Source organism: Streptomyces sp. NPDC039736, from assembly GCF_055596485.1.
This window is the reverse complement of sequence record NZ_JBVIUQ010000002.1, coordinates 618948-674263: the sequence shown is the minus strand read 5'-3', so window position 1 is coordinate 674263 and position 55316 is coordinate 618948. Positions and strand designations below refer to the sequence as shown.

General features: G+C 72.7%; 52 protein-coding genes (2 of these 52 cut by a window edge). 26 read left to right on the top strand and 26 right to left on the bottom strand.

The window, feature by feature from the left end; genetic code table 11:
* Positions 1-75, bottom strand: the beginning of a protein-coding gene (locus tag ACZ56L_RS08095) for a transcriptional regulator (protein WP_471062538.1). The gene continues 1314 nt to the left of window position 1, outside the view; the window shows 75 of its 1389 coding nt (coding positions 1-75); the start codon lies at positions 73-75; its stop codon lies beyond the left edge, outside the window.
* 311 nt (positions 76-386) lie between these two features.
* Here ACZ56L_RS08095 and ACZ56L_RS08090 point away from each other — a divergent pair, with 311 nt between their 5' ends.
* From ACZ56L_RS08090 to ACZ56L_RS08080, 3 genes are read left to right on the top strand one after another with little or no spacing between them, the layout of a single operon-like run.
* Positions 387-1076 carry a bifunctional DNA primase/polymerase gene (locus ACZ56L_RS08090; protein WP_471062536.1) on the top strand — a complete coding sequence of 230 codons (690 nt, stop codon included), beginning with the start codon at positions 387-389 and terminating at the stop codon, positions 1074-1076.
* A 41-nt stretch (positions 1077-1117) separates the two neighbouring features.
* Positions 1118-1936, top strand: coding sequence for an ABC transporter ATP-binding protein (locus ACZ56L_RS08085; protein ID WP_345221769.1), 819 nt, complete (start codon positions 1118-1120; stop codon positions 1934-1936).
* A complete protein-coding gene (locus tag ACZ56L_RS08080) occupies positions 1933-3579 on the top strand; it encodes a transporter (RefSeq protein WP_471062533.1) in 1647 nt (548 codons plus the stop codon). Before ACZ56L_RS08085 ends, ACZ56L_RS08080 begins: the two co-directional genes overlap by 4 nt.
* A 39-nt stretch (positions 3580-3618) precedes the next feature.
* Here the strand turns inward: ACZ56L_RS08080 and ACZ56L_RS08075 are convergent, their stop codons facing one another.
* Both ACZ56L_RS08075 and ACZ56L_RS08070 read right to left on the bottom strand, forming a co-directional pair.
* Positions 3619-4497: an alpha/beta fold hydrolase gene (locus ACZ56L_RS08075; RefSeq protein ID WP_345226381.1), complete on the bottom strand. Its 879-nt coding sequence runs from the start codon at positions 4495-4497 to the stop codon at positions 3619-3621.
* A gap of 605 nt (positions 4498-5102) precedes the next feature.
* Complete coding sequence (locus ACZ56L_RS08070; protein WP_345221765.1) at positions 5103-5795, bottom strand: metal-dependent transcriptional regulator; 693 nt, start codon at positions 5793-5795, stop codon at positions 5103-5105.
* Positions 5796-6061: 266 nt separating this feature from the next.
* On the opposite strand from ACZ56L_RS08070, the gene ACZ56L_RS08065 reads away from it, so the two are divergent.
* Positions 6062-6817: an SIS domain-containing protein gene (locus tag ACZ56L_RS08065; protein ID WP_471062531.1), complete on the top strand. Its 756-nt coding sequence runs from the start codon at positions 6062-6064 to the stop codon at positions 6815-6817.
* Between the two features lie 447 nt (positions 6818-7264).
* On the opposite strand, the gene pdxH is transcribed toward ACZ56L_RS08065, so the two are convergent.
* Positions 7265-7891, bottom strand: coding sequence for a pyridoxamine 5'-phosphate oxidase (pdxH, locus tag ACZ56L_RS08060; RefSeq protein WP_401755612.1), 627 nt, complete (start codon positions 7889-7891; stop codon positions 7265-7267).
* A 335-nt stretch (positions 7892-8226) separates the two neighbouring features.
* On the opposite strand from pdxH, the gene ACZ56L_RS08055 reads away from it, so the two are divergent.
* Entirely contained in the window at positions 8227-9327 is a 1101-nt protein-coding gene (locus ACZ56L_RS08055; protein WP_345221761.1) for a citrate synthase 2, read from the top strand.
* A 108-nt stretch (positions 9328-9435) separates the two neighbouring features.
* Here the strand turns inward: ACZ56L_RS08055 and ACZ56L_RS08050 are convergent, their stop codons facing one another.
* From ACZ56L_RS08050 to ACZ56L_RS08005, 10 genes are all read right to left on the bottom strand, one after another.
* Positions 9436-10035, bottom strand: a complete 600-nt coding sequence (locus ACZ56L_RS08050; protein ID WP_345221759.1) for a TetR/AcrR family transcriptional regulator — start codon at positions 10033-10035, stop codon at positions 9436-9438.
* Positions 10023-10766 carry an enoyl-CoA hydratase family protein gene (locus ACZ56L_RS08045; RefSeq protein ID WP_468686816.1) on the bottom strand — a complete coding sequence of 248 codons (744 nt, stop codon included), beginning with the start codon at positions 10764-10766 and terminating at the stop codon, positions 10023-10025. Before ACZ56L_RS08045 ends, ACZ56L_RS08050 begins: the two co-directional genes overlap by 13 nt.
* Positions 10763-12340, bottom strand: coding sequence for a 4-coumarate--CoA ligase family protein (locus ACZ56L_RS08040; RefSeq protein ID WP_471062528.1), 1578 nt, complete (start codon positions 12338-12340; stop codon positions 10763-10765). Before ACZ56L_RS08040 ends, ACZ56L_RS08045 begins: the two co-directional genes overlap by 4 nt.
* Before the next feature lie 166 nt (positions 12341-12506).
* Positions 12507-13682 carry an acyl-CoA dehydrogenase family protein gene (locus ACZ56L_RS08035; protein ID WP_401754433.1) on the bottom strand — a complete coding sequence of 392 codons (1176 nt, stop codon included), beginning with the start codon at positions 13680-13682 and terminating at the stop codon, positions 12507-12509.
* Positions 13679-15643: an acetyl/propionyl/methylcrotonyl-CoA carboxylase subunit alpha gene (locus ACZ56L_RS08030; protein ID WP_471062526.1), complete on the bottom strand. Its 1965-nt coding sequence runs from the start codon at positions 15641-15643 to the stop codon at positions 13679-13681. Before ACZ56L_RS08030 ends, ACZ56L_RS08035 begins: the two co-directional genes overlap by 4 nt.
* A gap of 8 nt (positions 15644-15651) precedes the next feature.
* Positions 15652-17256, bottom strand: coding sequence for an acyl-CoA carboxylase subunit beta (locus ACZ56L_RS08025; protein ID WP_468686812.1), 1605 nt, complete (start codon positions 17254-17256; stop codon positions 15652-15654).
* 342 nt (positions 17257-17598) lie between these two features.
* Entirely contained in the window at positions 17599-19302 is a 1704-nt protein-coding gene (locus tag ACZ56L_RS08020) for an acyclic terpene utilization AtuA family protein (RefSeq protein ID WP_471062524.1), read from the bottom strand.
* Entirely contained in the window at positions 19299-20135 is an 837-nt protein-coding gene (locus ACZ56L_RS08015; RefSeq protein WP_471062522.1) for a TIGR03084 family metal-binding protein, read from the bottom strand. The genes ACZ56L_RS08020 and ACZ56L_RS08015 overlap by 4 nt, the downstream gene beginning before the upstream one ends.
* A gap of 109 nt (positions 20136-20244) precedes the next feature.
* Positions 20245-21222 carry an EamA family transporter gene (locus ACZ56L_RS08010; protein ID WP_471062520.1) on the bottom strand — a complete coding sequence of 326 codons (978 nt, stop codon included), beginning with the start codon at positions 21220-21222 and terminating at the stop codon, positions 20245-20247.
* A 126-nt stretch (positions 21223-21348) separates the two neighbouring features.
* A complete protein-coding gene (locus ACZ56L_RS08005) occupies positions 21349-24213 on the bottom strand; it encodes an FAD-binding and (Fe-S)-binding domain-containing protein (RefSeq protein WP_471062518.1) in 2865 nt (954 codons plus the stop codon).
* A gap of 210 nt (positions 24214-24423) precedes the next feature.
* Between ACZ56L_RS08005 and ACZ56L_RS08000 the strand changes: the two genes are divergently transcribed.
* The 7 genes from ACZ56L_RS08000 (at position 24424) to serC (ending at position 31340) form a co-directional block, all read left to right on the top strand.
* Positions 24424-25905, top strand: coding sequence for a sensor histidine kinase (locus ACZ56L_RS08000; RefSeq protein WP_471062516.1), 1482 nt, complete (start codon positions 24424-24426; stop codon positions 25903-25905).
* A gap of 205 nt (positions 25906-26110) precedes the next feature.
* Positions 26111-26539, top strand: a complete 429-nt coding sequence (locus ACZ56L_RS07995) for a roadblock/LC7 domain-containing protein (RefSeq protein ID WP_345221741.1) — start codon at positions 26111-26113, stop codon at positions 26537-26539.
* Positions 26536-26940, top strand: a complete 405-nt coding sequence (locus ACZ56L_RS07990; protein WP_345221739.1) for a DUF742 domain-containing protein — start codon at positions 26536-26538, stop codon at positions 26938-26940. The genes ACZ56L_RS07995 and ACZ56L_RS07990 overlap by 4 nt, the downstream gene beginning before the upstream one ends.
* Positions 26921-27547 (top strand): GTP-binding protein, encoded by a 627-nt coding sequence (locus ACZ56L_RS07985; RefSeq protein WP_401754456.1) that lies wholly within the window; start codon positions 26921-26923, stop codon positions 27545-27547. Before ACZ56L_RS07990 ends, ACZ56L_RS07985 begins: the two co-directional genes overlap by 20 nt.
* On the top strand, positions 27544-28800 hold the full coding sequence (locus ACZ56L_RS07980) for a cytochrome P450 (protein ID WP_345221734.1): 1257 nt from the start codon (positions 27544-27546) through the stop codon (positions 28798-28800). The genes ACZ56L_RS07985 and ACZ56L_RS07980 overlap by 4 nt, the downstream gene beginning before the upstream one ends.
* A gap of 20 nt (positions 28801-28820) precedes the next feature.
* On the top strand, positions 28821-30092 hold the full coding sequence (locus ACZ56L_RS07975) for a cytochrome P450 family protein (protein WP_401755615.1): 1272 nt from the start codon (positions 28821-28823) through the stop codon (positions 30090-30092).
* 129 nt (positions 30093-30221) lie between these two features.
* Positions 30222-31340 carry a phosphoserine transaminase gene (serC, locus tag ACZ56L_RS07970; RefSeq protein ID WP_345221731.1) on the top strand — a complete coding sequence of 373 codons (1119 nt, stop codon included), beginning with the start codon at positions 30222-30224 and terminating at the stop codon, positions 31338-31340.
* Between the two features lie 77 nt (positions 31341-31417).
* Here the strand turns inward: serC and ACZ56L_RS07965 are convergent, their stop codons facing one another.
* Positions 31418-32203 carry a TetR/AcrR family transcriptional regulator gene (locus tag ACZ56L_RS07965; RefSeq protein WP_471062513.1) on the bottom strand — a complete coding sequence of 262 codons (786 nt, stop codon included), beginning with the start codon at positions 32201-32203 and terminating at the stop codon, positions 31418-31420.
* Between the two features lie 84 nt (positions 32204-32287).
* Between ACZ56L_RS07965 and ACZ56L_RS07960 the strand changes: the two genes are divergently transcribed.
* Positions 32288-33271 carry an ATP-binding cassette domain-containing protein gene (locus tag ACZ56L_RS07960; protein ID WP_471062511.1) on the top strand — a complete coding sequence of 328 codons (984 nt, stop codon included), beginning with the start codon at positions 32288-32290 and terminating at the stop codon, positions 33269-33271.
* Positions 33268-34092, top strand: a complete 825-nt coding sequence (locus ACZ56L_RS07955; protein ID WP_468686782.1) for an ABC transporter permease — start codon at positions 33268-33270, stop codon at positions 34090-34092. Before ACZ56L_RS07960 ends, ACZ56L_RS07955 begins: the two co-directional genes overlap by 4 nt.
* Here the strand turns inward: ACZ56L_RS07955 and ACZ56L_RS07950 are convergent.
* Together ACZ56L_RS07950 and ACZ56L_RS07945 are read right to left on the bottom strand one after the other, a co-directional pair.
* On the bottom strand, positions 34089-34706 hold the full coding sequence (locus tag ACZ56L_RS07950) for a Uma2 family endonuclease (RefSeq protein ID WP_471062509.1): 618 nt from the start codon (positions 34704-34706) through the stop codon (positions 34089-34091). The two genes, ACZ56L_RS07955 and ACZ56L_RS07950, sit on opposite strands and share 4 nt — an antisense overlap.
* Before the next feature lie 130 nt (positions 34707-34836).
* Complete coding sequence (locus ACZ56L_RS07945) at positions 34837-35802, bottom strand: WD40 repeat domain-containing protein (protein ID WP_345221717.1); 966 nt, start codon at positions 35800-35802, stop codon at positions 34837-34839.
* A gap of 23 nt (positions 35803-35825) precedes the next feature.
* Here ACZ56L_RS07945 and ACZ56L_RS07940 point away from each other — a divergent pair, with 23 nt between their 5' ends.
* A complete protein-coding gene (locus ACZ56L_RS07940; protein ID WP_380836831.1) occupies positions 35826-36560 on the top strand; it encodes a GDSL-type esterase/lipase family protein in 735 nt (244 codons plus the stop codon).
* Entirely contained in the window at positions 36547-36753 is a 207-nt protein-coding gene (locus tag ACZ56L_RS07935) for a hypothetical protein (RefSeq protein ID WP_345221713.1), read from the top strand. Before ACZ56L_RS07940 ends, ACZ56L_RS07935 begins: the two co-directional genes overlap by 14 nt.
* Before the next feature lie 17 nt (positions 36754-36770).
* On the opposite strand, the gene ACZ56L_RS07930 is transcribed toward ACZ56L_RS07935, so the two are convergent.
* The 3 genes from ACZ56L_RS07930 to ACZ56L_RS07920 form a co-directional block, all read right to left on the bottom strand.
* On the bottom strand, positions 36771-37049 hold the full coding sequence (locus ACZ56L_RS07930; protein ID WP_345221711.1) for a DUF6199 family natural product biosynthesis protein: 279 nt from the start codon (positions 37047-37049) through the stop codon (positions 36771-36773).
* 215 nt (positions 37050-37264) lie between these two features.
* Positions 37265-37468, bottom strand: a complete 204-nt coding sequence (locus ACZ56L_RS07925; protein WP_471062506.1) for a hypothetical protein — start codon at positions 37466-37468, stop codon at positions 37265-37267.
* Positions 37469-38467: 999 nt separating this feature from the next.
* Positions 38468-38887: a hypothetical protein gene (locus ACZ56L_RS07920; RefSeq protein WP_471062505.1), complete on the bottom strand. Its 420-nt coding sequence runs from the start codon at positions 38885-38887 to the stop codon at positions 38468-38470.
* An 83-nt stretch (positions 38888-38970) separates the two neighbouring features.
* Between ACZ56L_RS07920 and ACZ56L_RS07915 the strand changes: the two genes are divergently transcribed.
* The 3 genes from ACZ56L_RS07915 (at position 38971) to ACZ56L_RS07905 (ending at position 41871) form a co-directional block, all read left to right on the top strand.
* Positions 38971-39798: a helix-turn-helix domain-containing protein gene (locus ACZ56L_RS07915; protein ID WP_471062503.1), complete on the top strand. Its 828-nt coding sequence runs from the start codon at positions 38971-38973 to the stop codon at positions 39796-39798.
* The gene (locus ACZ56L_RS07910) at positions 39795-40055 is read left to right on the top strand and encodes a DUF397 domain-containing protein (RefSeq protein ID WP_401754482.1); all 261 of its coding nucleotides are present in this window, start codon (positions 39795-39797) and stop codon (positions 40053-40055) included. The genes ACZ56L_RS07915 and ACZ56L_RS07910 overlap by 4 nt, the downstream gene beginning before the upstream one ends.
* Before the next feature lie 1318 nt (positions 40056-41373).
* Positions 41374-41871, top strand: a complete 498-nt coding sequence (locus tag ACZ56L_RS07905) for a peptidylprolyl isomerase (protein WP_345221697.1) — start codon at positions 41374-41376, stop codon at positions 41869-41871.
* A 138-nt stretch (positions 41872-42009) separates the two neighbouring features.
* Here the strand turns inward: ACZ56L_RS07905 and ACZ56L_RS07900 are convergent, their stop codons facing one another.
* Together ACZ56L_RS07900 and ACZ56L_RS07895 are read right to left on the bottom strand one after the other, a co-directional pair.
* Entirely contained in the window at positions 42010-43182 is a 1173-nt protein-coding gene (locus tag ACZ56L_RS07900; protein WP_471062500.1) for an alpha/beta hydrolase family protein, read from the bottom strand.
* 81 nt (positions 43183-43263) lie between these two features.
* Positions 43264-43806 carry a carboxymuconolactone decarboxylase family protein gene (locus tag ACZ56L_RS07895; RefSeq protein ID WP_468686759.1) on the bottom strand — a complete coding sequence of 181 codons (543 nt, stop codon included), beginning with the start codon at positions 43804-43806 and terminating at the stop codon, positions 43264-43266.
* Positions 43807-43821: 15 nt separating this feature from the next.
* Here ACZ56L_RS07895 and ACZ56L_RS07890 point away from each other — a divergent pair, with 15 nt between their 5' ends.
* Positions 43822-44355: a MarR family winged helix-turn-helix transcriptional regulator gene (locus ACZ56L_RS07890; protein ID WP_471062498.1), complete on the top strand. Its 534-nt coding sequence runs from the start codon at positions 43822-43824 to the stop codon at positions 44353-44355.
* Positions 44356-44466: 111 nt separating this feature from the next.
* Positions 44467-45465, top strand: a complete 999-nt coding sequence (locus ACZ56L_RS07885; protein ID WP_468686756.1) for an aldo/keto reductase — start codon at positions 44467-44469, stop codon at positions 45463-45465.
* 190 nt (positions 45466-45655) lie between these two features.
* Here ACZ56L_RS07885 and ACZ56L_RS07880 read toward each other — a convergent pair whose 3' ends face one another.
* Positions 45656-46378, bottom strand: coding sequence for a TetR/AcrR family transcriptional regulator (locus tag ACZ56L_RS07880; protein WP_471062497.1), 723 nt, complete (start codon positions 46376-46378; stop codon positions 45656-45658).
* A 112-nt stretch (positions 46379-46490) separates the two neighbouring features.
* Between ACZ56L_RS07880 and ACZ56L_RS07875 the strand changes: the two genes are divergently transcribed.
* Together ACZ56L_RS07875 and ACZ56L_RS07870 are read left to right on the top strand one after the other, a co-directional pair.
* On the top strand, positions 46491-48032 hold the full coding sequence (locus ACZ56L_RS07875) for an APC family permease (protein WP_471062495.1): 1542 nt from the start codon (positions 46491-46493) through the stop codon (positions 48030-48032).
* Positions 47992-49764 carry an amidohydrolase gene (locus ACZ56L_RS07870; protein ID WP_471062493.1) on the top strand — a complete coding sequence of 591 codons (1773 nt, stop codon included), beginning with the start codon at positions 47992-47994 and terminating at the stop codon, positions 49762-49764. The genes ACZ56L_RS07875 and ACZ56L_RS07870 overlap by 41 nt, the downstream gene beginning before the upstream one ends.
* Positions 49765-50275: 511 nt before the next feature.
* On the opposite strand, the gene ACZ56L_RS07865 is transcribed toward ACZ56L_RS07870, so the two are convergent.
* Positions 50276-51613: an MFS transporter gene (locus tag ACZ56L_RS07865; protein WP_345221684.1), complete on the bottom strand. Its 1338-nt coding sequence runs from the start codon at positions 51611-51613 to the stop codon at positions 50276-50278.
* Between the two features lie 63 nt (positions 51614-51676).
* Entirely contained in the window at positions 51677-52114 is a 438-nt protein-coding gene (locus ACZ56L_RS07860) for a MarR family winged helix-turn-helix transcriptional regulator (protein WP_345221682.1), read from the bottom strand.
* 154 nt (positions 52115-52268) lie between these two features.
* On the opposite strand from ACZ56L_RS07860, the gene ACZ56L_RS07855 reads away from it, so the two are divergent.
* On the top strand, positions 52269-52451 hold the full coding sequence (locus ACZ56L_RS07855; protein ID WP_345221679.1) for a ribbon-helix-helix protein, CopG family: 183 nt from the start codon (positions 52269-52271) through the stop codon (positions 52449-52451).
* A gap of 68 nt (positions 52452-52519) precedes the next feature.
* On the opposite strand, the gene ACZ56L_RS07850 is transcribed toward ACZ56L_RS07855, so the two are convergent.
* Positions 52520-53998 (bottom strand): NCS2 family permease, encoded by a 1479-nt coding sequence (locus tag ACZ56L_RS07850; RefSeq protein ID WP_345221678.1) that lies wholly within the window; start codon positions 53996-53998, stop codon positions 52520-52522.
* 200 nt (positions 53999-54198) lie between these two features.
* Between ACZ56L_RS07850 and ACZ56L_RS07845 the strand changes: the two genes are divergently transcribed.
* A complete protein-coding gene (locus ACZ56L_RS07845; protein ID WP_380836753.1) occupies positions 54199-54474 on the top strand; it encodes a DUF2530 domain-containing protein in 276 nt (91 codons plus the stop codon).
* Between the two features lie 230 nt (positions 54475-54704).
* On the top strand, positions 54705-55316 hold the start of the coding sequence (locus ACZ56L_RS07840; RefSeq protein WP_471062487.1) for a cation-translocating P-type ATPase. Its footprint extends 1812 nt past the window's final position; only the first 612 of its 2424 coding nucleotides appear in the window; its start codon is at positions 54705-54707; the stop codon falls past the right edge of the window.

Sequence of the window (55316 nt, the reverse complement as noted above, 5' to 3'; positions counted from 1 at the left end):
GGAGCATCCGGCTTCCTGGATGAGCGCCTGGAGCCGTTCGTTCGGCTGTCGGGCGACGAGCGGCCTGGCTGCCATGTGTACCCCCTGGTGCGGGCGCGGATGAAGTCCTCGTGAATTCCGTGGAATTCGTACGCGGACATCACTGCCCGGTGGATATGCAAAGAATGCAGGTCATACGCGGAGATGGCGGAGATGAGTGCGATGTCGGAAGGCACAGGCGTTTTCCGGTACCTCCCGGCCCCCCTCCTGTGGTTGCCCGCTCACCGCACGCCGCCCACCTGCGCGCCCCCGCCCGTGCACCGATGCGCCCCACATGCAGGATCGATGCGTCGGCGCCCGCTCGCGCGCGCCCGTAACCGGAGTTGGTGCGGGCAGTTGAGCTGTGCGTGGAAGAGACCATCGGAGTCACGGACGTCACGGACGCAGCCCAGATCCCCCAGCAGCGCGGTGATCAACTGCTCGACAGCGCCGTGCGGTACGCGGAAGAACGGCACTGGGACGTGGTCCCCGGGACCTGGCTGGAGGCCGAGGCGGGGGTGGAGCGCTGTTCGTGCGGCGACATGACCTGCGCCGCCCCCGGCGCGCACCCGGAGAAGAAGGACTGGGCGACGCTGGCGACCGGCAGTGCGGTGGCCGCGCGCCGCATGTGGCAGAAGAACCCGAAGGCCTCGATCCTGCTGCCGACCGGACGCACCTTCGACGCCGTCGACGTGCCCGAGACGGCCGGCTTCCTGGCCCTCGCCCGCATGGAGCGCATGGAGCTCACCCTCGGTCCGGTCACCAGCACCCCCGACCGGCGGCTGCTGTTCTTCGTGCTGCCGGGCGCGGGCGCCAAGATCCCGGACCTGGTGCGCAAGTTGGGCTGGGTGCCGAGCACCCTGGACCTGGTAGCGCGCGGCGAGGGCGACTTCGTGGCGGCCCCGCCGACCCGGATGGGCGCGATGGGCGCCGTGCAGTGGGCGCGCCGCCCCACTCCCGCCAACCGGTGGCTGCCGGACGCGGAGGAGCTGATCAGCCCGCTCGCGTACGCCTGCGGGCGGGAAGCGGCTGCTGCGCGGGGGCGCGTTCGAACATAAGGTGGGCCCGTATTCCACGGGGACCACGAAAGGCTGACGACATGCCTGACCAGGCATTCGAAGCGGCGGGCGGAGCGCATGCGGCGCCGCCCGCCGCCGTACGCGTCCAGGGATTGTGGAAGCGGTTCGGCGAGCAGACCGCTGTGGCCGGAATCGATCTGGAGCTGCCGGCCGGGAAGTTCATCGGGCTGGTCGGTCCGAACGGGGCGGGCAAGACCACCACCCTGTCCATGGTGACGGGGCTGCTGCGCCCGGACCGGGGCACGGTGCACATCGGCGGCCACGACGTGTGGGCGGACCCGGTGCGGGTCAAGTCGCGGATCGGCGTGCTGCCGGAGGGGCTCCGGCTCTTCGAGCGGCTGTCGGGGCGGGAACTCCTGGCCTACAGCGGGCGGTTGCGGGGGCTGCCCGGCGAGGAGGTCGACAAGCGCGCCACCCAGCTCCTGGACGTACTGGACCTGGCGGGCGCGCAGCACAAGCTGGTGGTCGACTACTCAACCGGCATGCGCAAGAAGATCGGGCTCGCGGCCGCCCTCCTGCACAACCCGGAAGTGCTCTTCCTGGACGAGCCCTTCGAAGGCGTGGACCCGGTGTCCGCGCAGACCATCCGCGGCGTGCTGGAGCGGTACACCGCGTCCGGCGCCACCGTCGTCTTCTCCAGCCACGTGATGGAACTGGTGGAGTCGCTGTGCGACTGGGTGGCCGTGATGGCCGCCGGGCAGATCCGCGCGCAGGGCACCCTCGCGCAGGTGCGCGGCGACGCGCCGACGCTCCAGAACGCGTTCCTGGAGCTGGTCGGGGCGCAGGGGCGCGACGCGGGGGACAGCCTGGACTGGCTCGGCGGCGGGGCGCCGCGATGAGCGCCGTCGCGGGCCGCACGCCCGGCGACGCGTCCGCCGGGGCCGTTTCGACGGGGCTGACCCCGGTGTTCGTACGGCTGAAGCTCGCGCTGCTGAAGAACGGGCTGCGGCAGTCCTCCGGGCGCACGGCGGCGTTCGCCACGAGCTGCGTGCTGGTGCTGCTCTTCTCGGCACTGCTGGTGCTGGGGCTGCTCGCGCTGCGGGGCACGCAGTACGCGCCGACGGTGACGGTGCTGCTGGCGCTGGTGTTCGCCGTCGCGTGGGCGTTCATGCCGCTGTTCTTCCCCAGCGGCGACGAGACGCTCGACCCCTCGCGGCTGGTGATGCTGCCGCTGGAGCCGCGGCCGCTGGTGCGGGCGCTGCTGGCGGCGTCGCTGGTGGGCATCGGACCGCTGTTCACGGTGTGCCTGGCGGTCGGCTCGGTGATCGCCGTCGCGCGGGGCCTCCTCGCGGCGCTGACGGCGGTCGTGGCGGCCGGGCTGCTGGTGCTCACCTGTGTGGCGCTGGCGCGCGCGGTGGCGACGGCGAACGTACGGCTGCTGACCAGCCGGCGCGGGCGGGACCTGGCCGTGCTGAGCGGTCTGGTCGTCGCGGTCGGCGTCCAGGTGGTGAACTTCGGCTGGCAGCGGCTGGCGGTCACCGGCGGCATGCCGGTGCTGGAGCCGGTCGCGGACGTGGTGCGGTGGGTGCCGCCCGCCTCCGCGGTCGGTGCGGTGCACTCCGTGAGCGAGGGCGCGTACGGGCGTGGCGCGGTGCAACTGCTGCTCACCGCGGTGCTGCTGGCAGCGCTGCTGTGGTCGTGGGAGCGCGGGCTGGTGAAGCTGATGACCTCGCCGGACGGCTCGACCGTCCAGGCGGCGCCGGGGTCCTCGGGGGGCTCGCGCAAGGAGTCCACGGCGGGGCCGCTGGCCCGGCTGCTGCCGGACGGGCGCACGGCGGCCACCGCGCAGCGGGTGCTGCGTTACGTCTGGCGCGACCCGAAGACCAAGGGCGCGTGGATCACCTCGCTGGCGATCGGGCTCATCGTCCCGGTGTTCAACGCCCTCCAGGGCACCGGGTCGCCGTACTGGGCGTGCTTCGCGGCGGGGATGCTCGGGATGCAGACCTTCAACCAGTTCGGCACCGACACCTCGGCGTTCTGGATGGTGGCGACGACGATCTCCTCCGTGCGGGACGCCTACGAGGAGCTGCGGGCGCGGCTGCTGGCGCTGCTGGTCATCACGGTGCCGTACACGCTGCTGGTGACGGGCCTCACGACGGCGCTGGCGGACGGCTGGGCGATCTTCCCCGAGGTGCTGGGGCTGTCCTTCGCCCTGCTGGGCGCGCTGCTCGCGGCGGGCCTGGTGGCCTCGGCCCGGTTCCCGTACTCGATCCCGCAGGACAGCTCGTACAAGAACGTGGCCCCCGGGCAGGGGTCGCTGGCCTGGATGTCGCTGGTGGTGGGGCTCGTGGTGTCGGCGGTGGTGTGCGGCCCGCTGATCGCGCTGACGGTGTGGCTGCACGTCGCCGGGACCGCCACGTGGTTCCTGCTGCCGCTGGGGGTGGCGTACGGGGCCCTGGTCACCTGGGGCGGGCTGCGGGTCGCCGCGCCCCGGACCGCCGCCCGGCTGCCGGAGATCCTGGCGGCGGTGAGCAAGGGGTAGCCGGCCGCGGGCGGGGCGGCGCTCCCGGGCGCCGTCCCGCTACCGGCCCGGCACGGGCTCGCCCGCGACCTCCTCCAGGAAGGGCTCGACGGCCGCGCGCCAGCCGTCCGGCTGGTCGTAGTGGACGAGATGACCGGCGTCCACCACCTCCGCGTACTGGCCGCGCGGCAGCACCCGCACCATTTCCTGGGCCTCCGCGCGGCCCAGTTCGCCGTCCAGGCCGCGCACGACCAGCGTCGGGCACCGCACCTGGGAGAGCTCGTCCCAGTGCGCGTCGTGCACCCAGGTCGCCCGGGACAGCAGCATCTGACGGCGGGAGAAGACCGGACGCCAGCCGTCCGCCCGCTCGGCCATCACCTCGGCGAAGAACTCGCCGCGCGCCGGGGAGGGCCGCTCCACCCAGGGGTCGTCCTCGCCGAACCACTTCCGTACGTCCGCGAGCGTCGCGAACGGCACCGGCCAGGCCTTGAACCAGTCCTCCCACTCCCGCTGGGAGGCGGCCCCGAGCGCGGAGGCGCGCATGTCGCAGACGACCAGGGCGCGCACCAGGTCCGGCCGCTTGGCGGCGAGCTGCCAGGCCGTCAGCGCGCCCATGGAGTGCCCCACCAGGGTGACCGGGCCCAGCCCCAGCTCCTCCACCACCGCCTCCGCGTCCGCGACGTAGGCGTCCCGGGAGAAGGGGCCTTCGGAGGGCTTCTCGCTGCGGCCGTGGCCGCGCTGGTCGAGGGCGACGGCCCGGTGCCGCTCGGAGAGCCACCGGGCGGTGGCCGCCCAGTGCGAGGAGCGGCCCATCAGGCCGTGCAGCAGTAAGACGCCGGGGAGCCGCTCCAGGTCGCCGCCCTCCTTGGGCGGGTCGGCGAACTCCCAGGCGGCGAGGCGTACGCCGTCTGCTCCGGTCACGTCGATGCGCCGCACCATATGACCTGGCACCCCCTTCTCGTACGGATCGTGCGTGCTCGTCCCTCGCCTGCTGACGTCCGCCGTCTCCATGTCATCGAACCCATATTCGAAGATCGGGGCGGAGCGGCCAAGAGCCCTCTTTCGAGTGACAGCGCTCAAGGATTGGCGTTCGCCGCCGAGGGGAGATCTTCTGCGGGAGGCGGGCCGCTCGGGGAAGACGGTCCGCGGGGGCCGGCCTGAAGAGCTCGGGGCTCCAGGCCGGCACAGGGGAGGACAGGCCCCGGCGCCTCAGGGCGCCGGGGCCCTCCGCGTACGGGCCGCTCGCGTGCGGTGCGCGTCGGTGCGGGCCGCTCGCGTGCGGTGCGTGCTCGTGCGGGTGGCTCGCGTGCGGTGCGTGCTCGTGCGGTGCGTACGACGGGCGCATCTCCCGCCTCCTCCCCGGCCGTGCGACGGGCCCGGCCGGCAGCCCTCGTTCACCTCTGGTGCCCCGGTTCATGTGCCGCAGACACAGCGTGGCACGCGATCCCGTCCGGCCGCCGGCATTCCGGTGCGGAAGCGGGCCGGAGAACGCGACCTCAAGTCCCGTCCCCCGGCCCGCCGTTGACCTTCGAGGCGGAGACGTCTCAGCGCTTGGCGACGAAGACGTGCGAGGCCGTCTCCGCGTCCAGCTCGGCCGCCTCGCCGCTGCTGCCGACCAGCACACCGCCGGGCGAGTCCGTCACGCTGACCACCGAACCGGGCTGCACGCCGGCGCGGCGCAGCGTGTACATGAGCTGGGCGTCGGTCTGGATGGGCTCGCCGATGCGCCGTACGACGACGGTCTTGCCCTCCGGACCCGGCGCCAGCTCGCTCAGGCTGACCATGCCCGCGTCCAGGAACGGGTCGGCCTCGGACTTCTCGCCGAGCTCCTCCAGACCCGGGATCGGGTTGCCGTACGGGGACTCGGTGGGGTGGCGGAGCAGTTCGAGGACACGGCGCTCGACCGCCTCGCTCATCACGTGCTCCCAGCGGCACGCCTCGGCGTGCACCTGTTCCCACTCCAGCCCGATCACGTCGACGAGCAGGCACTCGGCGAGCCGGTGCTTGCGCATCACGCGCGTGGCCAGCCGGCGGCCCTCCTCGGTGAATTCCAGGTGGCGGTCGCCCGCGACCGTCACCAGGCCGTCGCGCTCCATGCGGGCGACGGTCTGACTGACCGTCGGGCCGCTCTGGTCAAGGCGCTCGGCGATGCGGGCGCGCATGGGGACGACGCCCTCCTCCTCGAGTTCGAGGATGGTGCGGAGATACATCTCCGTGGTGTCGATCAGTCCGGACATGTGTGCCCCTCGGTGCTGTGACAGAAATCGTCGTGCGCTCGGTCTTCGTACTCGGTTGTGCTCAGTCGTCCTGCGCCGGCCCTGTCCCAATTCTGACGCATCGCACCGACAACCGTGCCGGGCCGGGGCAGGGCCGTATTGACAGGTCGCGGCTCAAGACCGCAACGTGATCCGCGGCACGGACGCCGCCCCTGTTCGTAACCTTGGGTAACCGCCCCGCATTCCCGGCAACTCCCACGAAACCGCCACTGGAAGGGCTCTCCGCGATGAGCGAGAACAAACTGGCCGGTCAGTTCTTCGACGCCGCGATCGGCCTGCTCCACCGGGTACGGGACGAGGAGGGCGACGCGATCGCCGCCGCCGGGACCGCGATCGCCGACACCGTCGCCGCCGGGGGCCGGCTCTTCGCGTTCGGCGCCGGGCACTCCTCGCTCGCCGCGCAGGACGTCGTCTACCGGGCGGGCGGGCTCGCCCTGATGAACCTCCTCGCGGTGCCCGGTGTCGTCGGCGTCGACGTCATGCCCGCCACCCTGGGCTCCGCCCTGGAACGCGTGGACGGCCTCGCGGGCGCGGTGCTCGACAGCAGCCCCGCCAAGCCCGGTGACGTACTCGTGGTGATCTCCCTGTCCGGGCGCAACGCGCTGCCCGTCGAGATGGCGATGAACGCGCGCGCCCTGGGGCTGAAGGTCATCGGCGTCACGTCCGTGGCGTACGCGCAGGACACCAGGTCGCGCCACAGGTCGGGCAGCTTCCTCAAGGACCACTGCGACATCGTGCTGGACAGCAAGATCGCGGTCGGTGACGCGGAACTGACGACGGAGGGCATCGACGCCCCCTTCGCGCCCGCCTCGACGGTGGTCACCACGGCCCTGATGCAGGCGGTCATGGCGGCCGCCGCCGGAGAGCTCGCGGAGCGCGGCATCGAGGTGCCGCTGCTGCGGTCGGGGAACGTGGACGGCGGCCACGAGTGGAACGGACGCGTGATGAGCGAGTACGGCGACCGGATCTTCTTCCGGCACTGACGGCGTCCGCCGCCGCTCCACCGCCCACCCCTCCGGGTCGGCCCGGGGCGCCGGGCGCCCCTCCCCGTACCGGACCGGAAGGCCCGCGCGCCCCGGCGCACCCGCAGGTGTTCACTCGTGCTGCACGTCCGGATCATTCAGCTCCGCCGTGTCGCGGAGCACACCCGCCTCGGGGGGATCGAGGTGCCGCGTTAATTCGGTTGAGCCGCCCCGGAAGGGCTCCTAATGTGTGACGCACACTGAAAGGAGGTGATTCGGAAGTGATTTCTTTCCGGACTCGTGAGGTGGCTGCGGGCTAGTTGCCCGTCGTCGCACTCAGTGCGGTAGCCGGCGCAGCCGGTTCCCATCCCAAGCAGTCACCGCCCCGCGGGCTCGCCGGTGTGTCCGGCCGGCCCCCTCCTCGGAGGGGACCAGAGCCCGCGGGGTTCTGCGTTCACGGGGTGTGTTTCAGGGGTTGAGGCGTTCCACGGACCAGGCGCCGGGGCCGGTGCTCACGTAGCGCAGGCGGTCGTGGAGGCGGTTCTGGTGGCCCTGCCAGAACTCGACCGTCTCCGGGGTGACGCGGAAGCCGCCCCAGTGCGGCGGCACGGGGACCTTCTCGCCCTCGGGGTAGCGGGCGGCCAACGCGTCGTAGGCGGTGGTGAGTTCCTCGCGGGAGGCGATGGGGCGGGACTGGTCGCTGGCCCAGGCGCCGAGCTGCGAGCCGTGCGGGCGGGTGCGGAAGTAGGCGGCCGTCTCGGCGCGGGAGACGCGGGCGGCGGTGCCGGTGACGATGACCTGGCGGGCGATGCGGTGCCAGGGGAAGAGCAGCGAGACGTGCGGGTTCGCGGCCAGTTCGGTGCCCTTGCGGGAGTCGTAGTTGGTGAAGAAGACGAAGCCGTCGCCGTCGTAGGCCTTCAGGAGCACCGTACGGGTGCTGGGGCGGCCGTCGGGGGTGGCAGTGGCGACGACCATGGCGTTGGGCTCGTCCAGGCCCGCGTCGACCGCCTGCTGGAACCAGTGGGCGAACTGTTCCATCGGGGTGGCGGCGAGCGCCCGCTCGGCGAGGGGCTCGCCGCGGTACTGCTCGCGCATGGCGGCGGGGTCGGGGGCGCGCCCCCCGGAGAAGGGCGAGGAGGAGGGGTCGGACGCGGCGGGAGCTGTGTTCGGCACGGGGCCATCCTGCCGCAGGGGGTGCGGAGCCCCCGCACAGAGGGTGCGCGCCGGGCGACGGGGCGCGGGCGCAGTCTTCCCACCCGCAACCGGCCTCAACCCTCTCGGAAGCGGGTCGTGCAGTGTGCCTGTTCTCACGCTTCCCCGCATCGGTGGAACCCGCCAAAATCCGGGGTGGAGCCGCTGTCGCCCCTCCACAGCAGGGGTATCGTTCCTGCCTCCCGCCGCTTGGCCTACACGCATAGAGGAGCCGCCTGATGTCCGACTTCGTACCCGGACTCGAGGGAGTCGTCGCGTTCGAAACGGAGATCGCCGAACCGGACAAGGAGGGCGGCTCGCTCCGTTACCGGGGTGTCGACATCGAAGACCTGGTCGGGCACGTGTCCTTCGGGAACGTGTGGGGCCTGCTGGTCGACGGCGCCTTCAACCCGGGGCTGCCGCCCGCCGAGCCGTTCCCGATCCCCGTGCACTCCGGCGACATCCGGGTCGACGTGCAGTCGGCGCTGGCGATGCTCGCCCCGGTGTGGGGCCTGAAACCGCTGCTGGACATCGACGAGACCACCGCCCGCGACGACCTGGCGCGGGCCGCGGTCATGGCGCTGTCGTACGTCGCCCAGTCGGCCCGCGGCCAGGGGCTGCCGATGGTGCCGCAGCGCGAGATCGACAAGGCCGAGTCGGTGGTCGAGCGGTTCATGATCCGCTGGCGCGGCGAGCCGGACCCCAAGCACGTCAAGGCGGTCGACGCGTACTGGACCTCGGCGGCGGAGCACGGCATGAACGCCTCCACGTTCACCGCGCGGGTGATCGCCTCCACCGGGGCCGATGTCGCCGCCGCGCTGTCGGGGGCGGTGGGCGCCATGTCCGGGCCGCTGCACGGCGGTGCGCCGTCCCGGGTGCTCGGCATGATCGAGGAGATCGAGCGCACCGGTGACGCCCGCGCGTACGTGCGCCAGGCCCTCGACAAGGGCGAGCGCCTGATGGGCTTCGGGCACCGGGTGTACCGCGCGGAGGACCCGCGTGCGCGCGTGCTGCGGCGCACCGCCAAGGAGCTGGCGGCCCCGCGCTTCGAGGTGGCGGAGGCGCTGGAGAAGGCCGCGCTGGAGGAGCTGCACGCGCGGCGTCCGGACCGGGTGCTGGCGACGAACGTGGAGTTCTGGGCGGCGATCGTGCTGGACTTCGCGGAGGTCCCGGCGCACATGTTCACGTCGATGTTCACCTGTGCCCGCACGGCCGGGTGGTCGGCGCACATCCTGGAGCAGAAGCGCACCGGCCGACTGGTGCGCCCGTCGGCGCGGTACGTGGGTCCCGGCGCCCGCGGCCCGCAGGAGATCGACGGCTTCGGGGACATCGCGGGCTGAGTTCCGCGGACGTACGCACGACGAGCGGGCAGGGGGCGTCCTCCGGGGAGGGCGCCCCCTGCCCGTGGCCCGGGAGCTCCCCCGCCCGTGACCCGGGGGGGGAGCCTCTTATCCGCGTTCCGGCGCGGGGGCGCCGAGCGCCGCCTCCAGCAGGTGCGCCCACTGGGCGACCACCCGGTCGCGGCGGGCGGTGTCGTCGGTGAGGAGGTTGGCGAGGCCGAGGCCGCGGGCCATGTCCAGGAAGCCCTGGACGATCTCGCGCACCCCGGGGCGGGTCTCGTCGGCGTGCAGGAGTTCCACCGCGATGCGGTGGCTCTCGCGGCCGAACCTGGCCTCCAGCTCGGTGACCCGGGCACGCAGCTGCTCCTCGTTGGAGGCGGCGACCCACAGGTGCAGGGCGGCCCGGAAGAGGGGGCCGGTGTAGAGGTCGACCAGCGCGCCGACGACGGCCGCCGTGTGGTGCCCCGGCAGGGCGCGCAGGGCGCGGGAGCGTTCCTCGGCGACGTACTCGACGGCGGCGGTGAACAGGTCCTCGCGGGTCGGGAAGTGGTGCTGGGCGGCGCCCCGGGAGACGCCCGCCCGTTCGGCGACGACGGACACCGTGGAGCCCGCCCAGCCGCGTTCGGCGAGGCAGGCCACGGCGGCCTCCAGCAGCCGCTGCCGGGTGACGCGGCTGCGGTCCTGCTTGGGGGTGGTCACAACAGCCACGCGGGGTCCCGTCGTTCGAGGTGTGCGGTGACGCCCTCGCGTGCCTCGGCGGACGCGAACAGCGCTGCCGAGCGTTGTACCAGGTCCTCTGCGTCCCGGTCGAAGGCGTTGCGCATCCCGGCCGTCAGCAGCCGCTTGGTCTCGGCGAGCCCCTGCGGGGACGCCCTGCGCAGCGCGTCCAGCACCGGCGTGAGGACGGCGTCCACGTCCGGTGCCGTCTCGGTGAGCAGCCCGATCTCCTGGGCGCGCGGTCCGGCGAAGACCTCCCCGGTGAGGAAGTACCGGGAGGCCGCCCTGGGGTCGAGCCGGGGCAGCAGCGGGATCGAGATGAGGGCGGGGGCGACCCCGATGCGCACCTCCGAGAAGGCGAAGTCGGAGGCTATGGTCGCGAACGCCATGTCGCAGGCGGCGAGCAGGCCGAGCCCGCCCGCCCGCGCGTGCCCGTCGACGCGCGCGATCACCGGCTTCGGCAGTTCGGCGATCTGCCGCAGCAGGGCGACGAACGCGTACGGGCTGGCCGGCGACTTCAGGTCGGCGCCCGCGCTGAAGGTGTTGCCGTTGTGCGCGAGCACCACCGCCCGCACCGAGGCGTCCTTGCCGCAGCGTTCGAGGGACCGGCTCAGCTCGCCGACGAGCGACGCCGAGAGGGCGTTGCGGTTCGCCGGCGAGTCGAGGGTGAGGGTGGTGATGCCGCGGTCGTGCGTGGTGGGGGCGAGGGCCTGGCGTGTCACTGTCGCTGTTCCCTTTCTCGGAGCTCCCGGCGCAGGATCTTGCCGGAGGCGGCACGGGGCACCGCGTCGACGAACTCCACGCGGCGCACCTTCTTGTACGGGGCGACGCGTTCGGCGACATGGGTGATCACGTCCTCCTCCGTGAGGTGTGCGGCGTGCGCCTGTCGGACGACGTATGCCTTGGGGATCTCGTTGTCGTCCTCGTCGCGTACCCCGATCACGGCGGCATCCGCGATGTCTTCGTGGGTGAGCAGGAGGGCTTCGAGTTCGGCGGGGGCCACCTGGAAGCCCTTGTACTTGATGAGTTCCTTGACGCGGTCGACGACGAAGAGCCAGCCGTCGGCGTCGACGCGGCCGATGTCGCCGGTGTGCACCCAGCCGTCGGCGTCGATCATCTCGGCGGTGGCGTCGGGACGGCCGAGGTAGCCCTTCATCCGCTGCGGGCCCCGGACGGCGATCTCGCCCGCCTCGCCGACGCCGAGGTCCTTGCCGGGGGTCTCCAGGGACAGGATGCGCAGCTCGGTGCGCGGCAGGAGCTTGCCGACGGTGCCGGGCGGGGGGCTGGGGGCGTCCAGCGGCACCACGTGGGTCCCCGGCGACAGTTCGGTCATTCCGTACGCCTGGAGGACCGGCGGCAGCCCGAGGCGGTCCGCGCAGGCCTGCGCGAGGTTCGCGTCGAGGGGGGCCGCTGCGCTGACGACGTACTCCAGCGAGGAGAGGTCGTAGCGCTCGACGGCGGGGTGCTTGGCGAGCGCGAGGACGATCGGCGGGGCGACGAAGAGGGCGTTGACCCGGTGGTCCTGGATGGCCCGGAGGAACTGGTCGAGTTCGAAGCGGGGCAGGGTGACGACGGTCGCGCCGTGCGAGAGGGGCTGGTTGACCAGCGCCATCAGGCCGTAGATGTGGAAGAAGGGGAGGACCGCGAGAACGCGGTCGCCCGGCTTCATCGGGATGAACGGGTCGAGCTGGGCCATGTTGGTGGCGATGGAGTGGTGGGTGAGCATGACGCCCTTGGGGGTGCCGGTGGTGCCCGAGGAGTAGGGCAGGGCGGCGATGTCCTCGCGGGGGTCGACGGCGATCTGCGGTTCGGGGTCGGTGCAGGCGAGCAGGTCGAGTACGGAGCGGTGGCCGGGGGCGCTGTCGCAGACGAGGATCTCGGTGATGCCGCCGCTGAGCCCGGCGGCGCGTTTCGCCGTCTCCAGCAGGGGCGACACCGTGACGATCCAGCGGGCCGAGGAGTCGCGGAGCTGTTTGGCGAACTCCTCGGCGGTGGCCAGCGGGTGCACGGTGGTGACGGCGGCGCCGGCCCTGGTGGCGGCGAAGAAGACCGCCGGGTAGGCGATGGTGTTGGGGCTGTGCAGGGCCAGCACGTCGCCCTTGCGCAGGCCGGACGCGGCCAGGGCGGCGGCGATCCGGCGGTGCCCGGCGTCGAGTTGGGCGTAGGTGAAGGTGGTGCCGTTCGTCCCGTCGACGAGCGCGGGGGCGTCGCCGTAGTGGGCGGCGTGTCCGAGGACCGCCTCGTGGACGGGACGTTCGACGTCGGGCACATCGGCGTACTCGCTGTGGAACACCATGGTGTGACGGTCCCCTTCGGCACGGTGGTGCGACGGTGCGCACGGCCGGTGCGGCGGCCGTGCGCGGTGGGTGGACGGACAGGATGCGGGTACGGGGTGCGGCTCGGGGAGACCCCGGCGCGAGCCGGCCGGGGTCCGGGCGCGGCCCCGTGGGGGCCGGCGGGGCTCAGTACGACTTGGGGAGCCCCAGGGACTGGTGGGAGACGAAGTTGAGGATCATCTCCCGGCTGACGGGGGCGATCCGGGCGACCCGGGAGGCGACGATGAGCTGGGCGAGGCCGTACTCACGGGTGAGGCCGTTGCCGCCGAGGGTGTGGACGGCCTGGTCGACGGTCTTCACACAGGCTTCGGCGGCCGCGTACTTCGCCATGTTGGCGGCCTCCCCCGCGCCCATGTCGTCGCCCGCGTCGTACAGGGCGGCGGCCTTGCGCATCATCAGGCGGGCCAGCTCGATCTCGATGTGCGCCTGCGCGAGGGGGTGCGCGACGGCCTGGTGGGCGCCGATCGGCGTCTTCCAGACGGTGCGCTCCTTGGCGTACGCCACCGCCCTGCCGAGGGCGTAGCGGGCCATGCCGACGGCGAACGCGGCGGTCATGATGCGCTCGGGGTTGAGCCCGGCGAAGAGCTGGAGCAGCCCGGCGTCCTCGTCGCCCACCAGGGCGTCGGCGGGCAGCCGTACGTCGTCCAGGACCAGCTCGAACTGCTTCTCCGGGGCCTGGAGCTCCATGTCGATCCGCGAGCGCCCGAAGCCGGGGGCCTCGCGGGGGACGATGAACAGGCAGGGCTTGAGGCTGCCGGTGCGGGCGTCCTCCGTACGGCCGACGATCAGGGTGGCGTCGGCGATGTCGACGCCGGAGACGAACACCTTGCGGCCGGTGAGGACCCAGTGGTCGCCGTCGCGGCGGGCGGTGGTGGTGATGCGGTGGGAGTTGGACCCGGCGTCGGGCTCGGTGATGCCGAAGGCCATGGTGAGGCTGCCGTCGGCGAGGCCGGGCAGCCACTGCCGCCGCTGCGCGTCGGTGCCGAAGCGGGCGATGACGGTGGCGCAGATGGCGGGCGAGACGACCATCATGAGCAGCGGCGACCCGGCGGCCCCCAACTCCTCCAGCACGATGGAGAGTTCCGCGATGCCGCCGCCTCCGCCGCCGTACTCCTCGGGAATGCTGACGCCGAGGTAGCCGAGCTCGGCGGCCTCCGCCCACAGGGCGTCGGGGTGTGCGCCGTCGGCGACGACCCCGGTGAAGTAGTCGCGCCCGTAGCGCTTGCCGAGGGCGGCGACGGCGGCGCGGAGGGCCCGCTGCTCCTCGGTCTCGACGACACTGCTGATCATGGTGGTGCTCATGCTTCCTGGTCCTCCTGTGCACTGGTGTCCGTGACGACGGCGAGCAGGGCGCCGACCTCGACCTGGCGGCCGGGGACGGCGTGGAGCGCGGTGAGCGTGCCGGAGGCGGGAGCAGTGACGCGGTGCTCCATCTTCATGGCCTCCAGCCACAGCAGGGGCTGCCCCGCCGTCACCCGGACGCCCTCCGCGAGCCCTTCGGCGACCCGTACGACCGTCCCCGGCATGGGGGCGAGCAGGGAGCCGGGGGCGGTGCGCGCGGCGGGGTCGGGGAAGCGGGGGGCGGGGGTGAGGGCGTGGCAGCCGGCGGGGGTGTCGACGTACACGGTGCGCACGGGCGCGGAGCCGCCGCGGCCGGTGTGCGCGTACGTCCGGACGCGGTGGCGGCGCCGCACCCCGCCGGTTTCGAGGACGACCTCGTGCGGGGTGACGGACACCACGCGTTCGACGCCCTCCACGCGGTAGCCGCCGTCGCGTTCGCGCCGGTAGCGGACCTCGTGCCCGTTGTAGGTCTTGGTCTGCGGCTGGGACGGGACGTTCCGCCACGCCCCGCCGAAGCGGCCGCCCCGCGCGGCGGCGTCCGCGAGGGCGGCGGCGACGGCGGCCAGGGCCTCGCCGGGGGGCGGGGCGGTGAGGGCGTCCAGGTGGCGGCCGTAGAACCCGGTGTAGTGGCGGGCGGTCCGGAAGTCGGGGTGGCGCAGGGAGCGCACGAGGAGGTCCCGGTTGGTGACGGGGCCGTGCACGCGGGTGCGGGCGAGGGCGTGCGCGAGGGCGCGGACGGCTTCGGCGCGGGTGGGCGCGTGCGCGACGACCTTGGCGAGCAGGGGGTCGTAGTGCACGCCGACGGTGTCGCCGCTCACGAAGCCGGTGTCCAGGCGCAGTCCGGGCCCGGTGGGCACGTCCAGGGCGTGCAGGACGCCGGTCTGGGGCTGCCAGTCGTGGGCGGGGTCCTCGGCGTACAGCCGGGCCTCCACGGCGTGCCCGTGCGCGTCCGGGGGCGTCGGCGGGAGCGCGCGGCCCTCGGCGACGCGGATCTGGAGGGCGACCAGGTCGATGCCGAACACGGCCTCGGTGACGGGGTGCTCGACCTGGAGGCGGGTGTTCATCTCCAGGAAGTACGCCCTGCCGCCCTCGTCGACGAGGAACTCGACGGTGCCCGCGCCGACGTATCCGACGGCGCGGGCGGCGGCGGTGGCGGCGTCGTGCAGGGTGTGCCGCTGGGCGTCGGTGAGCGCCGGCGCGGGAGCCTCCTCGATCACCTTCTGGTGCCGGCGCTGGAGCGAGCAGTCGCGGGTGCCGAGCGCCCAGACGGCGCCGTGCGCGTCGGCGAGGACCTGCACCTCGATGTGGCGTCCGCGTTCGACGTAGGGCTCGGCGAAGACCTCGCCGTCGCCGAAGGCGGACCGCGCCTCGGCGGACGCCGCCGCCAACTCCTCTTCCAGGTGCGCGAGTTGCCGGACGACGCGCATGCCGCGTCCGCCGCCCCCCGCCGCCGCCTTGAGCAGCAGGGGCAGGTCGGCTTCCGTCGCGGCGGCCGGGTCGACGGGGGCGAGCAGCGGCACGCCCGCCTTCGCCATCAGCTCCTTGGCGCGGGTCTTGGACGCCATGGCCTCGACGGCGGCCGGGGGCGGGCCGATCCAGGTGAGTCCGGCGTCGGTGACGGCGCGGGCGAAGCCGGCGTTCTCGGAGAGGAACCCGTATCCGGGGTGCACGGCGTCCGCCCCCGCGGCGAGGGCGGCCTTCACGATCAGCTCGCCGCGCAGATAGGTGTCGGCGGGGGCCGCGCCCGGCAGCCGTACGGACACATCCGCCGTACGGGTGTGCAGGGCGTCCGCGTCGGGGTCGGAGTGCACGGCGACGGTGCCGATGCCCAGCTCGGCGCAGGTGCGGAAGACGCGGCAGGCGATCTCGCCGCGGTTGGCGACGAGCAGGGTGTTGATCACGGAGGGCTCGCGTTCGGTCATGGGGTGCCTCACATCCGGAAGACGCCGAAGCCGCCGCGCACGCCCTCGACGGGGGCGGTGTGGATCGCGGACAGGCACAGGCCGAGGACGGTGCGGGTGTCGCGGGGGTCGATGACCCCGTCGTCGTACAGCCGCCCGGACAGGAACATCGGGAGGGACTCGGACTCGATCTGCTGCTCCACCACCGCGCGCAGGGCGGCGTCCCCCTCCTCGTCGTACGGCTGCCCCTTCGCGGCGGCGGAGGCGCGGGCGACGATCGACAGCACCCCGGCGAGTTGCTGCGGGCCCATCACGGCGGACTTCGCGGTGGGCCAGGCGAAGAGGAAGCGGGGGTCGTAGGCGCGCCCGCACATGCCGTAGTGCCCGGCTCCGTACGAGGCGCCCATGAGGACGGACAGGTGCGGGACCCTGGAGTTGGCGACGGCGTTGATCATCATCGCGCCGTGCTTGATGATGCCGCCCTGCTCGTACTCCTTGCCGACCATGTAGCCGGTGGTGTTGTGCAGGAACAGCAGCGGGATGTCGCGCTGGTTGGCGAGCTGGACGAACTGGGCGGCCTTCTGCGACTCGGCGCTGAAGAGGACGCCTTGGGCGTTGGCGAGGATGCCCACGGGATAGCCGTGCAGGCGTGCCCAGCCGGTGACCAGGCTCGTCCCGTACAGCGGCTTGAACTCGTCGAAGTCGGAGGCGTCGACGATGCGGGCGACGACTTCGCGCGGGTCGAAGGGGGTCTTGAGGTCGCCGGGGACGATCCCGGCGAGTTCCTCCTGGTCGTAGCGGGGCTCCTGAACCGTCTCCGGGTCCGGGTCGGGGTGCGCCTTGCGCCAGTTGAGGCGGGCGACGACGCGCCGGGCCTGGTGCAGGGCGTCGTGCTCGTCCACGGCGTAGTGGTCGGCGAGGCCGGAGGTGCGGGCGTGCATGTCGGCGCCGCCGAGCGATTCGTCGTCGCTCTCCTCGCCGGTGGCCATCTTCACCAGGGGCGGGCCGCCGAGGAACACCTTGGACCGGTCCTTGATCATCACCGTGTGGTCCGACATGCCGGGGACGTAGGCGCCGCCGGCGGTGGAGTTGCCGAAGACGACGGCGATGGTGGGGATGCCGGCGGCGGAGAGGCGGGTGATGTCCCGGAAGAGGGCGCCCCCCGGAATGAAGATCTCCTTCTGCGAGGGCAGGTCGGCGCCGCCGGACTCCACGAGGCTGATGCAGGGGAGCCGGTTCTCGTACGCGATCTGGTTGGCGCGCAGGGCCTTCTTCAGGGTCCAGGGGTTGGAGGCGCCGCCGCGGACGGTGGGGTCGTTGGCGGTGATGAGGCATTCGACGCCCTCCACGACGCCGATGCCGGTGACCATCGAGGCGCCGACGGGGTAGTCGCTGCCCCACGCGGCGAGGGGGGAGAGCTCCAGGAACGGGGTGTCGGGGTCGAGCAGCAGCTCGACGCGCTCCCGGGCGAGGAGCTTGCCGCGCGCGCGGTGCCGGGCGAGGTACTTGTCGCCGCCGCCGGCGAGGGCGCCGGCGTGGGCTTCCTGGAGGGCGGCGAGCTTGGCGAGGGTGGCGGCGCGGTGGGAGGCGTAGGCGGGGGCGGTGGGGTCGAGTGCGGTGGGGAGGGTGGGCATGGGCGGGGCCTCTCCGGGGGACGGGGGTGCTGGGCGCGGGGGGGTGGGGGGCGTTCGCTCGCGCGGGGCGGGGGCGCTGGGCGGGGGCGGAGGTGTCGGCGGTGGGTGTCGGCACCCGGCGCGGAGGCGGTCAGCCGCCGGGCGGTGCGACGGGGCCCGGCGCGGGGCGGCGGGGGCGGCGGGCGGGTGACGGCGGCGGGTCATCGGCACCCGGCGCCGGGGGGCTTTTCCCCCTGCCCGCCCCTTCCCGTGGCCCTGCGGGGCCCGGGGTTGCGTGCGGGTGCGTCGTGGCTGGTCGCGCCCGCGCGGCGGAGCCGCGCACCGGCACGGCCCCGCACCGGGTCACAGCAGGGCCTCCGGGATCTCCGTGCGGCGGGACCGCAGCCACTCCCCCAGCGCCTTGGCCTGCGGGTCGAAGCGGGCCTGGGACGCCACCCCCTCCCCCAGCAGCCCCGTGACGGTGAAGTTCAGCGCGCGGAGCCGGGGGAGGACGGTGCGGGTGACCGGCAAGTCGCTTACCTCGGGGAGGAGTTCCCGCAGGCGCGCCTCCGTCACGTGGTGGGCCAGCCACCGCCACGCCTCCTCCGTGCGGACCCAGAGCCCGACGTTCGCGTCACCGCCCTTGTCCCCGCTGCGGGCCCCGGCCACCAGGCCGAGCGGCGCCCGCCGCGTCGGGCCGGAGGGCAGCGGGCGCGGCAGCTCCGGCGCGGGGACGGGGACCAGCGGGCGCGTCCGTACGGGTCCGGGCACGGCCCGCGAGGTCCCGTCCGGCAGCACCGCCACGTGCGGCACCTGTGCCCTGGGCACATACGCCGCCGAGAACACCCCGTACGGCGCCCCCTTCCCCGGCGGCGCCGTCACGTGGAAGCCCGGGTAGCTGCCGAGCGCCAGCTCCACCGCCGCCCCGCTCACCGCCCGCCCGACCTTCTCCGCGTCCGCGTCCCGCACGACGAGCCGCAGCAGGGCGCTCGCGCGCTCCTCGGTGTCCGCGTCCTCCCGGTCGGTGCGCGCCAGCTCCCAGCGCACCTGCGCCGGACGCGCCTCGGCCGCGTCGAGCGCGTCCTCGACCTGTGCGCGCACCAGCTCCGCCTTCGCCTCCACGTCGAGCCCGGTGAGGACGAAGACGACCTCGTTGCGCCAGCCCCCGACGCGGGTGAGTCCCGTCTTGAGGGCGGGCGGCGGCGCCTCGCCCCGTACGCCGCTCACCCGCACCCGGTCCGGCCCCTCCCGTGTCAGCGTGACGGTGTCCAGGCGGGCCGTGACGTCCGGCCCGGCGTACCGTGCGCCGCCCGTCTCGTAGAGGAGCTGCGCGGTCACCGTGCCGGTGTCGACGACGCCGCCCGTGCCCGGGTGCTTGGTGATGACGCAGGAGCCGTCCCGGCGGATCTCGGCGAGCGGGAAGCCGGGGCGGCGCACGTCGTGCGCGCCGAAGAAGGAGTAGTTGCCGCCCGTCGCCTGGGTGCCGCACTCCAGTACGTGACCGGCCACGACCGCGCCCGCCAGCTCGTCGTACGCCTGCGGGCCCCACCCGAACCAGTGCGCGGCCGGGCCGGTCACCAGGGCGGCGTCCGTGACGCGTCCCGTGACGACGACGTCCGCGCCCGCGTCGAGGCAGGCGGTGATGCCGGCGCCGCCGAGGTAGGCGTTGGCGGTGAGGGTGCCCTCGGGCCACTGACCGGTTCCGATCAGGTCGTCCCCCTGGACGTGAGCGACCCGGACCGGAACGCCCAGCCGCCGCGCCAGCTCCCGGAGCGCCGTGGCGAGCCCGGCGGGGTTGAGCCCTCCCGCGTTGGTGACGATCCTGACGCCCTTGTCGTGGGCGAGACCGAGGCTGCTCTCCATCTGCCGCAGGAAGGTCTTGGCATACCCCGTGGCCGGGTCCTTCAGCCGGTCCCGGCCGAGGATCAGCATGGTCAGCTCGGCGAGGTAGTCGCCGGTGAGGACGTCGAGCCCGCCGCCGGTGAGCATCTCGCGGACGGCGTCGAAGCGGTCGCCGTAGAAGCCGGACGCGTTGCCGACGCGCAGGACCTCCGGCCGGCGCGTCACGCGGACGCCCCCGGTCCGGCGGAGCCGTCCGCGTCGCCCCGCCCGGCGGCCCCCCGGGGTGCGCGCCCCGCCCCCGCCGGGCCCGCGAAGGCCTGCGCGATGTCCAGCCAGGCGTCCGCGTCCTGGCCCTCCGCGCGCAGCGCCAGGTCGGCCCCGTGGGCCCGCTGCGTGGCCAGCAGGCAGAAGTCCAGCGCGGGCCCGGTGACCCGCTGGGCCGCATCCTCCGGCCCGTACGCCCACAACTCGCCTCCCGGGCCCACCAGTTCGACCCGGAACTCCTCCTCCGGCGGCTTCCTCCCCCGTACGAGGTACGCGTAGTCGCGCGCCCGCACCCCGATCCTGGCCACCTGCCGCAGCCGCCCGGTGGGGGTGCGGCGGACGCCCAGCGCGTCCGCCACGTCCTGCCCGTGCGCCCAGGTCTCCATCAGGCGCGCGGTGGCCATCGAGGCGACGCTCATCGGCGGCCCGTACCAGGGGAGCCGGGTGCCCGCCGGGGCGGCCGCCAGGACCCGGTGCAGGCGCTCGCGGCCCGCGCGCCAGCCGGCCAGCAGCTCGGCGGGCGGCAGGGCGGCGCCCCGCGCCGCGCCCTCGTCGACGAAGCCGCCGGGGTCCGCCGCCGCCCTGGCCGCCTCGTCGGCGAAGGCCCCGGGGTCGGTCGCGGAGAGCAGTGCGACGCGGTCGGTCCAGGCGAGGTGGGCGATCTGGTGGGCGACGGTCCAGCCGACGGCGGGGGTCGCGATCCCCCACCGGTCGTCGGGCAAGTCGCCCACCAGGCGTTCGAGTTCGGTGCTCTCGTCCCGCAAGTCGCGGAGGACGGCTTCGAGTTCGGACACGTGGCGCTCCCGTTCGGGCGTGGCTGCGTGCCCGGGAGCATGACAGCCCCCGGAGAAACAAGCAAGCATGCTTGAATCTCGCGGGGGCTGTTCCGTGCGGCCGGATTGACTACTTCCGGGATGGTTCGCGCCGCGTCCGGCTGCGGACCGCGCCGACGCTCGCGCCGATCACCAGCGCGATGGCGAGGGCGTCGACCAGCGTCAACGCCTGGTGCAGGATGAGGAACCCGGCTCCGGCGGCGATCGCGGGCTCCAGGCTCATGAGGACCGCGAAAGTCGGTGCGGGCATCCGGCGCAGGGCGATCAGTTCGAGCGTGTACGGCAGCACCGACGACAGCAGGGCGACCGCCGCGCCGAGTCCGAGCGTCACCGGGTCCAGCAGCTTGCCGCCCGCCTCCAGGACGCCGAGCGGGAGGCTGAGCAGGGCCGCGAAGGCCATCGCGAGGGCGAGCCCGTCGGCCTGCGGGAAGCGGCGTCCGGTCTGGGCGCTGAAGACGATGTACGCCGCCCAGCAGGCCCCCGCGCCGAGGGCGCAGGCGGTACCGGCGACATCGAGACCGCCGAAGCCGGACGAACCCAGCAGGGCGACGCCCGAGAGCGCCAGCACGGCCCACAGGGCGCTCGACCACTGCCGGGAGGCGAAGACGGAGAGCGCGAGCGGGCCGAGCACCTCCAGGGTGACGGCGGCGCCGAGCGGGATGCGGTCGGTGGCCTGGTAGATCAGGGTGTTCATGCCGCCCATGGCGAGGCCGAAGGCCAGGATCGTGCCCCAGTCCCGGCGCGTGTAGCCGCGCACCTTCGGGCGGCACACCAGGAGCAGCACCACGGCGGCGACGGCCAGCCGCAGCGTGACGACGCCGAAGGCGCCGGTCCTGGGCATGATCAGCACGGCGAGCGCCGATCCGAACTGGACGCTCAGGCCGCCCGCGACGACGAGGGCCACGGGACCCGGGCCGGGCGCGCGCCGCCGCCCGGCGGCGGGGGCGGCGCCGGGCGTGGCGGTGGTGGTGGCCGCTGCCGCAGCGGCTTCCGCGTCCAGGAGGGGGGCCGGGGCGCCCTGGGCGCCGTGCGGCTCAGCGGCGTTCACTGTGGTGCACCTCGCGTTCAATGGGATGTACTCCCATGATGACACGGGGGGTTGGCGCGTCACCCGGCGCCACCGGGCCCGGCGAGGGGCACGCCGGCCGCCCGCCGCCGGGCCCGCCGACCGGCATCAAGCCTCACCCCGCCCCTCCCGAGCGCCTCCGCCGGACGCCCCGTCCCGCCCCTCCCCGAGCGCCTCCGCCAGCACCTCCGCCAGGTGCCTGGCCCGGACGTTTCCGAGCTGGCCGAGCTGTGTCCGGCACGAGTAGCCGTCCGCCAGCACCTCGCCGCCCTCCGGCAGCGCCCGCACCGCGGGCAGCAACTGCTCCTCCGCGCACGCCTTCGACACCTCGTAGTGCCCCTTCTCGAAGCCGAAGTTGCCCGCCAGGCCGCAGCAGCCGCCCGACAGCGCGCCCGTCAGGCCCGCCCTCTCGCGCAGGCGGGCCTCCGCCGCGTCGCCGAGCACGGCGTGCTGGTGGCAGTGCGTCTGGCCCGCCACCGGACGGTCCACGCGCGGCGGCGTCCAGTGCGGGGCGCACTCCTCCAGCACCTGGGCGAAGGTCCGCACCCGGGCGGCCAGCGCGGCGGCGCGCGGGTCGTCCCCCAGCAGCTCCGGCAGGTCGCCGCGCAGGGCCGCCGCGCAGCTCGGCTCCAGCACCACCAGCGGTGCGTCCGCCGGCACGGCCGCCAGGGTCCGCCGCATGGCCTCCCGCGCCCGGTCGAGCTGCCCCGTGGAGACGTACGTCAGCCCGCAGCACAGCCCTGCGCGCGGCAGCCGCACCCGCAGCCCCGCCGCCTCCAGCACCCGGACCGCCGCGACGCCCACGTCCGGCGACAGGTGGTTGGTGAAGGTGTCCGGCCACAGCGTGACGACGGGGGCGGACGCGGAGGCGGGCGTGCGGGGCCGGGTCCGCGCCCACTGCCGGAAGGTGCGCGGGGCGATCCGCGGCAGCGTCCGCTCCGGGGCGATGCCCGCCGCCCGCTTGGCGAGCGCCGCCAACGGCCGCACCTGCGCACCGGCGTTGAGGAGCGCCGCTACCGCCGACGCCGGCCGCAGCCACTGCGGCAGCCGGCCCAGCGCGTAGTGCGCGGCGGGGCGCAGCCGGCCCGCGTAGTGGTGGTGCAGGAACTCCGCCTTGTACGTGGCCATGTCGACGCCCACCGGGCAGTCGCTGCGGCAGCCCTTGCACGACAGGCACAGATCGAGGGCGTCGCGCACCTCCGCCGAGCGCCAGCCGCCCTCGACGACCTCCCCGGCGAGCATCTCGTGCAGCAGCCGCGCCCGCCCGCGCGTGGAGTGCCGCTCCTCGCCGGTGGCGCGGAAGGAGGGGCACATGACGCCCGCCCCGGCCTCGGCCGTACGGCACTTGGCGACGCCCACGCAGCGGCGCACGGCGGCGGAGAAGTCGCCGCCGTCGTGCGGGTAGGCGAAGGCGACGTCGCGCACCGGCTCGGCCGGCAGGACGGCGAAGCGCAGGTTCTCGTCCAGGCGGGCGGGGCGGGCGAGCATGCCGGGGTTCATGCCGCCCGCCGGGTCCCAGCAGTCCTTGAACCGTTCGAAGAGGCGCACGAGCTCGGGGCCGTACATCGTCGGCAGCAGCTCGGCCCGGGCCTGGCCGTCGCCGTGCTCGCCGGAGAGGGAGCCGCCGTGGGCGGCGACCAGGCGGGCGAGATCCTCGGAGAAGGCACGGAAGCGGGCGACGCCCTCGCGCCGCAGCAGGTCGAAGTCGATGCGGACGTGGACGCAGCCGTCGCCGAAGTGCCCGTACGGGGTGCCGCGCAGCCCGTGGGCGGCCAGCAGCGCCCGGAAGTCGCGCAGGTACGCGCCGAGGCGGGCCACCGGCACCGCGCAGTCCTCCCAGCCCGGCCAGGCCTCCGAGCCGTCGGGCATCCGGGTGGCCGTGCCGCTGGCGTCCTCGCGGACGCGCCACAGCGCCCGCCGGCCCGCGGCGTCGGTCACCACCGTGCCGTCGACGGCGTCGGCGCCCCGGACGATCTCCAGGGCCCGCGCCCGGGCCTCCTCGGCGCTCGCCCCGCCGGTCTCGACGAACAGCCAGGCGGCCCCGCGCGGCAGCAGCCCCCGTTCCCGTTCCGGTACGAGGTCGGCGGCCATGCCCTCCACGGTCAGCGGCCCGTACGGGAGGATGCCGGGCGCGGCCTCGGCCGCCGCGCTCTCGTCGGCGTACCCGAGGACGGCGAGCGCCCGCGCCCGCGGCGCCTCCACGAGACCGACGACGGCCTCGGTGACCACGCCGAGGGTGCCCTCGCTGCCGCAGAAGGCGCGCGCGAGGTCGACGCCGTTCTCGGGCAGCAGCGCGTCCAGGGCGTACCCGGAGATCCGGCGCGGGAGCCCAGGGAAGCCCGTGCGCAGCAGGGCGAGGTTGTCGTCCACCAGGGCGCGCAGGCCGGTGCGCGCGAGGGCGCGTGGCGCCTGGTCCCAGCCGCCGCGCGCCAGGTGCAGCGCGTCGCCGCCGTACGTCAGCACGTCCAGCTCCCGGACCTGGTCGGCGGTGGTGCCCCAGGCCACCGAGTGCGCGCCGCAGGAGTTGTTGCCGATCATGCCGCCGAGGGTGCAGCGGCTGTGGGTGGAGGGGTCGGGCCCGAAGGTCAGCCCGTGCGGGGCGGCGGCGGACCGCAGGGTGTCGAGCACGAGTCCGGGCTGGACGCGCGCCGTACGGGAGGCGGGATCGAGGTCCAGGAGGGCGCGCAGGTGCCGGGTGGTGTCCAGGACGACGCCGGTGCCGGTGGCCTGGCCCGCGATGGAGGTGCCGCCGCCGCGCGGGACGACCGGCACGCCGTGCGCCCGGCAGACGGCGAGGGCGGCGGCGACGTCGTCGCCGTCGCGCGGGGCGACCACGCCCAGCGGGACCCGCCGGTAGTTCGAGGCGTCCATCGTCATGAGGGCGCGGGCGGCGGCGTCGAAGGACACCTCGCCGCGCACGGCCGCTCTCAGATCCGCCGCCAACTCGGTCGTATCACCCTGTCGTTCAGCCATGCGTCCAGCATGCCCGGTGCCCCGAATCGGGCGAAGTGGGCAGACTTGTCCTTCTCATCCTTCGGAAAACAATCAGAAACTTTCCCAAGTGATCATCAACTCACCTATAGTGAGCACGCTTTAGGCGGACATTCCGCTTGCGGAGAGGTCCGAACGCCCTGAGCGCCCCGAACGCCCCACCGGCTCGCCACTCCAAGAGGCCCCCTTCCCATGTCGTTGCGCCGCGCGTCCGCACTGGCCCTGTCGACCACCGCGGTCGTCGGCGGCCTGCTGGTCCTGGGAGCGGTACTGCTCGCTCCCCCCGAGGCGAAGGCCCCGCTGGCCTGGGGAGGCGGAGCGGCGGCCGTGCTGCTGACCGCGGCCGTCACCACCGCCGTGCACGCCACGCTGCGCGCACGCGCCCTCGCGGAGGACCTCGCCCGCGGGCAGCGGGACGCCGACCGGTTCATCGGGGACACGCTCCCGCGGCTCGTCGCGCGGCTGCGCGCGGGCGACTCGGCGGCCACCGCGCTGAACGCCGCGACGCGCGGGCTCGGCGAGCTGGACAACGCCAACTCGCGGGCGCTGCTGGACATCGTGGCCACCGAGGTCGGGCGCGGCGAGTCCGCCCGCGCGGCGGCCATGTCGGCCTGCGCCAACGCGGCGGGCCGCATGCAGGCCCTGGCGACGGGCATGCTGGCGGACCTGCGCGAGATGGAGCACCGGCACACCGACGAGGACGTGCTCGGCGACCTCCTGCACCTCGACCACCGCACCGCGCAGGCCGGCCGCCTCGCGGACAGCATCGCCGTCCTCACGGGCGCGCGGTCCGGCCGCCGGTGGGCGAAACCGATCGTGATGGAGTCGGTGCTGCGCGGGGCGATGGGCCGGATCAACGGCTACCAGCGGGTCCGGCTGCACTCCACCAGCGAGATCGCCGTCGCCGGGCACGCGGCCGAGGGCGTCATGCACGCGCTGGCCGAACTCCTCGACAACGCGGCGAACTTCTCGCCGCCGACGGCCGAGGTGCACGTGTACGTGGAGGAGGTCCCGGCCGGGGCCATCATCACGGTGGAGGACAGCGGCCTGGTCATGAGCGACGTCCAGCTCCGCCGGGCGGAGCGGGCGGTGTGCGCGCAGACCCCGCTGGACCTGACCGGCCTGTCGGGCACCCGGCTGGGGCTCGCCGTGGTGGGCTGCCTGGCCCGCAAGCACAACCTGACGGTGTCGTTCCGGCCGTCCGCGCGGGGCGGCACGGGGGCGCTGATGCTGCTGCCGCAGGAGCTGCTGGTGCAGGGGGTGGCGGGGCCCGGGCCGGCCGCGGCCGCGGCGGTGGTGCAGGCGCCCCCGGCGCCGGCGCCGGTCGCCGACGCGGAGGTGCGGGAGGAGCCCACGACGCTCCGGGTGCGCCGCCGGGAGCACGCCCGGGCGGAGACCGCCGAGCCCGTGCGGCCCGCGCCGGCCGCCGAGCCGGCCTCGGACACCACCGGCGGGCTTCCCCAGTTCGGGGAGAGCGGGCTGCCGAAGCGCAAGCGGGGGCGGACGCTGGCCGCGGCGCACCCGGACGGGCCGCAGGCGCCGGCCAGGCCCGCACCGGAGGCGGCGGCGCGGCGGAGTGCGGCGAACCGTTTCAGCACGTTTCGGCAGGCGGTGCAGGGGCGGGCGGAGGAGGCTGCGGATGAGGCGTCGCCCCCGTCCCACCCCTTCGCCTAGGCCCGCGGGGCGGTCGCACGGTTTCCCGCGGGAGCGTCGTGGCCGGTCGCGCCCACGCGGCGGAGCCGCACATCGGAACAGCCCCGCGCCCCCGGCGGCACGCCCTTCGGGCAGCCGTCCCCCGGCCCCCTGAAAGACCCCCCGAGCCACCCCGTACCCACACCCCGACCCACCCCCACCCCCACCCGGAAGGCCACGACAGCACATGACCGCCACCACCGACGAAAAGCTCAACTGGCTGCTGGAGAGCCTTCTGGAGCGCACCCCCGGCGCCCGTCACGCCCTCGTCCTGTCCCGTGACGGGCTCAAGCTCTGCCGTACCCCCGAGCTCTCCGTCGACCAGGCCGACCAGCTCGCCGCCATCGCCGCGGGCATCCAGAGCCTGACGCACGGCGCGTCGATCGAGTTCGGCGACGGCAGCGGCGGCGTACGGCAGGCCATGGCCGAGTTCTACGGCGGCATCCTGTTCATCGTCGAGGCCGGGGCGGGCGCCCACCTCGCGGTCGTCGCGGGCGAGGACTCCGACGTCGGCCTCATCGGCCACAACATGAGCGAACTCATCGAGCAGCTCGGCGACTACCTCAGCGCCGAGCCCCGCACCACCAAGGACGCCGACAGCACCCGCACCGCATGAGCACCGGGGGCAGCGCACGCATCCCCGGCCGCCCGGCGCGCACCACGCCCCGCCCCGGCCGCGACGACTCCCCGGACCGCCTCTACACCGTCACCGGCGGCCGCAGCCGCACCCACTCCGACGCGTTCGACCTGGTCACCCTGGTCGTCGCCGAGAGCGCCCCGACACCGGGGATGCAGTCCGAGCACGCGGCGATCCTGCGCATGTGCGACTACCCGGTCGCCGTCGTGGAGATCGCCGCCGAACTCGGCCTGCCGGTGAGCATCACCCGCATCCTGCTGGCCGACCTCCTCGGCACCGGCCGGATCAGCGCCCGCCATCCCCGCGCCGCCCCCGCGGCGGCCGAACTCCCCGAACCCGAACTCCTGGAGCAGGTGCTCGTTGGCCTCCGCAATATCTGACCCCGCCCCGGCCCCCGCGCGGCCGCACCTGTCCCGCACCGCCGACAACGGCCTGAAGATCGTCGTCGTCGGCGGTTTCGGCGTCGGCAAGACCACCCTCGTACGCTCCGTCAGCGAGATCCGCCCCCTCAACACCGAGGAGACGATGACCCGCGCGGGCGAGGCCGTGGACGATCTCGACCAGGCGAGCACCAAGACCTCCACCACGGTCGCCTTCGACTTCGGCCGCATCTCCATCGACGCCCGCACCGTCCTCTACCTCTTCGGCGCGCCCGGGCAGGAGCGGTTCTGGTTCCTGTGGGACCGGCTGTTCGCCGGCACCCTCGGCGCGGTCGTCCTGGTCGACACCCGCCGCCTCGCCGACTCCTGGTACGCCATCGACCGCCTCGAACACCACGGCACGCCGTTCGTCGTGGCCCGCAACGACTTCGGCGACGCCGCCCGGCACACCGACGCCCAGGTGCGCGAGGCGCTGGACCTGGCCGAGCACATCCCGATGGTCACCTGCGACGCCCGCGACCGGGCCTCGTCCAAGAACGTGCTGATCACGCTCGTACAACACCTGCACACCCTGTCCACCGCGGCCCGAGGGAGCACCGTCCAGTGACCGCACCGCCGCCGGGCTGCCCGGCCCACGCGCAGAGCGTCCCGCTCTCCGGCCCCCGCTTCCAGACGGACCCGGTCGCCCTGTACCGCGAGATGCGCCGCACGCACGGCCCCGTCGTTCCGGTCGTCCTGCCCGGCGACGTCCCGGCCTGGCTCGTCGTCGGCTACCGCGAGCTGCACCAGATCACCTCCGACCCGCAGCTCTTCTCCCGCGACTCCGAGCTGTGGAACCAGTGGCCGCACATCCCCGCCGACTGGCCGCTGCTGCCGATGATCGGCCGCAAGCAGCCGTCGATCCTCTACACGGTCGGCGAACGGCACAGCCGCCGCGCCCGCCTGATCAGCGACGCGCTGGAGGCGGTGGACCCCTTCGAACTGCGGCGGTACGCCGAGGAGTTCGCGGACGGGCTCGTCGACACGTTCTGCACCAGGGGCGAGACGGACATCATCAGCCGGTACGCGATGCTGCTCCCGGTCCGCGTCCTGGCGAGGATCTACGGCATCCCCGACGCCCAGGGCCCCGACCTGGTCGCCGCCCTGAACGACATGATCGACGGCCGGGAGCGGGCGGTGGCCGGCCAGCAGCACCTGATCAGGACCTTCTCCGCGCTCATCGCCGAACGGCAGGCCGCGCCCGCCCACGACGTGGCGTCCCGGATGCTGGCGGCCGGCGCGGGCCCCGACGGCTTCGGCCCGGAGGAGATCCTCCAGGACCTGATGGTCATGATGGCGGCGGGCCACCAGCCGACCGCCGACTGGATCGGCAACACGCTGCGCCTGATGCTCACCGACGACCGTTTCACGGCGTCCCTCTCCGGCGGGCGGCACAGCGTCGCCGAGGCCATGAACGAGGTGCTCTGGGAGGACACCCCCACCCAGAACGTCGCGGGCCGCTGGGCCGCCCGCGACATCCGCCTGGGCGGGCGCGCGATCGCCGCGGGCGACCTGCTCCTGCTGGGCCTGGCGGCGGCCAACGGCGATCCCCAGGTGCGCACCGACGCCTCCGTCCTGACCGGCGGCAACAACGCCTTCCTCTCCTTCGGCCACGGCGAGCACCGCTGCCCGTTCCCGGCGCAGGAGACGGCCGAGGTCATCGCCCGGACGGCGGTGGAGGTCCTGCTGGACCGCCTGCCGGACATCGACCTGGCGGTGCCCGCCGAGTCCCTCACCCGCCGCCCGTCCCCCTGGCTGCGCGGCCTGACCGCGCTGCCGGTGACGTTCACGCCCACTCCCGCCCTTGGAGGCTCCGCATGACCGACACCACCGCCACCCCCATGACCTGCCCCGTCACGGGCGCGGGTGCGGCCGGCGCCCCCGCAGACCCCGACGCCCCGATAGCCCTGGACCCCTTCGTCACCGACCTCGTCGGCGAGGGCGCCCGGCTGCGCGCCGCCGGCCCGCTGGCCCGGGTGGTGCTCCCCGGCGGCGTGAGCGCCTACGCGGTGACCCACCACACCGCCGCCCGCGCGCTGCTCACCGACCCCCGCGTGGTCAAGGACATCGACCGGTGGACCGCCTGGCAGCGCGGCGAGATCGCCCCGGACTGGCCGCTGATCGGCCTGGTCAACCCGGGCCGCTCGATGCTGACCGTGGACGGCCCCGAGCACCGCCGGCTGCGCCTGCTGGTCGCGCAGGCGCTGACCGTACGCAGAGTGGAGCACCTGCGCGGCAACGTCGAGGCGATCACCAACTCCCTGCTGGACGCCCTGTCGGCGCACACCGCCGACGAGGTCGTGGACCTGAAGGCCCTGTTCGCCGCGCCGCTGCCGATGAAGGTCGTCACCGAGCTGATGGGCGTCGAGCAGGTCGTCTCCCCGCGCCTGACGGCCGTCTTCGACCGGTTCTTCTCCAGCGAGACCGAGCCCGGCGAGATGCCGAGGGTGATCGCGGAGATCGACGAGATCTTCACCGGCGTCATCGAGGAGAAGCGCGGCACCGCGTCCGACGACCTCACCAGCGCCCTGCTGAACGCCTCCGAGGAAGGCGACCGGCTCACCGACGAGGAACTCCTCAACACCATCAAGGTCATGATCATCGCCGGTCACGAGACCACGATCAGCCTGATCCTCCAGGCCGTCATCGGCCTGGAGACCCACCCCGACCAGCGCGCCAGGGTGCTGGCCGGCGAGGTGCCGTGGGAGGCGGTCATCGAGGAGACCCTGCGCTGGTCCACCCCCACCACGCACGTCCTGATGCGGTACGCCACCGAGGACGTCCCCGTCGGCGACGACGTCCTGCCCGAGGGCGAGGCCCTGGTCGTCTCCTTCGGCGCGCTCGGCCGCGACGAACGCGTCCACGGCGAGACCGCCGAGGACTTCGACGTCACCCGCGAGAGCGGCACGAAGCACATCTCCTTCGGGTACGGACCGCACGTCTGCCCCGGTGCCGCGCTGGCCCGCCTGGAGGCGGCCGTCGCCCTCCCGGCGCTGTACGCGCGCTTCCCCGACCTCACCCTCGCGGTGCCGGCCGCGGAGCTGCGCAACAAGCCGGTGGTGACGCAGAACGACCTCGCCGAGGTGCCGGTGCGCCTGGGCAAGCGGGCCTGACCAGCGGTTTCGCCAAGGAGCAGCACAGGAACGCACCGCAGGACGACACCCCCCGCCCCGGAGTGTCGGTCGTCTCATCCGCCGGACGGATGTAACGACCGGCCTCCGGAAGCGGCTACGCTCCGGCTCGTGGCTGAGATCCAGATTCCCGCTGACATCAAGCCCGCCGACGGCCGTTTCGGCGCGGGCCCCTCCAAGGTACGGACGGAGGCGCTCGACGCGCTTGCCGCCACCGGCACTTCCCTCATGGGCACCTCCCACCGCCAGGCTCCGGTCAAGAACCTGGTCGGCTCGGTACGGGACGGCGTGCGCGACCTCTTCTCCCTCCCCGAGGGGTACGAGGTGATCCTGGGCAACGGCGGCTCCACCGCCTTCTGGGACGTCGCGACGCACGGCCTGATCGAGAACAAGTCCCAGCACCTGTCCTTCGGCGAGTTCTCGTCCAAGTTCGCCAAGGCGGCCAAGCTGGCCCCGTGGCTGGCGGAGCCGACCGTCATCTCCTCGGACCCGGGCACCCACCCGGACCCGCGGGCCGAGGCGGGCGTCGACGTCTACGCGTACACGCACAACGAGACCTCCACCGGCGTCGCGGCCCCGATCGAGCGCGTCGCGGACGCCGACGCGGGCTCCCTGGTCCTGGTGGACGCCACCTCGGGCGCGGGCGGCCTCCCGGTCGACATCACCGAGACCGACGTCTACTACTTCGCCCCGCAGAAGTCCTTCGCGGCGGACGGCGGCCTGTGGCTGGCGGTCTTCTCCCCCGCCGCCCTGGAGCGCGCGGCCCGCGTCCACGCGTCCGGCCGTCACGTCCCGGAGTTCTTCAGCCTCCCCACGGCGATCGACAACTCCCTCAAGAACCAGACGTACAACACCCCGGCCCTCGCCACGCTCTTCCTCCTCAACGAGCAGCTCACCTGGCTGAACAAGCAGGGCGGCCTCGACTGGGCGGTCAAGCGCACGGCGGCGTCCTCGAACGCGCTGTACTCGTGGGCGGAGACCTCGAAGCACGCGACGCCGTTCGTCACCGACCCGGCGAAGCGCTCGCAGGTCATCGGCACGATCGACTTCGCGGACGGCATCGACGCCGCCGCCGTCGCCAAGGCCCTGCGCGCCAACGGCATCGTCGACACCGAGCCGTACCGCAAGCTGGGCCGCAACCAGCTGCGGGTGGCGATGTTCCCGGCGGTCGACCCGGCGGACGTGCAGGCGCTGACGGCGTGCGTCGACTACGTCATCGAGCAGCTCTGACGTTCTCGTCAAAGACGTGACGAAGGGCCCGGCGCCGCAAGCGCCGGGCCCTTCGTCGACGAGCCCCGCCCCGCGCCTCAGCGCGCCGCGAGCCGCTGGTCCACCAGCACCCCGAACCCGTCGATCAGCCGCTCCAGGCCGAAGGCGAAGTGGTCGAAGGCCGGGCTGAAGGTGTCCTCGGACAGGGACGCCATCACCGGGTAGTTCCCGCTCCGCATCGCCTTCTCCAGGTACGGCAGTTGGCCCGCCCAGAACGCGTCGTTGTCGAGCCCCGTCTCCTCCGCCGCCTCCCGCGCCTCGATCTCCATCCGCGCGCTGCCCGCGGCGAGGCTCTGCACCGCCATCAGCACCGAGACCAGCTCCGGGTCCGAGAAGTCCGTCAGGTCGCGCAGGCCCGCCATCGACACCTCCATGCTGCGCAGGGTGCCGGGCCCCAGCAGCACCCGGGACTGGTTGACCTTGAGCAGCCACGGGTGCCGGCGGTGCAGTGCGAGGGTGCCGTACGCGATCGCCCGCACCGCCCCGCGCCAGTCCTCGGCCGCCGCCGGGTCGTACTCCTCGATGAGCTCGCCCTGGACGTGGTCGAGCATCACGTCCAGCAGCTCCGTCTTGCCGGGGACGTAGCGGTAGAGCGACATCGTGCCGGTGCCGAGTTCGCCCGCGAGGCGGCGCATGGAGAGCGTGTCGAGGCCCTCCGCGTCGGCGATGCGGACCGCCGCCCCGACGACCGTCTCCAGGGAGAGGCCGCGCTTGGGGCCGCGGGCGGGGCGCTCACCGGCGCCCCAGAGGAGTTCGAGGCTGGGGCGCAGCGCGGCTGTCCCGGCCTCGACGGCACCGTCCGCCGTGTCCTTCGTATCGCTCATGCCGCCACCTTATTTCGCGGAAACTGAGTACGCCGTACTCGAATTAGGGTACGCTGTACTCAGTTCGACGGGAAGGGGAGTCTCATGAATGACGGCGAGTACGCGGTCCGGGCCCGGGGCCTGCGGAAGGCGTACAGCGGGAAGAAGGCCCTGGACGGCTTCGACATGGCCGTCCGGCGGGGCACGGTGCACGGCCTGCTCGGGCCGAACGGCGCGGGCAAGACCACGGCGGTACGGACCCTGGCGACCCTGCTGACGCTGGACGGCGGACAGGCCGAGGTGGCGGGCCTGGACGTCGTGCGACAGGCCCGCGGGGTACGGGCCCGGATCGGCCTGACGGGCCAGTACGCGGCGGTGGACGAGATCCTGAGCGGCCGTCAGAACCTGGAGATGTTCGGCCGGCTCTTCCACCTCGGCGCACGGCGGGCCCGGGTGCGGGCCGGGGAGCTCCTGGAGCAGTTCGACCTCACCGAGGCCGCGGCGAAGAACGCGGGCTCGTACAGCGGCGGCATGCGACGCCGCCTGGACCTCGCGGCGTCGATGATCCTGGCCCCGGAGGTCCTGTTCCTGGACGAGCCGACGACGGGGCTCGACCCCCGGGCCCGCGTCGAGGTCTGGGAGTCCGTACGGGACCTGGTGGCGCGCGGCACGACGGTCCTGCTCACCACGCAGTACCTGGAGGAGGCCGACCGGCTGGCCTCGCACATCACCGTCATCGACCGGGGCCGGGCCATCGCCGACGACACCCCCGACGGGCTGAAGCGCACGGTGGGCGGGGACCGCGTCGAGGTCGTCGCGGAACAGGCGGCGGACCTGCCGGCGGTCCTGAAGGCGGTCGCGGAGGTGGCCGAGACGCCACCGGAGTGCGAGAAACTGGAACGGAAGGTGCACGCGCAGGTACGGGACCGGGTGGCGGCGCTGACGGAGGTGGCCCGGACGCTCCAGGACCAGGGGATCGCGGTGGAGGACATCGGGCTGCGCAGGCCGAGCCTGGACGACGTGTTCATGAGCCTGACCGGGCACCGCACGGACCTTTCGCAGCAGCCGGCCGAGGGAGTCGCCGCATGAGCGCCACCGCACCGGCCGCACCCGCCGCCGGCAGCCGCCTGAGCTGGGCCGCCGCCGACGGCTGGAACGTCGCCCGCCGCAGCCTCACCCACTACCAGCGCCAGCCCTCGCTGATCGTCTGGCAGTTGGGCTTCCCCATCGTCTCCGTCCTCCTCTACGGATTCGTCTTCGGAGCGGCGATGGTGGTGCCCGGCGGCGGCGACTACAAGGACTTCCTGATGCCCGGGATGTTCGCCTCGACCATGGCGTTCGGCTTCATGAACACCTGCGTGGCGATGGTGAACGACGCCTCGAAGGGGGTCATCGACCGGTTCCGCTCGATGCCGATGTCCACCTCCGCGGTCGCGACGGGGCGCGGCCTCGCCGACCTGGTCATCGCGGCGGCCGAGCTGACGATCCTGGTCGCGACGGCGCTGGCGATCGGCTGGCGGGCCGACGGCAGCCTCGCGGAGACCCTGACCGCCTTCGCCCTGCTCCTGCTGCTGCGCTTCAGCCTGATCTGGGTGGGCGTGTGGCTGGGCCTGCTGATCCCCACCCCGGAGGGCGCGGGCGGCCTCTACGCGGTGGCGTTCCCGCTGACGATGATCTCCTCGATCTTCGTGGCGCCGTCCCTGATGCCGGACTGGCTGGGCACGGTCGCGGCCTGGAACCCGGTGTCCTCGACGGTGACCGCGACCCGCGAACTCTTCGGCAACCCGGTCGCGAGCGGGGGCAGTTGGGTGGAGGAGAACGCACTGCTGATGGCGGTGGTGTGGCCGCTGCTCGTCACGGCGCTCTTCCTGCCGCTGGCGGTGCGGAGGTTCCGGGGCCTGAGCCGCTAGCTCTGGGGCTTGTGGTGGCCCGCCTCGAGGATTTCGGCGACGTCGAGAGTGACTTCGGCGCCGATGGACTCGGGGAGGGTCACCTGCTGGCCGGAGGCGTACACCCGGTGGTGGGCGTAATCGCTGGCCACCAGGTCTGTCAGGACGTGAACCCGGTTGTGCCTGCGGTTGACGACGACGTACACGGGGATGTCCGCCTCGGCGTATGCGGCGACCTTGGCCTTCAGGTCCTGGTTGTAGTTGCTGGAGGTGACTTCCAGGACGAGGCGGAAGGCGACGGGGTCGTAGCAGTTGTTCTCGACGAGGTGGTCGTCGACATCGGCGTCCACCACGACGAGATCGGGGACGGCGTAGTCGTCGGCCCCGGCGGGAAGCCACAGACCGACGCCCTGGAGGACTTCGGACTCTCCGTCGTCGAGCCCGGCTGCAATGAACGGGCGCATGAGTTTCGTCAGAGCACGGGCGTGGGCCGCATTCGGGGGCGGGGTCGCGGTGAGAATGCCTCCGATGATCTCGACGCGGTGGCCGGGAAGCTGCTCCATGAGGACGTTTGCCTCTTCGAGCAGGGTGCGCGGCTCACCGTCACAGGGGTGCTCGACTGCTTCGGCAGACATTGCGGGCCTCCTGGTGGGCTGTGGTCGAGAGCATCATCGTAGGCCGGGGCGGCCCGATGTGTCCTGTACGTAAGCGTTCACTCCGGAGAGTGAGGGTAGGGGCAAAGGAAGCACGCGACCGGCATCCTCCTCACCGCTTCCGGCGGAACCCCAACCACGCCAGAACCACCGCCCCCGCCAGGCCCAGGAGCAGGACGCTCTTGCCGGAGAGGGCCGGGTCCTCGGCCGGTGCGGGCTTGCCGGAGGGGGACGCGGAGGAGGAGCCCGAGGGCGAGCCGGAGCCGCCCTCGACCTTCAGGGCGTACACCTCGCTCTGCTCCCCCTCCGCCCCGAAGAGCATCGTCCGCCCGTCCGGCGTGAAGGTCACCGACTCCGACTGCCCCCGGTAGCCGACGCCGAGCGACTCGCCCTCGCCCATCTCGGGCCACCGGTAGCTCTCCGCCGACAGGTACGACCGCAGCACCAGCCGCTTCCCGTCCGGCGAGAACGCCCCGTCCGTCACCCACGGGATGTCGTGCACCTTGCGGAAGACGTTCGTCCGCCCGGTGGCCAGCTTCTCCGGGCCCTCGTAGAGCCCCGCCCCGTCCTCCTCCTTGGACCCGATGTAGACGCGCCCGGTCTTCGGGTGGACCATCAGCGCCTCCGCGTTGCGCGCCCCGTCCGCGTACTTCACGTCGTACTGCGTGGCCCGTACGGTCTGGTCCTTCAGCACCTCGGGCTCGGGGAACCGGTAGATCCACACGTGGTCCCAGGACCCGTTCAGGTTGTCCCCGATGTCCCCGACGTACACGTCTCCGTCCGGGCCGACCGAGATCGCCTCCATGTCGCGCGGCTTCCCGACCCCCTGCATGGTGATCCGCGCGACGGTCTCGCCGGACCTCCCGTCCACGGCGTACACGTACGGCCCGTCCTGGTCGTTGTGCGTCCAGTACACGCCCGGATGCGCCCGGCTCGCCGCGAGCCCGCTGGACTCCGTGATCCGGGGGTCCTTGACGGTGAACCCCCCGTCGTCCGCGACGGCCGCCGCCGGGGACCCGACGACGAGGCCCGTCACAGCGGCCAGGACCACACATGTACGACGAGGAGAGATGCGCATGCGCCCAAGTGTTCAGCATCACGATGCAGGCCCCGCTCCGCATCCCCGATGATGAGCGGATGCGCAGCTTCCTCTTCGTCGGTGACTCCATGACCATCGGCTGTCCCGGCGACTACACCTGGCGCCACCGCATGTGGCGGCACCTGGAAGCGACCATGCCCGGCGCGTACGAGATCGTGGGCCCCCGCACGGCCCTGTACGACCCCGCCACCGGAGCCCCGACCTCCGACGCCTACGCCGACCCCGCGTTCCCCGCCGCGGCCCGCCGCCACCTGGCCGGCTGGGGCGAGGGCTGGCTGCACATGGCCCCCGCGATCCGTCCGGCGATGGAGACGACCGGCGCGGACACCCTCCTGGTCTCCCTCGGCCTGATCGACCTCGGCTTCTACACCGACGCCGAGCAGACCGCCGCCAACCTGGCCCTCTTCCTGACCGAGGCCCGCGCCGCGAACCCGCACGTCAGCATCGCCGTGCACCCCGTCATCCCCAACATCCGGGCCGAACGCGACGCCCCCTTCGCCGCCCAGTGCGAGCGCTTCAACGAACTCCTCGCCAAGACGGTCGCCGACCAGGACCGCCCCGGCTCACCGGTCCTCCTGGCCACCGCCCACCCGGCGTACGACATCCACACCGACACCTACGACGGCACGCACCCGGGCCCGAGCGGCGAGCACAAACTCGCCGCGGCCTTCGCCGACGCGATGCACCAGGCGTGGGGCGTCGGTGGCGCATACTCCCTGCATCATGAACACGCGTAAGCCACTGCGGCCGTCTCCCGCCCCACCCGAGATCACGTACACCAACTGCCGCCGCTGCGGCACGGAGATAGCGGGCCTGGACGGCCGCTACGCGTGCGGCGTGTGCGGCTGGGCGAACCACTACTCGGAGGGCTACCGCACCCTGCCCACCGCCCAGGACGACCCGGACTGGACGGGCCCCCACTGCCGCTGACCGCGCGGGTGTTCACCTCACATCAGCACCCGGACGAGCGCGTACACGAAGATCGCCAGGAACAGCGCGCCCACGACCCGCTGGATCGCGTACCCCTTGCGGGTCGGCTCGGTCGCGTCCACGTCCTTGACGTAGCCGCGCTGGAGTCTGCGGTTCATCCGCCACAGCAGTTGCGGCCTGACCAGTTGCAAAAGGCCCATGATCAGGGTGAAGGCCAGGAAGAACCAGGTCCCGGCATCGGGCCCCCCGTCCCGCACCGCCGCCAGGACCACATCGCCCGCCGTCTGTCTTCTCATGCCCCCCAACTACCCAGCGTCCAACGCCACATGAGCGCCGACCAGACGCTGTCCGACCCGCCCCGCCGGGAAGAAGCGGCCCCTCACGCACACCGGACCGCCGGGCCGCCGTCCCCTCCAGCAACGACAGCCCGGTCACATGAGTGCGACCGGGCTGTCGTTGTTGCCCATCGAGCTGCCACAGGTTCCGGCTGTGGCGTCCTGATGGGTGCTGGTCAGTCCACGACCAGGTCGCCGAACGCCACGATGTTGGTCTCGTGGTGGACGCTGTTGAAGTCGCCGCCGTTTTCGATCTCGTATTCGTAGCCGTAGCCGTAGCCGGGGCCGTCGTGGTCGTCGGCGGAGGCCGCAGCGGCACCTCCCAGAACAGTCAGGGAGGCGAGCAGGAGCGCTGCGGCGGTGCGGGGCAGTGCGGACATGAGTTGCCGTGCCTTTCGTCTGCGGATGTGTCGTTACGACCTTGCGCACACGTCACCGACGCGACCACTCGAGGAGGCCGACAGGGGGACCTAATCATCCATATGGCTTCCACCTGGTGCCCATCGGCCCTTCACGGACGGGAACGCGGAAGGTGATCGATCCGGCCGCACGGCCGCCCTCCGCTCCGAGAGGTGAGGGCTTCGGCACCGAACGCCCGGCGCACCGATGAGTTTCCTGCACGGCGGGGGTCCTACTGGCAGCAACGCACACCACAGCGGTACGGCCCCTGCGCGAACCGGAGAGAGAAACACGGCAACAGCGCGAGAGCAGCCGGACCGCAGGCCGACCGTCGCCCTGCCTGCCTCGGTACTGGCAGACCGCCCGGACACGACACCAGCGGTGACGCCAGTGCTGACGCCCCTGACCACGAGATCGAAGACATCGCCGCGCCGGTCGAACACGTCGACGGTTCGGCGTCGCCGTTCGGCTCGTCCTCCGGAGCGGTCCTCGCCCTGCGCGCGGCCGGGGTGAACATCGACCGCCTGGCTCCGCATGAGCCGCCGTTCGTGGTCGCCGAAGACGACGACGGGCCGCCCAAGGGCCTCGCGCAGCAGATCACCGCGCTGCTTGCGGAAGGCCGGCACGGTGACGCGGTCAAACACTTCATGACCAGGGTGCATCATCGAGGGACGACCTTGCCGTTCGAGCGGTTCGGCGGCGCTTGGCACCCCTCCCGGCACCCGGAGCGGAGCACGCCCCACCCCCGGCCGACCGCCGAACCCCGAACGACCACCACTTACGGGACAGCATGCAGCCGTGCTGGACGAGCTCCTTCTTGCCCCGCTCGTACGCGCTGCCCTTGTAGCCGAGGTCGGCGGCGTGCCCGCTGAGCGGCTTGCGGAGCTGGTCCTCGTGGTGAAGGTTCCCGGTCGGTGTCGGCGCACCGCCGGGGGCCGGCCCATCACCCCCTCCCGGGGCAACAGAACGTCACAAAACGGTCACCGTAGCGCGCTCGCCGCCCGCATGACCATTTCTTGCAACAACTCCGCCTCGACGAACGGCACTTCACGGGTCGGCAGCGAACGCCAGCCCAGCGGGTACGTCTCGCCCGCCACCGCCGGTACGCCCACGAAGGCGAGCGCACCCGCCTGCCGGGACAGCGCTCGGGCCCCCGCCGGCCACACGTGCCCGGCCGGCGTTTGCGGAGGCAACAGGAAGTAGTGGTACTCATCGCCGGTGTACTCGCGCACGATCGGACCCGCGCGGAAGTCGGTGAACTCCATGAGCAGGTACGCCACATGCTCCGCGAAGAAGCCACCGATGCGGATGGCGTCGAAGTGGATGCCCGCGTGGCGCAGGGCGTGTCCGGTGGCGGGCACCCAGTCCGGCATCAGTGCCGGTGAACTTTTCCGTTCCATGCCGCAAAGGGTTCCGCCTCGCCGCTACCGTGACCAGGGACACACTGATTCTGTGCAGAGCCGTGCACAAGGAGGAGGGCACTGTGCACTCAGGTGATCGGGGATCAAAGGCGTTCGGCGCGCTACTGCGGTTCCTCCGCAAGAAAGCCGGCTTGTCCCAGGATGCGCTGGCCGCACGAATCGGATTCTCCAAGTCTCAAGTGGCCATGGTTGAGCGAGGAGAGCGCCGCCCCAGGGGCCGGTTCGTGCTCAGGTCCGACAACGCGCTGGGTGCACAGGGTGCACTGCGGCACGTCGCAGATGCCGAATTCGGCGATGCTGTTGTCGATGAACCGCCGCTCAATGACCTCGACTTGGAGGAATACCTCGCGGAGGAACGGAACGCGGCATCTATCCGCTCGTACCAGAACGTCGTCATCCCTGGCCTACTTCAGACAGAGGCGTACGCGCGGGCCGTCCATCAGTCTCTGTCCTACCCGACGCTCGACGACGAGGAGGTGGAGGAGCAGGTGGCCTTTCGAATGGACCGCAAGGCGCTGTTCCACCGCAAGCCGGCACCCGACCTCTCGTTCGTGCTGGAAGAGAGCACGCTGACTCGCCCGCTGGGAAGCACGTCCACCCTTAAAGCCGCACTCCAGCACCTCATCGAACTTGGTGAACTCCGGCACGTACGCGTCCAAGTCATGCCGCACAACGTCCAGTTCCACCCTGGTCTTATGGGGTGCATTACCCTGCTGGAAACGCGAGATCATCGGCACGCCGCGTACGTCGAGGGGCAGCGGGCCAACCGGTACCTCAACGCACCACTCGACGTGGGAAACCTGAACGGAATCTACGGCGTGCTGCAGTCCCAGGCACTCACCCAGCAAGATTCCGCGAAGCTGATCGCAAAGGTGGCACAAGAACTGTGAGCACGATTCTGACCTGGCGGAAGAGCAGCTACAGCGGTGGCGCAGGCAGCGAGTGCGTAGAGGTCGCCATCGAGTGGACCAAGTCCAGCTACAGCACCGGCCCCACCAGTGAATGCGTGGAGGTTGCCGCCAGCGCTGCGGGGACCTCCATCCACATCCGCGATTCCAAAGACATCACCCGCCCCTCCCTCACCACGACCCCCGCCGCCTGGGCGGCCTTCCTCACCCTTCCCCAGGCTGCGCGGCGAGCGCCTTAAAACTCCTGCCGAAGGTCGCGATCCGCTATCGGAGCACGACCTCTGATACGTACCTGTACGGGCACGGCCTGCTCGTCCCGAGGCTCGACGGCGTCGGAAAGCGGCACCGACAGGCAGTTGGGTGAGGCAGCAGGGGCGCCGGCGAACAGAGGTCGCCTGCACTTGCATCGGCCTGGCACGGGAGCTGTTTCACCAAATAGGTTCGCGGGAGCCCGACCCAGAAGTGGGACAGAAACACGCGAAAATGTCCCACTTCTGAGACCCCTCTCCCGCTTCCCGCCGCATCCCCTTGCCCACCCACCAGCCCGCCCGTTCGTTCGTCCTGGTTTCGCCGCACACCCTCACGCCTCCAGGCCATCAGGCGGGGCGGGAGCCATCAGGCAGGGCGGCGACACATGCACTCGACGTACACATCACGGCACGGACTGACGACATGTGCGCCCAACGTATATGTCCCAGCTTCGACACCTCCGCGCAATGCGCCCACCCACCTACCTCAGCCACCAGCTTGTACACCGGCCCCACGACGGCCCGCACCCGCGAAACCCAGACCGGCAGCCCCATTGAGGTCGGCGCACCCCCACAGACCGCCACCGGACACACGCACCGGTCACCCATAGCCGACACCCCACCCACCCGCCGACGGGCAGCGAACAGCTGGGACCGTTTCCCGGCGCCCCCACCCACCCACTCGCACCCGGCAACGGCGAACGGCCGCTTCCCGGCCTCCTCCGGGGCCATTTCTGGGCCGTCCTCCGCACCACGAAACCAGCGCTGAAGGGGAGACAGTCAAGGGTGGAGCGCACGCGACATCGGCGAAGCCGACGCGACGAAGGAGCGCCCTTGACGGGCTCCCCGCAAGCGCCACACTCCGGACAAGAGGACGGCCCCCACAACACCCGATCCGGGCCCATCAACCACCGCCCGAGACGCCCGCCTGGTCGTCGACAACGAGTCGACAACGACCGGTACGAGCAGGCGGCCGCCCTCACCCCGGAGCGGATCACCCCACCCCGCAGGGCCCGCGCACCAACAAGGTCCTCCCCACCTGTTCACCCGGCACGATCGCCCCCACCGGGTCCGTCTCCACCCCCCTGCGCGCCGACCTCGTGCCAGAGACGAAGGTCCGGCCGACGGAAACCAACAGCATCGAGAATCCCGCACGCCAGCTCCAGCGCGGCCCAGCGCACTCCGGCGCGACCCTGCACGCCCCAGCGCACCCCGGCACGCCCCGGCGCGACACCCACACCTACGGGCTGACCTGCGCTTTCATAGCCCGGTTGGCAGCCCGCACCCCCCAGGTGTCAGGATTGCCCCCATGACGATCCAGACGTACTTCGACATCACGATCAACGACGAGCCCGCGGGCCGCATCACCTTCAACCTCTTCGACGACGTCACCCCGAAGACGGCCGAGAACTTCCGCGCGCTGTGCACGGGCGAGCAGGGCTTCGGCTACGCCGGTTCCTCCTTCCACCGCGTCATCCCGGAGTTCATGCTCCAGGGCGGCGACTTCACGCGCGGCGACGGCACCGGCGGCAAGTCCATCTACGGCGAGAAGTTCGCTGACGAGAACTTCCAGCTCAAGCACACCAAGCCGGGCCTGCTGTCGATGGCCAACGCGGGCCCGAACACCAACGGCTCGCAGTTCTTCATCACCACGATCGTCACCGGCTGGCTCGACGGCAAGCACGTCGTGTTCGGCGAGGTCGCGGACGAGGAGAGCATGAAGCTCGTCAAGAAGATCGAGTCGCTCGGCTCGCAGTCCGGCCGCACCCAGGCGAAGATCACCATCTCCGCCTCCGGCCAGCTCTGAGCAGCCACTCGACGGCCCGGTGTCCTCTCAGGACGCCGGGCCGTCGGGCGTTTTCCGCACCCGCATTCACGCCCCCGGCACCACACGCACGCACGCACGCACGCACGCACTCACTCACTCACTCACTCACTCACTCACTCACGGTGCGTGGAAGCTGACCTCCGGGTTCACCCCCGACGGACCGTCCAGCAACGACTCCCGCTCGCCCTTCAGGTGCCGGTCGAAGAACGCGGCCACGTACGTCCGCGTGATCTCCCCCGACCTGGCCCCCGGCAGCTCCGCCGCCGGGTCGACCACACCTGTCTGACCGCCCAGGACGGGTACGTCGCAGAAGGAGAAGTGCCCGGTACCGGCGACCGTCAGCCACCGCTTCCAGCCGTCCATCGCCGCCCATGCCTGGTCCCACCGGCCCTTTCCGCCGGGGCGGTGCGTCGCGTCGGTGCCGAGGAGGAGGAAGGGGCGACCGGTGAGCCCGGCCCCGGGAGCGGCGTCGGAGAAGGCACCGTCGAGGTTGGCTCCCGCCCTGATGCGGGGATCACGGGCCATGGCCGCCGCCGCACTGTTGCCGCCGACGGAATGGCCCGCCATGCCGATGCGCCGCCGGTCGACGTGCCGGGCGAACCGGCTTCCTCGGTCCAGGAAGCGGTCCAGAAGGCGGTCCAGGAGGCGGTCCAGTACGAAGGAGGCGTCGGCAGCCCGTACCGGCACCACCTCCGCGCTCGGGACCCCGGCCGGCGTCAGCGTCCGCCCACCCGGGAACTCCGTCCCGAAGGACTCGTACGCATGGTCCACGGCCGCGACCACGTGACCTCGGCTCGCGAGCTCCTCGGCGAGGAGGGTGACGGTGGCGCGGTGGAGGCCGTAGCCGGGCGAGAGGAGGACCAGGGGATGTCTGCCGGGGACGGGGCGGGCGTTCGTACGGGAGTTGGTGCGGGTGCCGGCAAGGAGCCGCGCGGGGAACTCGTCGGCGCGCCGGATGCCCTCCACGAGGAGCTGGGCCTCACCCGTCCTCAGATACGGGGAGGGGGAGCCGGTGCCCTTCCGGGCGGGGTAGTGGACGGAGAGCATCAGCTCGCGGGGGCCGGGGGTCTGCGCCCAGGGGTCGGCGCGGGACGTGTCCACGAGGTGCAGATCCTCGCGGCCGACGGCGAACTCGCCGGTCGGGGCGGGGAGTCGCAACTGCTCGACCCCGGACGCGGGGACTGCGGGACGGGGGGCGGCCGCAGCCGTGCCCGGCACTGCCGCGGGGCCGGAGACGGCGAGTGCGACCAGGGCGGCTGCGGATACGACCAGGTACCGGTTTCGTGTCATGGGGTCAACGTACGGAGCGGGGTGCCCCCGGGGCTCTGCCGAAAGTCATGCCCCGCCCCTCCCTTTCCTCCGGGTCGTCCCTCACGCCGGCACGCCCGAAGTGCCGTGTTCCACCAGCCGGTTGGCGAAGGTGGAGAGGGTGTACGCGCCGATGCCGAGGACGACTTCGAGGGCGTTGCGCGGGGTGTGGCCGTGGGCGTAGAAGGCCGAGAGCTGGTCGGAGGTGACGTCGCCCCGGCCGTCCATGACCGCCCGGGTGAAGACCCGTACCGCCTCCCACTCCGGTACATCCAGGGGCCGCTGCTCCTCCAGCGCGGCCACCACCCCCTCCCCCGCCCCCAGCTTCTCCAGCTTGCCCGCGTGCATCCGCACGCAGAAGCCGCACTCGTTGCGCGTGGCGACGGTCATGATCACCACCTCGCGGGCGACCGGTTCCAGGGTCGCGCTCTCGAAGAGCGCGCTCAGACGCAGGAAGCCGTTCAGCAGCTCGGGCGACTCGGCCTGCTTGGCGGCGAGCGGCGGCACGGAGCCGAGGTTCTTGGCGATGCTCTCCAAAGCCCGGACGGAACCGGCGGGGGCGGTGTCAGAACTGTGGACGGTGAAACGGAGGTCGGTGGTGCGCACGAGGCGGCCCCTAAGATGGACAACATGGTTGACGACAAGAAGGTAAACCAGGTTGTCGATCCCGGCAAGGGAATTGCGGGGGCGGAGGGCGGCCCGGCCTGGGAGCTGCCGTTCCTCCTGCTCTCCGGGTTCCGGGCCCTCATCGACCGGCTGCACGGCGAGCTGGCCGCCCAGGGCCACCCGGAAGCCCGCCCGGCCCACGGCTTCGCCCTCCAGGCCATCGGGCCGGACGGCGCCACCGCCAGCGAGCTGGGGCGGCGGCTCGGCGTCTCCAAGCAGGCCGCGGGCAAGACCGCCGACCGGCTCGCCGCCCTCGGGTACGTCACCACCGCCGCCGACCCCGCCGACGCCCGCCGCAAGGTCGTCCGCCTCACCCCGCACGGCCTCGACCTGCTGAACAGGTCGGCGGCGGTCTTCGCGGCACTGCGCGCGGAATGGGCCCGGCAGGCCGGCCCCGGTCGCATACAGGACATGGAGACGACCCTGCGGGCCCTCGTCCCCGCATCGGACCGCTACCGCCTGGACGCGGCGGGCTGGCTGGGCGGATAGGCGGTCGGGCGGATAGGCGGTCCGGCGGGTAGGCGGTCGGGCGGAGGCCCTGAGCGGGTAACGGACAGTCCCCTTGCGTCGAGTGCGCTCGAAGGCGTTGGCTTGAGTGCCATGAAGTACACACAGCTCGGACGCACCGGACTCAAGGTCAGCCGTCTCGTCCTCGGCACGATGAACTTCGGGCCGCAGACCGACGAGGCCGACAGCCACACGATCATGGACGCCGCCCTCGGCGCGGGCGTCAACTTCTTCGACACCGCCAACGCGTACGGGTGGGGGAACAACAAGGGCCGCACCGAGGAGATCATCGGGTCCTGGTTCGCCCGGGGCGGCGGGCGGCGCGACAAGGTGGTCCTCGGGACCAAGGTGTACGCCAACATGGCGGGCGACGGCGAGGCCCCCTGGCCCAACCACGACAAGCTGTCCGCCGTCAACATCCGGCGGTCGGTCGAGGCCAGTCTGCGGCGGCTGGGGACCGACCACATCGACGTGTACCAGTTCCACCACGTCGACCGGTCGACTCCCTTCGAGGAGATCTGGCAGGCCGTCGACGTCCTCGTGCAGCAGGGGAAGATCCTGTACGCCGGGTCCTCGAACTTCGCCGGGTGGCACATCGCGCGGGCCAACGAGACCGCGCGGCGGCTCGGTTCGTACGGGCTGGTCAGCGAGCAGTGCCTCTACAACCTCGCCGAGCGGCGGGCCGAGATGGAGGTCGTTCCGGCGGCCCGGGAGTACGGGCTCGGGGTCATCCCGTGGTCCCCGCTGCACGGCGGGCTGCTCGGCGGCGCGCTGCGCAAGGAACGCGAGGGCGGCGGGGCGCGCAGCACGTCCGGGCGCTCGGCGGACGAGCTGGCCAAGCCGGAGGTACGGGCCAGGGTGCAGCGGTACGAGGACCTGCTCGACAAGCACGGGCTGCAACCCGGCGAGGCGGCCCTGGCGTGGCTGCTGACCCGGCCCGGCGTCACGGGCCCGATCGTCGGCCCGCGCACCGCCGACCAGCTCGCGTCCGCGCTGCGGGCGGTCGAGCTGGAGCTTTCGGAGGAGGTGCTGGGCGGGCTGGACGAGATCTTCCCGGGACCGGGGCCCTCGCCGGAGGCGTTCGCCTGGTAGCGCCGCGCGGGGCCCGTCCTAGTTGCCCAGGACGGACGCCGCCGCGATGACGACGAACAGGAGGACCAGGACGCCGGCCATGATCTGGTTGCGGATTTTGGGATTCACGCATCGAGCGTAACCGGCGGGGCGGGGGCGGCCGGTCACCGGCCTCCCCCGCCCCGTAGCGGGTCGGCCGCCGGTCTCCCCGTCAGCGGGGGGCCGAGTCGATCGCGCCGAGCAGCAGGTCCAGGGCGCGTTCGAAGGCGGAGTGCCGCATCAGCGGCAGGTGTTCGCGCGCCTCGTGCAGGTGCGGGTGGGTGTCCGGTGACACCCCCGCGTAGACCGCCGCCCACGCCCCCTCGTCCGCCTCCCGCTGCTCCGGCCGCAGGCCCTGGACCGCCGCGTCCAGGGCCGCGTGGCCCAGCACCGTGTCCACGAACACGTGGTAGTGGCGGACCGCGTCCCGGGGCGGGAAGCCGGCCGCCCGCAGCAGGCCGATGCCCGTGTCGACGGCGCGCTGCTCGTTGGGCAGGCGGGTCACCCGGAAACCGCTCAACAGGGCCGCGCGGGGGTGGCGTTGGGCCGAGCGGTAGGCCCGTACGCCGAAATCGCGGAGCGAGGCGCGCCAGTCGGCGGGGTCGGGCACGAAGCCCGCCATCGTCTCGCCGATCAGTCGGTCGCCGAGCGCCAGATGCAGGTCCTCCATCGAGCGGTAGTAGCGGTAGACCGCGCTCGGGTCCGCCCCCAGGGCCTGGCCGAGCCTGCGCATGGTGAGCGCGTCCGCGCCGTTCTCCTCGACCAGGGCGAGCGCCCTGTCGACGATCGCCTCCGCAGACAGGACCGTGCCCGAGCGGGTCGGCCGGCGGCGCTTGCGTTCGGCGGGGACCCGGGTCCCGCCGCCGTTCGTCCCGCTCGCGGTCGTCACCGTCACGTCCCTCCCTCGCCGTACACCTGCCGCGCGCCAGTTAACCACCGCGTTACGTCAACACCATTGACATAACTCTGACGGCGGCTGTTTCATCGGCGCACACCACCCGAGCCCCATGACTCCCGCAGGAGTGTGCGCCGTGCCCCCGAACACGCAGCAGCCACCGCCGCCGGCCGCCCTGCGCCGCTCCCTCGGCGTCAAGGACGGCATGGCCATCGCCGCCTCCAGCACCGCCGCCACCACCAGCATCGGCATCGGGATGGGGTCGCTGGCGGCCTGTGCGGGGCGGCAGACGCCCGTACTGCTGCTGATCGCGTTCCTGCCGATCGCCGGGATCGCGCTCGCGTATGCCCGCCTGAACAGGAGCGAGCCGAACTGCGGCAGCGGCTACACCTGGGTGGGTCGCGCCATCGGGCCCTGGACCGGGTTCCTCACGGGGTGGGTGGTCCTGGTGGGCACCATGATCTTCATGGCGTACACGGGGGCGGTGACGGGCTCGGTCGTCCTGCAGTTCCTCAACAAGCTGGGGATCGAGTCCGCCCTCGGCGTCGCGCTCGACCCGGCCTCCACCGGGATCAGCACGGTGGTCGGGCTGGTCGCCCTCCTCGTGGTGACCGTCACCGCGATCACGGGCGTGCGGGGGGCCACGCGTCTCCAGCTCGGGCTGCTGGTCTTCGAGTACGCCGTGCTCGTCGTCTTCTGCGGGTGGGCGATCGTCGTCGGCGACCAGCCGTTCTCCCTCTCCTGGCTGAACCCCTTCGAGATCTCCTCGGGGCAGGCCCTCGCGCAGGGGCTCGTGCTGGCCGTCTTCATCTTCTGGGGCTGGGACGCCGCCTTCAGCGTCAACGAGGAGAGCAAGGACCCGAAGGACGTGGCGCGGGGCGGCTTCCTCGCGCTCCTCACCATGCTCGGGCTGTTCCTCTTCGCCTCGGTCGCCTTCCAACGGGTGATGGACACCGGTCAGTTGGTGGAGAACGGTCCCGCCGCCCTCACCTTCCTCGGCTCCCGCCTCGCCGCCGAGCCGTGGGCGTCGCTCCCGCTGGCCGCGCTGATGTGCTCGGCCTTCGCCTCGCTCCAGTCCAGCGTCATCCCCACCGCGCGCGGCAACCTCGCGATGAGCCGCGACCGCACGCTGGGCAAGGTGTGGTCCCGCATCCATCCCCGCTTCGGCACACCGGCGGTCGGCACGCTCGTCCTGATGGCGATCGCCGCCGGGATCTCCGTCCTCGCGGTCGGCATCCCCCGGCTCAACGACATGATCCTGACCGCCGTGAACTCCATCGGCCTGACGGTCTCCCTCTACTACGGGCTCACCGCGACCGCCTGCGCGGTCCGCTTCCGGGGCAACCTGAGGGCGGGCGCGCGGGAGGCCCTCGCCTCGGTGATCGTGCCGGCGGCGAGCGGGCTGGCGCTGTTCGGGCTCGGGGCGTACCTGGCGTACACGTACGCGACGACGAGCGACCACTTCGCGGCGAGCCCGGACAACGGCTGGTTCATGCTGACCGTCCCGGCGGTGGTGATCGGCTCGGGCCTGGTGGCCGCCGCCGTCGCCAAGTGGGGGCGCGGGTCGCCGTACTTCACCCCGGAGGGGCGGGGCCGGGGAACCGACCCGGACGATGTCGTCCTCCCGGCGGACCGGACCGCCGCACCCCTCTGAACCCTGCCCCGCCCTTCACGCCTTCCGCCCCGCCCCCTCCCCCGCCCAGATCCGCCCGCACCACCCGAGGAGCAAGCCCGTGCCCACCTTCGACCAGCCCGCCGACCTCGTCCTCACCGGCGGAACCGTGCACACCGTCGACGCGGCCCGCAGCCGCGCCAGCTCCGTCGCCGTGCGGGACGGGCGGATCGTCGCCGTCGGGCACGACGAGGTGCGCGACCTGATCGGACGCGGGACCCGGGTGGTGGACCTGGCCGGGAAGCTGCTGCTGCCGGGGTTCCAGGACGCGCACGTCCATCCCGTGGGCGGCGGCGTCGAGATGGGGCAGTGCGACCTGTCGGGGGCCGCCACGGCGGACGCGTACCGGGGGATCATCCGGGCGTACGCCGACGCGCACCCCGAGGCGGAGTGGATCACCGGCGGGGGCTGGTCGATGGAGGCGTTCCCCGGCGGAACGCCCGACCGGGCCTTCCTGGACGCGCTGGTCCCGGACCGCCCCGTCTACCTCGTCAACCGCGACCACCACGGCGGCTGGGCCAACTCCCGCGCCCTGGAGGCGTGCTCGATCGACCGGGACACGCCCGACCCCGCCGACGGACGCCTGGAGCGCGACGCGGAGGGCGTGCCGACCGGCATGCTCCAGGAGGGCGCGATGGGCCTGGTCGCCCGGCACGTCCCCGAGGTCACGGACGCCCAGCTCCTCGCGGGCCTCCTCCGCGCCCAGGCCCTGCTGCACTCGTTCGGCGTCACCGCCTGGCAGGACGCGCTGCTCGGCGACCACGCGGGGATGTCCGACCCGGCGCGCGCCTACCGGGCGGCCGCCCGGGACGGGCTGCTCACGGCGCGCGTGGTCGGCTCCCTGTGGTGGGACCGGGCACGCGGCGAGGAGCAGATTCCCGAACTCCTCGCCCGGCGCGCGGACCTGACGATCGGCGACCGCCTCCGCGCCTCCACCGTCAAGATCATGCAGGACGGCATCGCCGAGAACCATACGGCCGCCATGCTCGACCCCTACCTCACCGCCTGCGGCTGCGCCTCCGACAACTCGGGCATCTCCTTCATCGACCCGGAGTCCCTCTCCTCGTACGTCGCTTCGCTCGACGCGGCGGGCTTCCAGGTGCACTTCCACGCGCTGGGCGACCGGGCGGTCCGGGAGGCGCTGGACGCGGTGGAGGCGGCGCGGGCGGCCAACGGCTGGACCGACACCCGCCCGCACCTGGCGCATCTCCAGGTGGTCCACCCCTCGGACGTGCCGCGTTTCCGCGCGCTCGGCGCGACCGCGAACATCCAGGCCCTGTGGGCGGCCCACGAACCCCAGATGGACGACCTGACCATTCCCTTCCTCGGCCCCGAACGAGCCTCCCACCAGTACCCCTTCGGTTCGCTGCTGCGCGCCGGGGCCACGCTGTGCGCGGGCAGCGACTGGCCGGTCAGCAGCCCGGACCCGCTGGCCGCGCTCCAGGTGGCGGTCACCCGCCGGGAGCCGGACGCGGGCCCGGACGTGCCGGTCTTCCTGCCGGCCGAGCGGATCGACCTGGGGGCGGCGGTGGCGGCGTACACGGCGGGCAGTGCGTACGTGAACCACCTCGACGGGACGGGTTCGATCCGCCCGGGCCTGCTCGCGGACCTGACGGTCCTGGACCGGGACATCTTCGCGGCCCCGCCGGAGGAGATCGCGGAGGCGAAGGTCCTGACCACCTACGTCTCCGGCACCCCGGTCCACACCTCCTGACCCCTCCCGCCAGGGGCGCGGGGAACTGCGCGACCGGCCACGATGCATCCGCAGTGAACCGTGCACTGGCCGCGCGGCGAGCGCTTTAGGTGGAGGGGCGGGTCCGGGGCCTCCCCTGCCCGAGCCGGGCGGGGCTGAGCGCCCGGTGCCGGGGCTGAGCTCACGGCCTTGGCGGAGACCCTTGCCCAGCGCAGGCGCTTGCCCAGGGGCGGCACCCGGGTGGGCCGGGAGCGGGAGGGGCCGCCCCCTTGCCCGCCCTCCCCCAAGCTCTCGGCTTCGCTCGAGCAGGGGGTACCCCCCTCGCCCCCTTGGGGCGGCCCCGTCGCCCAAGGGGGCTGGGGTGGGGAAGCGGGAAGGACGGTCCCGTCGCCCGAGGGGACGGGGGAAGCGGGAGGGGTGGCCCCGTCGCCCGAGGGGACGGGGGAAGCGGGAGGGGCGGTCCCGTCGCCCGAGGGGACGGGATGGAGGGAGCTACGTACGCCGAGGACGGCGGGGGGGCAGGCCCCGGGGGTCAGGTTGCCGGGGCGGGTTGGCGGGGGCGGGACCTCTCGCTCGGGACCAGCCGGAAATGCTCCCGCCCCCGCCTCAGATCCACCTTCGGCCGCAGCCCGCCGACCCGCAGGAGCAGCGCCCCGACACCCGCCGCCGCGACGGCGGAGATGACCCCGCCGGCCGCGAAGCCGATCCGGGCCCCGTAGGTGTCGGTGATCCAGCCCAGCAGCGGCGCCCCCAGCGGCGTGCCGCCCGTGAAGACCATCATGAACAGGGCCATCACCCGCCCCCGCATCGCGGGATCGGTCGCCATCTGCACGCTGGAATTCGCGGTGACGTTGACCGTGAGCCCGAACATCCCGATCGGCACCATCAGCGCCGCGAACAGCCAGAAGGTCGGCGCGAACGCGGTCACCGCCTCCAGCACGCCGAACAGCAGCGCGGCTCCCACCAGCAGCCGCAGCCGCGAGGTGCCGCGGCGCGCGGCCAGCAGCGCGCCGGCCAGCGAGCCCGCCGCCATCAGCGTGTTGAGCAGGCCGTACGTTCCCGCCCCCTCGTGGAAGACGTCGTCGGTGAAGGCGGAGAGCCAGATGGGGAAGTTGAAGCCGAAGGTCCCGATGAAGCCGACCAGCACGATCGGCCAGATCAGCTCCGGCCGCCCCGCGACGTACCGCAGGCCCTCGCGGAGCTGTCCCTTGCCGCGCGGGGCGCGTTCGACCTTGTGCAGTTCGGACGTACGCATCATCAGCAGCCCGGCGATGGGCGCCAGGAAGGAGAGGCCGTTCAGCAGGAAGGCCGCCCCGCTGCCGACGGCGGTGATCAGCACACCGGCCACCGCGGGCCCCACCAGCCGCGCCGACTGGAAGTTCGCGGAGTTGAGGCTGACGGCGTTGCGGATCTCGTCGGGTCCGACCATCTCGGCGACGAAGGTCTGCCGGGCCGGGTTGTCGACGACGGTGACCAGTCCGCCGACGAAGGCGGTGGCGTACACGTGCCAGACCTCGACGTGTCCGGACAGGGTGAGCGCGGCCAGCGCCAGCCCGGTCAGTCCCATCGCGGACTGCGTGGCCAGCAGCAGCGGCCGCTTGGGCAGCCGGTCGGCGAGCACGCCGCCGTACAGGCCGAAGAGCAGCATGGGAAGGAACTGCAGCGCGATGGTGACGCCCACCGCGGAGGCGGACCCGGTGAGGGACAGCACCAGCCAGTCCTGGGCGATACGCTGCATCCAGGTGCCGGTGTTGGAGATGACCTGCCCGCTTGCGAAGAGCCGGTAGTTCCGGTTCCTGAGCGAGCTGAACATGGACTGCTTGGGGGTGGTCGGTGCGGGGGCGGAGTCTGCTCCGGATCCCGTACTCAAAGTGGGTTCGCCTCCTCGACGGCGCGCGGGGTTGTTGTCGGCAGGGCCCACCCTGAACGGTTCCTACAGGTGGGCGAGTTTCTCCAGGACGGGGGCGGCAGCGCGCAGCTTCGCCCAGTCGTCCTCGTCCAGACCGTCGGCGAGGTGGGACAGCCAGACGTTCCGCTTGCGGCGGCTCTCCTCGAGCATCGCCTCGGCGGTCTCGGTCTGGCTGACCACCTTCTGGCGGCGGTCCTCGGGGTGCGGCTCCAGCCGGACCAGTCCCTTGGCCTCCAGCAGCGCCACGATGCGGGTCATCGACGGCGGCTGCACGTGCTCCTTGCGGGCCAGCTCCCCCGGGGTGGCGCTGCCGCAGCGCGCCAGGGTGCCGAGCACCGACATCTCGGTGGGGCTCAGCGATTCGTCTACACGCTGGTGCTTCAGTCGCCTGCCCAGCAGCATGACTGCGGAGCGGAGGGCGTTCACGGCGGCGGCGTTGTCGCCGTGGGACAGGTCAGGCATGTTTGTTAGCGTAACTCATTACCCATGCTAAGGACCACCTGAAACACAGTGGTAAACGCGGCGGTGGCCGATCTCACCCTTCATGTCACCCGTACGAGTGAGTCGCGGCCGGAAAGCGACGCGCCCGGCGGCCCGTCGGGCCGACTCTGAGCAGATGGACTCGTCAGTGCTCAGCCTGCGGATAGACGGCGATCTCCTCGACCGCCTCCGGGACCGTGCCGCGAAACGCGGAATGAGCGTCCAGGACTACGTGACCCGGACGCTCATTCGCGACGACTTCGACGAACGCTTCAGGACGGCGGTCGACGAGACGCAGAAGTTCTACGGCCTCACCTGAGGCGGGCGCGCTGCGTCGGGCCTCACCTGACGGGCGCGCTGCGTCGGGCCTCGCCCGAGGCGGGCGCGTTACGTCAGACCCAGCGCCGGCATCAGGTAATAGAAGGCGAAGACCGCCGACACCGCGTACATCGCGATCGGCACCTCGCGCCCGCGCCCCGCCGCGAGCCGCAGCACGCAGAAGGTCACGAAGCCGATGCCGATGCCGTTCGTGATCGAGTACGTGAACGGCATCATCAGCATCGTCAGGAACGCCGGGATCGCGATCGTGTGGTCGCTCCAGTCGATGGCCTTGACCGAGCCCGCCAGGATCATGAATCCGACCGCGAGCAGCGCGGGGGTGGCCGCCTGGGACGGGACCATGGTGACGATCGGGGTCAGGAAGAGGCCGACCGCGAAGAGGCCGCCGGTGACCATGTTGGCCAGGCCGGTGCGCGCGCCCTCGCCGACGCCCGCCGTGGACTCCACGAAGCAGGTGGTGGCGGAGGACGAGGTGCCGCCGCCCGCCGCGACCGCGAGGCCGTCGACCAGCAGGACCTTGTTGACGCCCGGCAGGTTGCCCTTGGCGTCCGTCAGCCTGGCCTCGTCGCCGACGGCGAGGATCGTGCCCATGGCGTCGAAGAAGCAGGAGAGCAGGACGGAGAAGACGAAGAGCAGTCCGGTGAGGACGCCGACCTTCTCGAAGCCGCCGAAGAGGCTCACCTCGCCGACCAGGCCGAAGTCGGGGAGCGCGACCGGGTTGCCGGGCCACTGCGGGGTGGTCAGGCCCCAGGCCTTCGCGTCGAGGCCCGCGACCGCGTGGATGACCATCGCGACGACGGTCATCACGACCATCGAGATCAGGATCGCGCCCGGCACCCTGCGGGTGAGCAGGGCCATGGTGAGCAGGACGCCGAGGACGAAGACCAGGACCGGCCAGCCGTTGAGGTGGCCGCCCGTGCCGAGCTGGAGCGGGACGGTGGTGTGCGCGGCGTCCGGCATGCGGCTCACGAAGCCCGAGTCGACCAGGCCGATCAGCATGATGAACAGGCCGATGCCGATCGCGATGCCCTTGCGCAGGCCGAGCGGCACCGCGTTCATCACGCGCTCCCGCAGCCCGGTGGCGACCATCAGCATGACGACCACGCCGGCGAGGACGACCATGCCCATCGCGTCGGGCCAGCTCATCTGCGGGGCGAGCTGGAGGGCGACGACGGTGTTCACGCCGAGACCGGCGGCGAGCGCGATCGGCACGTTGCCGATGACGCCCATCAGGAGGGTGGAGAGCGCGGCGGTCAGGACGGTCGCGGTGACCAACTGGCCGTTGTCGAGCTGGTGACCGTACATGTCCTTGGCGTTGCCGAGGATGATCGGGTTCAGCACGATGATGTACGCCATCGCGAAGAAGGTGGCGAGACCGCCGCGCAGTTCGCGGCCGACGGTCGAACCCCGCTCGGTGATCTTGAAGAACCGGTCGAGTCCGTTGACCGGCCCCGTCGGCTGCGCCGATGACGGCTTCGGGGCGGGCGGCTGCTCGGCGGCATCCACCGGGGAGCTGGCGGGGGACATGCGTGACCTCACGGGGCGACAGGAGCGGGGCTAGATTCGGCCTGACTTGGAGGTTTAAACGAACGGAACAAGTCAAACCAGGGAAGTTTCAGTATGAATGCATAAGTCGAAGATCGGTATCTCCGCGCGTAGACCCTTGCGCCGACCGGCCCGGCGGGCTTCCCGCACCCCCCTCCCGGGTGCCGCCTACACTGACCGGCATGGCGAAGTGGACAGCGAAGCACGAGGCACCCGAGCCCCTGGAGGGCCCTGTCGTCGGCACGATCGTCGGCGGCACGATCATCTGGTTCGTGCTCTTCCTCGCCCAGTCCGCGTTCTACGGCTGGTTCGCCGACCGCGATCTGACCTGGTGGTACTGGACCCCGCTGGCCGGAGCGGGCCTCGGTCTCATCGGCATCTGGTACGTCCGGGGCCGCGACGCGGCGCTCAAGCGCTTCGCGGCGGAGCGGGCGGCGCAGGCCGGGCGGACGGACTAGGCGGGCGCGGACGTGCGGTGGGCGCGGACGTGCGGCGAGCGCGCGGGGGCCGCAGGGAGTCGCGGAGCCCCGGGCACGCCGTCCGCCGCCCCGTAACCGACGAAAGTCAACGCCGGTGTACGACTCCCGGCCGCCCCGCGTCGTCCCCGGGGCTGATCTTGCCTCCCGGTGGCCCTGAAATCCGGCCACTCGACGGGTGAACCCGAACATCCGGCCGTACCGTCGGTGCCATGACGCACATTGACGCGGGCTCGGAGCTGGACCCCGTACATCCGGTGAAACCCCCCGCTTCCGAAGGGTCCGTCGCCGTGCGCGCGTCCGGGCTGACCTCGGCCGAGGTCGCGGAGCGCATCGCGCGGGGCGAGGTCAACGACGTACCGGTACGGAGTTCGCGCTCGACGGCCGAAATCGTCCGGGGCAACGTCTTCACCCGCTTCAACGCGATCATCGGCGTGCTCTGGGTCATCATGCTGTTCGTCGCGCCGATCCAGGACAGCCTGTTCGGCTTCGTGATCATCGCGAACACCGGCATCGGCATCATCCAGGAGCTGCGCGCCAAGAAGACCCTGGACGGCCTCGCGGTCATCGGCGAGGCCAAGCCGACGGTCCGCCGCGACGGAACGGCCGCCGCGATCTCCACCTCGGAGATCGTGCTCGGCGACGTCATCGAGCTGGGCCCCGGCGACAAGGTGGTGGTCGACGGCGAGGTGGCCGAGGCCGACAGCCTGGAGGTCGACGAGTCGCTGCTGACGGGCGAGGCGGACCCGGTGCTGAAGAAGCCCGGCGACGTGATGATGTCGGGCTCGTTCGTGGTGGCGGGCGGCGGCGCGTTCACCGCGACG

What these genes read in the sequence shown, in the direction of transcription:
- ACZ56L_RS08065 (WP_471062531.1), top strand. Translation starts at nt 6,062, where the DNA reads ATGAGCGAGAACAAACTGGCCGGTCAGTTCTTCGACGCCGCGATCGGC.
- ACZ56L_RS08030 (WP_471062526.1), bottom strand. Translation starts at nt 15,643, where the DNA reads ATGACCGAACGCGAGCCCTCCGTGATCAACACCCTGCTCGTCGCCAAC.
- ACZ56L_RS07955 (WP_468686782.1), top strand. Translation starts at nt 33,268, where the DNA reads ATGAGCGCCACCGCACCGGCCGCACCCGCCGCCGGCAGCCGCCTGAGC.
- ACZ56L_RS07975 (WP_401755615.1), top strand. Translation starts at nt 28,821, where the DNA reads ATGACCTGCCCCGTCACGGGCGCGGGTGCGGCCGGCGCCCCCGCAGAC.
- ACZ56L_RS07995 (WP_345221741.1), top strand. Translation starts at nt 26,111, where the DNA reads ATGACCGCCACCACCGACGAAAAGCTCAACTGGCTGCTGGAGAGCCTT.
- ACZ56L_RS07875 (WP_471062495.1), top strand. Translation starts at nt 46,491, where the DNA reads ATGACTCCCGCAGGAGTGTGCGCCGTGCCCCCGAACACGCAGCAGCCA.
- ACZ56L_RS08035 (WP_401754433.1), bottom strand. Translation starts at nt 13,682, where the DNA reads ATGAGCACCACCATGATCAGCAGTGTCGTCGAGACCGAGGAGCAGCGG.
- ACZ56L_RS07905 (WP_345221697.1), top strand. Translation starts at nt 41,374, where the DNA reads ATGACGATCCAGACGTACTTCGACATCACGATCAACGACGAGCCCGCG.
- ACZ56L_RS07890 (WP_471062498.1), top strand. Translation starts at nt 43,822, where the DNA reads ATGGACAACATGGTTGACGACAAGAAGGTAAACCAGGTTGTCGATCCC.
- ACZ56L_RS08000 (WP_471062516.1), top strand. Translation starts at nt 24,424, where the DNA reads ATGTCGTTGCGCCGCGCGTCCGCACTGGCCCTGTCGACCACCGCGGTC.
- ACZ56L_RS08055 (WP_345221761.1), top strand. Translation starts at nt 8,227, where the DNA reads ATGTCCGACTTCGTACCCGGACTCGAGGGAGTCGTCGCGTTCGAAACG.
- ACZ56L_RS07885 (WP_468686756.1), top strand. Translation starts at nt 44,467, where the DNA reads ATGAAGTACACACAGCTCGGACGCACCGGACTCAAGGTCAGCCGTCTC.
- ACZ56L_RS07940 (WP_380836831.1), top strand. Translation starts at nt 35,826, where the DNA reads ATGCAGGCCCCGCTCCGCATCCCCGATGATGAGCGGATGCGCAGCTTC.
- ACZ56L_RS08070 (WP_345221765.1), bottom strand. Translation starts at nt 5,795, where the DNA reads ATGTCCGGACTGATCGACACCACGGAGATGTATCTCCGCACCATCCTC.
- ACZ56L_RS07860 (WP_345221682.1), bottom strand. Translation starts at nt 52,114, where the DNA reads ATGCCTGACCTGTCCCACGGCGACAACGCCGCCGCCGTGAACGCCCTC.
- ACZ56L_RS08085 (WP_345221769.1), top strand. Translation starts at nt 1,118, where the DNA reads ATGCCTGACCAGGCATTCGAAGCGGCGGGCGGAGCGCATGCGGCGCCG.
- ACZ56L_RS07920 (WP_471062505.1), bottom strand. Translation starts at nt 38,887, where the DNA reads ATGGAACGGAAAAGTTCACCGGCACTGATGCCGGACTGGGTGCCCGCC.
- ACZ56L_RS08005 (WP_471062518.1), bottom strand. Translation starts at nt 24,213, where the DNA reads ATGGCTGAACGACAGGGTGATACGACCGAGTTGGCGGCGGATCTGAGA.
- ACZ56L_RS07965 (WP_471062513.1), bottom strand. Translation starts at nt 32,203, where the DNA reads ATGAGCGATACGAAGGACACGGCGGACGGTGCCGTCGAGGCCGGGACA.
- ACZ56L_RS08025 (WP_468686812.1), bottom strand. Translation starts at nt 17,256, where the DNA reads ATGCCCACCCTCCCCACCGCACTCGACCCCACCGCCCCCGCCTACGCC.
- ACZ56L_RS08080 (WP_471062533.1), top strand. Translation starts at nt 1,933, where the DNA reads ATGAGCGCCGTCGCGGGCCGCACGCCCGGCGACGCGTCCGCCGGGGCC.
- ACZ56L_RS07850 (WP_345221678.1), bottom strand. Translation starts at nt 53,998, where the DNA reads ATGTCCCCCGCCAGCTCCCCGGTGGATGCCGCCGAGCAGCCGCCCGCC.
- ACZ56L_RS07925 (WP_471062506.1), bottom strand. Translation starts at nt 37,468, where the DNA reads ATGTCCGCACTGCCCCGCACCGCCGCAGCGCTCCTGCTCGCCTCCCTG.
- ACZ56L_RS07990 (WP_345221739.1), top strand. Translation starts at nt 26,536, where the DNA reads ATGAGCACCGGGGGCAGCGCACGCATCCCCGGCCGCCCGGCGCGCACC.
- ACZ56L_RS08040 (WP_471062528.1), bottom strand. Translation starts at nt 12,340, where the DNA reads ATGGTGTTCCACAGCGAGTACGCCGATGTGCCCGACGTCGAACGTCCC.
- ACZ56L_RS07950 (WP_471062509.1), bottom strand. Translation starts at nt 34,706, where the DNA reads ATGTCTGCCGAAGCAGTCGAGCACCCCTGTGACGGTGAGCCGCGCACC.
- ACZ56L_RS07945 (WP_345221717.1), bottom strand. Translation starts at nt 35,802, where the DNA reads ATGCGCATCTCTCCTCGTCGTACATGTGTGGTCCTGGCCGCTGTGACG.
- ACZ56L_RS07900 (WP_471062500.1), bottom strand. Translation starts at nt 43,182, where the DNA reads ATGACACGAAACCGGTACCTGGTCGTATCCGCAGCCGCCCTGGTCGCA.
- ACZ56L_RS07930 (WP_345221711.1), bottom strand. Translation starts at nt 37,049, where the DNA reads ATGAGAAGACAGACGGCGGGCGATGTGGTCCTGGCGGCGGTGCGGGAC.
- ACZ56L_RS07855 (WP_345221679.1), top strand. Translation starts at nt 52,269, where the DNA reads ATGGACTCGTCAGTGCTCAGCCTGCGGATAGACGGCGATCTCCTCGAC.
- ACZ56L_RS08075 (WP_345226381.1), bottom strand. Translation starts at nt 4,497, where the DNA reads ATGGTGCGGCGCATCGACGTGACCGGAGCAGACGGCGTACGCCTCGCC.
- pdxH (WP_401755612.1), bottom strand. Translation starts at nt 7,891, where the DNA reads ATGCGCGAGCAGTACCGCGGCGAGCCCCTCGCCGAGCGGGCGCTCGCC.
- ACZ56L_RS07845 (WP_380836753.1), top strand. Translation starts at nt 54,199, where the DNA reads ATGGCGAAGTGGACAGCGAAGCACGAGGCACCCGAGCCCCTGGAGGGC.
- ACZ56L_RS07935 (WP_345221713.1), top strand. Translation starts at nt 36,547, where the DNA reads ATGAACACGCGTAAGCCACTGCGGCCGTCTCCCGCCCCACCCGAGATC.
- ACZ56L_RS07870 (WP_471062493.1), top strand. Translation starts at nt 47,992, where the DNA reads ATGTCGTCCTCCCGGCGGACCGGACCGCCGCACCCCTCTGAACCCTGC.
- ACZ56L_RS07960 (WP_471062511.1), top strand. Translation starts at nt 32,288, where the DNA reads ATGAATGACGGCGAGTACGCGGTCCGGGCCCGGGGCCTGCGGAAGGCG.